The organism is Agrobacterium sp. A3-95 (assembly GCF_053521785.1).
In genome coordinates this window covers 115343-172727 of the sequence record NZ_JBNWDR010000012.1, presented here as the reverse complement: position 1 = coordinate 172727, position 57385 = coordinate 115343, and the positions used below count along the sequence as shown (strand labels likewise).

Below are 57385 nucleotides of genomic sequence, written 5' to 3'. Positions count from 1 at the left end.
CAAGCATCCAGGATTTGCAGTCGATCGCGGCAATGTCCGCCCGGCCCTCGGCCACTGCGATGACGGAAGCGCGGTGCGCACCGGTTTCGAGACAATTTTCAAACAGATCGAGGCCCGCGCCTTCTGCTTCCAGATCGCGTTTCAAGCTGAGATAGCCGGATAATGACTTGTGCTCGTTGAATGCCAGTATTTTCCCGCTAAGAAATCCTTTCGGCAAAGCGGCCTCACCGGTTTTCGAAGGTTCTGCACCCTCTCCACCGTCGGCTATGCGGGCAATGATGGCGCTGGAATAGAACTCGCCTGCACCACCCTTGATGCCATTATAATCGCTCTGTCCAATCACCTGCACATGATCCTGCAGGCCAAACTCCATTGGCCCCCAGCAGGTGCCGGAGATCAGCAGAGCCGGATGCCGCCAGAGCACCGCAAGATCCAATGCATCGGGATCGAGCGTGGCAGGGTCTGCGGCAATGATGGCGCCGTCCTTTCCACGAATACCTCCCGGAACCGCCGGCATATCGCCGTTGCGTCTGGTGAGGCCTTTGGGAGCGTCGATACCCTCTGCTAAAAAACGGGTGCGCATATCGGCCCACAGCCTGTCCGTCTCATTGCGCAGTTCGGGCCAGTCATACATTGGCAGTGCCGCGATCCATGTCACGATGGAATTTCCAGTCTCACGTCTTGTTCCTGCATCGCATGGTCAGAAAAAATCAGAGCGGCAGGCACGACGGGTGACGCGATTAAAACTTGCTCGTCCCGTCTCAAGACAGGATGCGCTACCGGTTCCTTGGCCTTGAAGGCGAAAGCGCGGAACACCTCGAAATAATTGCTGAACACATATCCGTCATTCATCTTCTGCCACTCCGCCCGCCTCTCGCTGTAGAGGGAGGGCAATTTATACCAGGCGGCTGTCGGCATTTTGTGATGCACGAAATGCAGGTTGTTATAGAGAAACAGTGGAGCCAGGATGGAGTTTTCAACAATGATCGTTCTCCCATCCGGCTGTTCGGACCATTGATGTTCGCAGTAGGAGCGAATGGCAATGATGGATATGCCCAGATAGGCCGCCACACTGACATAGAGCCAGATTGGAACGCCGAAAATCAGGGATATGACCAGCAGTGTCGGAACAAGTCCGGCCAGATGCAGGGTCCAGGCATAGATCACCCGCCGATCACCCTGCGCGATCTTGCGCCATTCGGATATCGTGAAACCAACAACCATCAGCGGAGGACCGATGACCAGACGCCCGATGAACGTATTGTTCCATCCCAGCAGGACCTTGAGGAACGACGGCATCTTTTGCCAGTCGCCCATGGCCCGGTAATAGCTTTCCGGATCGTCGAATGGGTCGGTCAGACGCTCGTCTGCATGGTGTTGCAGATGCGTGCGCTTGTAACTGCGATAGGGGTAGAAAATCCCGAGCGGCAGAAAGACCAAAGCTTCGTTCAGTCGTGCATTGCGCGTGGGGTGCCCATGCAGAACCTCGTGCTGGAGCGAGGAGTGCAGGGCAACTGCAATGCCCATGAGCACCAGAGAAACGATTGGAAACAACGGATACAGAAAATATCCCGCGAAAATCCAGAGACCGTAACAGACCGCCAACAGCGAGACTGTTGGCCATTCAATTCGGTCACGCGTTCTTCTGCGGCGCACGCCAGTCAGCCGCGCCGTCTTCTTTGCCAATATGTCTGTCATTTCATACTCTTGATGCCCCTGTCACCGCAGGGTCGCACCAGTCTCAGCCAGCCACAACGGGTTTATGGTGACCAACTGTTGATTTTGATAACAGTTTAAGCATTATGGTGATAATTATAAACAAACGGGTGAATTATGGACAAGCGCGCGCTCGCAGAATTGTTTCGTGCCCGCCTGATCCAGCTGGTGAACAGGTCAGAAGACAGCCAGGCGTCTTTTGCCGCCGCCATTGGCATTGATCGATCAGCACTTTCGCAATTGCTTTCCGGTGATTCGGCGCGGCTTCCGCGTGTGGAGACGCTGCTGAATATCGCCGAGCGACATTCCGTCTCGCTCGACTGGCTACTCGGTCTTTCCCATGATCAGGGGTTGATGGGGGAATTGCGGCCAAGTTTCGAGATCGAGGAGGGCGGCGCTGATTATACGGATACGCTGTTGATGAAGTGGCATGCGGAAGCGGCAGGCACCAAAATCCGTTATGTTCCGGCACGCATTCCCGATCTGCTTCGCACACCCGAGATCATCGCTTTCGAGGCCATGGGCGCGCATCAGAGTGTGATGGCGCAGGCCAGCGAAACGGCGTTTCGACTCGATTATAATCGTCAGCCTGGTACCGACATGGAAGTTTGCATGCCGCTCGAAACGCTGGAAGCTTTTGCGCAGGGGCGCGGTATGTGGAGCGGTTTGGACCGCGAGACACGTGCCGAACAACTCAAACATATGTCGGGACTTATTAGCGAGCTATACCCATCATTCCGGCTGTTTCTGTTCAATGAAAAAGAACGCTTTTCCGTGCCCTATACGATCTTCGGTTCGCAACGGGCAGCACTTTTCGTCGGCGCCATGTATCTTGTGCTCAACAACGCTGAAGCCATCCGTAAAATGCAACGTCACTTCGACGAGCTGATACGTTTTACCCGCATTCATGCCCATGAAACCGCGGATTTCGTTATGAATTTGGAAGTCGCTTAGTCCTGTGACGGGTACCAGCTTTCGCACATCATCGAACCTGCTTGCTACGTGGCGATATGGTCGGGATTGAACAGGAGAGGAAGGCCGCCATGGCCGCGAAATAACGACCTCCTCCACAAACCGGATCTTTTGTAACGGCGCCAGAAAAAGCCCGGCAGTGCCGGGCTGTAATCTATGATGTTACTTCGGCCGAAAACGCGGATTTGATCAGTGTTTTGGTATATTCAGCCGCCGGCCGCTCGAATATCGCGTCCGTTTCTCCCTCTTCGACAATCTTCCCGTTTCTCATCACGATGACATAATCCGAAATGGCTTTGATGACAGAGAGGTCGTGGCTGATGAAGATGTAGGAAAGGTTGTGCGTTTTCTGCAAATTACGCAAGAGATCGATGACTTGGCCTTGAATGGATCGGTCCAGCGCCGATGTAGGTTCATCGAGAATGACGACATCTGGCTTGAGGATGATCGCGCGGGCAATTGCGATACGCTGACGTTGCCCGCCTGAAAACTCGTGCGGGTAGCGGTTGCGGGCGGCGGGATCGAGGCCGACTTCTTTCAGCGCTTCTATTGCTCGCTCGTCGCGCTGCGCGCGGCTGAGCTGTGGGTCGTGCACAAAGAGACCCTCAGTGATGATCTCTCCAACAGTCTGCCTTGGCGAAAGAGATCCATACGGATCCTGGAACACAAGCTGCAGCTGCCGCCGCAATGGCCTCATTGCCGTTCGGCCAAGTCCGGTGATTTCCGTCTTGCCGAAGAAAATGCGGCCCTCTGCAGTGACAAGGCGCAGAAGCGCGCGACCGAGCGTGGACTTGCCTGATCCGGATTCACCGACGATGCCGATGGTCTGCCCTTGATGAAGGCTGACATTAACGCTGTCCACGGCCCTGAAAGCCCGTGACTTCGACAGGAAGCCGCCCGGAATCACATAATCGATCGTGACGTTCTGGCCAGAGAGAACGACCGGCGCTTCTTTGCCGACCGGCGGCTTGTGGCCGCTGGGTTCGGCATCGAGAAGCATCCTCGTATAGTCCGCCTGCGGGCGCTCGAAGATCTCTTCCGTCGGACCGGTTTCAACGATCTCGCCTCGGCGCATAACCGCAACACGATCGGCAAAATGCCTGACGACACCGAGATCGTGCGTTATCAGCACCACTGCCATGCCGAAGCGCTGCTGCAACGACTTCAGAAGATCGAGGATCTGCGCCTGGATTGTCACGTCGAGCGCGGTGGTTGGCTCATCCGCGATCAGAATATCCGGCTCGTTTGCCAGCGCCATGGCGATCATGACGCGTTGGCGCTGGCCGCCGGAAAGCTCATGCGGGTAGCTGTCGATGCGCCGCTCCGGGTCCGGAATACCGACAAGTTTCAGAAGCTCGAGAACGCGTGCCCTCGCTTCCTTCTTGCTGCCGCCCCGGTGATGGACGATTGGCTCGGCGATCTGCGCGCCGATCCTGTAAAGCGGATCGAGCGAGGTCATCGGCTCCTGGAAAATCATGGTGATTTTCGCGCCACGGATTTTGTTCAGCTCGTTGACCGGCAAGCCTACCAACTCGCGTCCACGATATTGCGCCGAGCCTTGAATGACGCCGTTGGAAGCCAAGAGGCCCATGATGCCCATCATGGTCTGGCTTTTGCCGGAGCCGGATTCCCCGACGACAGCGAGCGTTTCACCCTGCTTTACGTGGAGATCGACACCTTTGACGGCGTTGACGGTGCCGTCTGGCGTGGCAAAATCGACCTTGAGATTGCGGACGGTGAGAATGTTTTCAGATGTCGTATTCATGTCAACGATCCTTGGGATCGAGTGCATCACGCAATCCGTCGCCTACGAAGTTCAGCGAAAAAAGCGTCAGCACGAAGAAGATTGCCGGGAATATCAGCAGCCACGGGGCCGACTGAATATTGTTGGCGCCTTCGGAAATGAGCGCACCCCAGCTCGTGAGTGGTGCCTGAACACCAAGCCCCAGGAAGGAGAGAAAGCTTTCAAGAAGTATGACCTTCGGGACGACGACCGTCACGAACACGACCACGGGACCGATGGTGTTGGGGATGATGTGACGGCGGATGATCTGCCAGTCGCTCAAACCCAAGGCCTGAGCTGCCGCCACAAATTCCCGCCGTTTCAAGGCAAGCGTCTGGCCACGCACGATACGCGCCATATCCAGCCACTCCACTGCGCCAATGACAAGGAAGATCAGGATGAAGCTACGCCCGAAGAAAACCACGAGAACCACGACGAGGAAGACGAAGGGCAGCGAATAGAGGATCTCGACGAAACGCATCATTACATTGTCGACGCGCCCGCCGATGTAACCCGCCGTAGCGCCGTAAAGCACGCCGATGCCGAGCGAAACGAGGCTGGCGAGAACGCCGACTGCAATGGAGATCTGGCCGCCCAGCATTACGCGAGCCAGCATGTCGCGACCGTTTGAATCTGTACCGAAGAAGAAGTATTCGCGATTGACATCGCCTTCCAACTTCAGCGTTCGACCATCATCTCCCGTAGCAACGACTTTCGTGTTTTCGAATTCGTTGGCGCGGTCGAAATAACGTGTCGTGCGCGGGTCAATCGGGCTGCTGGAGGTAACCGTTGCCGTAAAGGTCTGCCCTTCGACGGCAAACTCCTTCAGTTCGACGCGCGCACGGCCTGCCACACCTTCCATGACGCTCTGGAGGTTGTTCACGTCCGGGCGCGGCTCGAGGCTTGGCGCGACGGAGACGTAGGACGAAAACACCTGATCATAGGTGTGTGAAAGGAAATGCGGGCCGATAAACGAGAAAAGTGTGATCAGCACAAGCATGATGGAGCCAGCCATGGCGGCCTTGTTTCGTCTGAAACGCAGGGCTGCCAGCTGGAACAGGCTTCGGCTTTTCACCGATGGCTGAGGGGCGATATTGCCGGAGATATCAGTCATGTCTGACCCTCGGATCGAGCAGGCCGTAGAGAATATCGACCACGAGATTGAACAGGATGACGAAAATGGCGATGAGAACGACCGTTCCCATGACCAGCGTGTAGTCACGATTGATGGCGCCAAGAACGAAGTAGCGGCCGACACCGGGAATGGTGAAGATCGTCTCGATGACCGCCGAGCCCGTCAGCAGCGCTGCGGCGCAAGGCGCAAGATATGAAACGACCGGCAGCATCGCCGCGCGCATGGCGTGAATCACCACGACGCTGCGAGCCGGGAGGCCATAGGCCCTGGCGGTGCGGATATGGTCCATGCGCAGAGCCTCGATCATTGCACCGCGCGTCAGACGCGCGATGACCGCAAGCTGCGGCAAGGCGAGCGCGATCATCGGAAGAATGAGATAGCGTAGCGACCCGTCACCCCAGCTACCTGCGGGCAGAAGCCCCAGCAAGACGGCGAAGATAAGCGTGAGGACAGGTGCGACGACGAAGTTCGGCACGGTGATGCCGATGGTCGAGATGGACATGATGGAGAAATCGAAGGTGCTATTCTGCCTGAGTGCGGCAAAGGTGCCGGCAAGAATGCCGCCGACCAACGCCAGCAAAAGAGCATAGCAACCGAGCTCCAGCGAATAGGGCAGGCCTTTGCCGATCAACTGGGCGACGGTGTTGTCCTTGTAGATGTAGCTCGGACCGAAATCGCCGGTGGCGGCGTTGCCGAGATAGATGAGATACTGGCGCCACAATGGTTCATCCAGATGATAGGTTCTCATCAGGTTTTCCATGGTTTGCGGGGGCAGGGGCCGCTCGAGGTTGAACGGACCGCCCGGTGCGAAACGCATCAGGAAAAACGAAATCGTGACGACGATGAACAATGTCGGCACGGCGCTCGCCAAACGGCGCAGGATAAATGAAATCATGATTTTCAGGCTCCGACATGGCACGGTGGTTTCGGCCACCGTGCCAGCACTGCTTATTCGGAAACGCTCAGGAAGCGGCTGAGGTGTTCGTTAGCAGCATTGTCTTCCCAACCCTTCACGCGGTTGGAAACCAGCCACAGGTCCGCCTGTGTGAGAAGCGGAGCAACCGGCTGTTCCTTCATGAGGATGGTTTCTGCCTCGTGCAACAGTTTGGAGCGAGCAGCAGGATCCTTTTCGTCATAGGACTTCTGCATCAGCGCATCATATTCGGCATTATTGAACTTCGAGTAGTTGAAGGTCTTGTTGGAGGATACCGAAAGGGCGAGGAAGTTTTCCGCATCCGCATAGTCGGCAACCCAGCCTGCACGCGCAACGTTGTACTTGCCGCCTTCCTGCAGGTAGCCGTAATGCGAGGCGACGTCGAGGTTCACCAGTGACACTTTGGCGCCAAAGGTATTTTTCCACATATCCGCAATAGCGGTGGCAACGCGCTCATGGTTCGGGTTGGTGTTGTAGCGAATTTCGACGGAAAGCGGCTTGCCGCCCTCGCCGTAACCGGCTTCCTTCATGAGTTTAACGGCTTCGTCTTCACGATCGAGTTGCGACAGCGTCGCAAACTCTGCTTTCGCAGGCTCACCGTAGGAGTCCATGCCCGGAGGAACCATGGAGTAGGCGGGAACCTGCGAACCGCTGTAGATTTCCTTGGCGAGAAAATCGCGGTCGACTGCCATGGACAGGGCTTGACGGACGCGGACATCATTATACGGCGCTTCACGCGTGTCGAAGGTATAGTAATAGGTCGCAAGCGTCGGCGAAACGTGAACCTGTTCGCCATAGGCCTTGCGCAGACGGTCGATCTGGTCCGCGGAAAAGTTGTAGGCGAGGTCCATTTCCTTGGCTTCGAAACGACGAACGGATGCGGCCTGATCGTCGATCGGGTAGAAGATGACCTTGTCGATCTTGGTGTTCGATGCGTCCCAGAAGTTGGTGTTCTTGACCACCGTCAAGCTGTCATTGGGAACATGCGCTTCAAGCTTGTAAGCACCGTTCGAGACCATGATGCCCGGCTTTACGAAGTTGGTTCCGTTCTTGTCAAAGCTTGCCTTCGAGATCGGCAGAGCTGTCTGGTGGGCAAGGAGTTCAAGGAAGAACGGTGTTGAGCGCTCGAGTGTGATCTCAAGGGTCTTGTCATCCACGGCCTTTACGCCAAGCTGGTCAACCGAAGTTTCGCCCTTGTTTATTTTCTCGGCGTTCTTGATCGGATAAAGAATATTCGCATATTTTGCTGCGGTCTTCGGGTCTTCGACGCGCTGATAGGAGAAAACAAAATCTCCAGCCGTTACCGGAGTGCCATCCGACCACTTCGCATCTGCACGCAGTTTGAACGTGTAGACGGTACCATCCTCAGACAGCGTCCAGCTTTCCGCCGTACCGGGAACGATCTTGCCGGCAGCATCGTAAATGGTGAGACCTTCATAAAGGTCTTTGAGGATAAAGGCTTCGATATTGATCGAGGTCTGTGCCTGATCGAGCGTCTGAGGCTCCCCGGAATTGCCGCGGTGAAGAACTGTTTCTGCAAGTGCGGAACTTGCGCCAATCAGAAGCGATCCTACCAGCAGCGTGGCGCGAGTTGTTGTTTTTATCGACATAATTTCCCTCCCGTGAAGAGTGTGAGTCTACAAACAAGGCCAAATTGCTCCGAAGGGCAACCACAATAAATTGTGAGTTTATGCATACACCGTGACTGCTGATCGAACAGAATAAGGGCAAAGCCATGGCCCGCACGCTGGACATTGCCTCGCGTTACGCGACCTCCGGGACGGTTAAATCGATGCGGGAAGCCGTCGGCCCCATCGATATCCTCGTGAAAACACCGATGCCGCCAGCATCAAGCAATGCTGAAACGGCGAGGATAATCTTCTCTTTCGAGTCCGGCTCGCGAAAGCGCGCAGCCCGTCGAAAATCAAAGCCCGGGTAAGTTTACGGCATCATACATGTCATCGTTTGCATATGCCGGGTAACACTTCATTTAGTAATTTTGTGAAATCTAAAATACGCAGGTTCCAAAGTTTCATCGGCGGGGCTGGTAGAACGAGTGGATCCAACGCGCCCAGCCTTTGGCGGCCCGGAGCGGATATCCGCTTGTCGCCCTATGAGGAGGGGCACAGCTACCCGCGATGTTCCGTTGTTTGTTTCTCTGGCTTCCTGCGCGGACAGCTGGAGGAGCGCTTGCCCTGAGGCTATTCATGTCTTTCCTGAAGAATACCAAAATAAAAACAAAGGTCTTATTCGTCATATCAGTGATGAGTTTGATGTCGCTTTCCGGAATCAGCTACGTCAGCTTGCAGTATAAAAATACCGACAATGTTTACAGCGATTTCATCGCCAATGAGGCGCTTGCTGCGGTGCTGAACGCCCGAACGAGCGGCAATCTCAATGCACTCGGCATGCAGATGCTTCGCGCCAGCCTCAATGACTCGACCAGCAGTGATTTCGAGGCCGCTGTCAAAACATTCAAGGCCGACCGGAAGCAACTGGAAGAACGGCAGAATAAAATAATGCAGCTGGTGCCGGCCCGGACGGATGCCGCTCGTGATATCCTCAAGGGCGTTGCCGAGGTTGAGGAAATCGGCAATCAGGTCATCGCTCTCATGCAGGCGGGAAAAAATGCTGAAGCTCAGCAGATGGCGCTTAACGTCCTTCGAAAAATAACTGAAGTCTCACCGAAAATCAGCGCGGGGAACGAGCAACTGATCCAGGTGATGAACGATGGGAGAGAGCGCCTCACGGCCAGCACCAACACGACAATCTGGACGGCTCTGGTCAGCATAGCACTTGTTTCCCTGGCATTGATCGCGCTCGGCCTGCTTATTTCGTCGCGTGGCATTACCACCCCGATTGCGCGGCTTCGCGAGCGGATGGGGTCGTTGGCGGCAGGCGATACAGCCAGCGAAATCGAAGGTATGGACCGCAAGGATGAAGTCGGCCAGATGGCCGCTGCTGTTCAGGCATTTCGCGAGAACGCCATCGAGCGCCTCCGGCTTGAGAATGAAACGGAAAACCATCGGTCGTCTTCAGAGCAGGACCGGATAGAGCGCGAGAAACAGAAGGCGAAAGAAGCTGCTGACGTGCAATTCGCCGTCGACAACCTTGCTGCTGCCCTTTCGAAGATCGCTCAGGGCGACGTTACTTACCGGATCGCTCAGCCGTTCGTGTCCAGCCTTGACGGTATTCGCGGCGACTTCAACAGGGCAGCGGAACAGCTGCAATCGACTCTGAACCAGGTGGCGCAGAACGCGCGCGGCATCGACTCCGGCGCGAACGAGATCAGGGCCGCAGCCGACGATCTGGCCAAGCGTACGGAACAGCAGGCAGCGGCCGTCGAGGAGACAGCTGCTGCACTGGAAGAGATCACCACGACGGTGAAAGACTCGACCAAACGGGCGCAAGAAGCGGGCCACTTTGTCAGTCGTGCAAAAGTTGGTGCGGAACAGTCGGGAGAAGTGGTGCAGAAAGCTGTCACGGCTATGGAGCAAATTGCTGCATCCGCTGATGAGATTTCCAACATTATCGGCGTGATCGACGAGATTGCTTTCCAGACCAACCTTCTGGCGCTGAATGCAGGCGTGGAAGCTGCGCGTGCCGGTGAGGCGGGCAAGGGATTTGCGGTTGTTGCCCAAGAGGTTCGCGAACTGGCACAGCGTTCCGCCGGTGCCGCCAAGGAGATCAAGAATCTCATTACGACATCGAACAGTCAGGTTCAGCAGGGTGTGCAACTGGTTGGCGAAACGGGCAAGGCACTCGAACTCATCGTCACGGAAGTACAGGAAATCAACCGTCACGTGATGGCGATCGCGGAATCGGCACAGGAGCAATCCTCTGGTCTCCAGCAGATCAATACGGCTGTGAACCAGATGGACCAGGACACCCAGAAGAACGCTGCCATGGTGGAAGAAAGCACGGCGGCAAGCCACGGGCTTGCACGCGAGGCTTCGTCGCTCAACCAACTGCTCGCTCGGTTCAAACTGTCAGAAGGCGGTTATAGCGAAATCTCCGCACCGGTTCGCGCAGCCTCATCCGCCGACAGGCCTGCAGTTTCTCCTGCGCGTGCACTCGGCGGAAAGATTAAAGCTGCGTTCTCGGGCAATGCTGCCCTGAGCACATCGCCGGACAACTGGGAAGAGTTTTGATAAATGCGGGTCTTTCACGCCTGACGTCTGATGAGAGACTGAAAGCACTGTTTTAAAAAACTTGCACCGGCGATTGGACTCTGATCGCCGGTATCTTGCCGATCGCACATCGAATCCGTGGCGATTTTTGATCGTATCTCCCCCAAAAAGCGTCCGCTCTGGGGAGAAGTGCCAGTTGATCATTCCGGTACTATTGGCGATTGCCCGCATCACCGACAACTTGCAACCGTATTGGTAGTTATAGCGGTTGTTCTGCGCAGGCGGATCGATATATCTAGGGCCTGGTTCGTCACTTTAATCTGCGGGTACATGGAAACTTCGCTTTATCTGCCCGTCAAAAGTTTCCTCGAGGAAGCGGGCTACACTGTCAAAGGCGAGGTTGGCAGTTGCGACCTCGTGGGCTTGAGCGATAACGATCCGCCTGTTGTCGTCATCTGCGAGCTGAAACTGAGCTTCAATCTGGAGCTTATTTTGCAGGCGGTTGATCGCGCGGCTATGGCAGACGAGGTCTGGATTGCGGCACGGGTCTCAGCCAAGGGCAAGGGCCGCGAGGCTGACAAACGTTACCGCGACCTCTGCCGCAGGCTCGGGATCGGCATGCTCGGCATTTCCGATGTTGGCGACGTCAGCGTCATCGTCAGTTCCATATCACCGATGCCGCGAACCAATCCGAAACGACGTTCGCGATTGATACGCGAACACAAGAGGCGACGCGGAGATCCGGCGGTGGGTGGAAGCACTCGCGCACCAATCATGACCGCGTACCGCCAACAGGCACTCGACTGCGCTTTGGCGTTGGCATCAGGGCCGCTGCGCGTGCGTCAGGTCAGATCCGGCATACCGGATGCCGGGAAGATCTTGCTTGCAAACGTCTATGGTTGGTTTGAACGTCTGGATAGAGGCGTCTATGGCTTGACCCCTGCCGGACAGGAGGCGCTGCAGCGATGGCCGCAACAAGAAACGCCGGCAACGATCGTCGTACCCAGCTGATTTCTATTCAGCAATAGAGCTTATTTGCCGCAGATTATGTAAAAACATGACTGCACACCTTGGAGTTGATTTCATTTCCTCTTGATTTACCTTGTGTATTTCCGATGATGTAATACGGACTTGATAAATAACCGACTCTGTACTCGATGAGTCGTGCAAATGAACATACTTGGCGCCAAACAGAAATTGCTGTATTTTATGTCTGTCCGGTCCGACAATCCGGACCTGCTGAAAGCGCAATATCGCGCTTTCACCCGGCAGATGCCGATGATGTATTTCATACTGATTTCAAGTACATGGGCGCTGGCCACTACACATCTGCAACTGGCGCCGTTTTGGCTCACCATTGGAATTCCCGCTTTTTTCACACTCGGCTGCACCGTCAGGGTTGCATTCTGGTGGAGAACCCGCGGTATCGATCCCCCTCCGAAGGTGGCCCATGCAGCGCTTCAGCGCACAAATCGCCTGGCAGCCGGTATCGCCATTATATTCACGCTCTGGTCTTTTTTGCTGGTGCCCTATGGGGACGCCTATACGCAGTCCCATGTCGCCTTCTACATGGCGATTACCGTCATCTCCTGCATCTTCTGTCTGATGTATGTGCGTTCGGCCGCCTTCATGGTCACGGCCATCGTCAACGGCGCCTTCATCATCTTCTTTTTGGCCTCAAGGCAACCGACATTCATCGCCATTGCCATCAATGTCCTGCTGGTCTGCGCTGGCATGATGTCCATCCTGTTGACCAACTACCGCAATTTCGAGCGCATGATTGTTTCGCAGCAGCGTACGGAAGCGCTCAATAACGAGAACCTGCTGCTTGCCAATATCGACAGCCTGACGGAACTGCCCAACCGCCGTGCCTTTTTCGCCCATTTGGCAGCCGAGATCGAAAAAGCAAGGGTGGCGGGAACGCGACTGGCGCTTGGCGTTATCGATCTCGATGGGTTCAAGCCAGTCAACGACCTTTACGGCCATTCCGTGGGCGACAGGCTGCTCGTCAACGTCAGCAAACGTCTCACCGAAACTCTGACGACCAGCAAGGCATTCCGCCTTGGGGGAGATGAGTTTGCGATCGTTGCCCCAATCATACCTGATGATGCGCAACTCGTCGTAAATGCGAACGTGATCTCGGAACGGTTGAGGGCGCCCTATCATCTGCCCGAGGGAACGGTGCATGTCGCTGCTTCCATGGGGATAGCCGTATTTCCGTGCCTCGCTTTGACGCTTGAGCAACTTTTCGACCGCGCGGACTATGCGTTGTACCACGCCAAGAAAACGCGGCGCGGCGATGCCGTCCTATTCGATGCGGAGCACGAAAAGCAGATCAATATCGAAGCCCGTATCGAACATCTGCTCAAGCAGAAAGAGATAGAAAACGAGCTTTCAGTCGTGTTCCAACCGATCGTCGACATACGCGATGGAAGAGCTGCGGGTTTTGAAGCACTGGCGCGCTGGCACAGCCCGGTCCTTGGCCATGTCCCGCCTGCCCAGTTCTTCGCCATTGCCGAGCGGGCCGGTATCGTCAGCTCGCTGACACGGCCTCTTCTTCGAACCGCTCTCGTTTCCGCATCGGCATGGGAGCCATCCCTTAGACTGTCCTTCAACCTCTCGGCCCATGACCTCAATTCCTGCGAAGGCGTGCTGTCATTGATCGGCATCATCGAAAACAGCGGCTTCGACGCAACACGTATTGACCTAGAAATTACCGAAACGGCCTTTGCGCATGATTTCGAACAGGTCAGGCAGTCGGTCGAAATGCTGCGGCGGCTCGGTTGCGGCATTTCGCTTGATGATTTCGGCACCGGTTATTCCAGCCTGACACGGCTGCACGCTCTGCCCCTCACCAAGATCAAGATTGACCGCAGCTTCGTCACGGATCTGCACGAAAAGCCAGCCAGCTACAAAATCGTGAAATCGCTGCTCACGCTCAGCCGCGACATGGGGCTGGAATGCGTGGTGGAAGGGGTCGAAACACGGGAGGAACTCGCGGCCCTTGAAGGCCTCGGTGCTACGCTGGTGCAGGGTTATATCTATGCGGCGCCACTACGAGAACAGGATGTCCGTGAGTTTCTTTCCGGACAGGAAAAAAAGCGCATGATCCTGTCAGCCTGAAGTGGCCTGGGTTTTTCGGGCCCGATTTTCCGGCTGCGATGCCTGCCTGCTGATGTTGATCTGGGGAAGGACAGGAAAACAGGGCTCGGCTACTTCTATCGTGGCCTAGAAATGCGTGCTTTGAATAGACGTGTTTGCTTTGTCTGCCCGGCAGGTTTTAGCGTCCGCCTTGTTTTCCGCGCAATCCAGGCGCAGTATAGGCTTCGTTGTGCTGGCAGCACGGCTCCCCGGTGTCAGAGAGGCACCACCTCTTCTTCGTTGTCCTTTAATGAATGTTTGCGCTGACGGTGCCGCATTTCTTTGCGGTAATCACCGAGATGTCACCTGTTGCGTCACGAGCATGCAGGTTGACGGGCGATTACGCTGCCACCAGTTGCACAACGCAGACCATCTGCATTTCTCCAGTGCCATTTCATGGCATCTGGTCGTTTCGCTCCTGGATTTTCTTGGTACCGCCCGGACACGACACCGCATTTAGTCCTTAGGGATGTCTGGCTCAAGCACCACTCCGATCGATAGGGACTTTCGACCGAGAGACAGGAACGCAGCAGTTGCAATGTAGAATAAAACCAGCTCCACGCGGATCAAAGCCGCGCTGAAGCCTCGGATGAAAGGCAAGACCATGAATAGTTATAACGACCAAAGACGCCAGGCGCTCAGGATCGAAGTTTGGGAGAACGAAGGCGGGACTTCCGTAGCCGATACGCTTGACTCCCAATATGGAAGAAGGATCGAGAGGGACCAAACCTGGACCATATATCATGTATTCACCGGTGTGCCGGTACGGGTGGGTGGCCGCAGGCTGACTGAACTCAGCATATCGGAAGCAACCGATGGCATGCTTTCACTCAATCGTCGCAACGTTTTGCGAAGGGAAGAACGCAGCAGGTGTGAAGCATGACACTGGCGTTCCCCAACTCGGCCCGCAGTTTTGACGACGTGCGTAAAGCTGTGCGGTTTTTCGGCCATGACGGCATGTTCGAAATCCGGTTTTTTGTCGAAGCCGCTGCACTCGCCAAGGGCGGCGTGCATGCAACAGGCATGTCGGAAGCCCAATGCCTTTCGTCTTTTGACGCAATGCGCACGCCGATCTACGAGGCTGCCAAGAAGGTGTATGCCAAGTACCGGCGCAATTTGAACGTCCTGACGACTTCCGACTTCGGTTAGAGCACATCCTGTTTACAAAAAATTGTCTGACGTGCTCTCGCTATTTGTTTTTACGCATTTTCCGGGCGTAAAACTGCTACGCACTTTAGGAAATGCGCGACCATTGCGGGATCATGGAATGGCGCGCGGGCCGACGTCTACGGTTGCGACACCGCGAGCCAATGCATCATCGATTTCAGTTGGTGACACCTGAAGGAACTGTCGGCGGTTCATGGCGACAGCGATCGCGGGAATCTCTAGATGGGTTCCCACGCGGCGATACGCCGTGAAGCTGAGGCCCTCTATCAATTCCTCGTCTATGACCAGGCGATAAGTGCCCGCTCCCAAGGGTTCCGAAAGGGCCTCCAGACGGAACGGATGCGTGAATGTGATTTCGGTCTCTGTGGTTCTTTCGATCATGTCCAACACCGCTTTCCGTTGCGTTAAAACCTGCACAGTTACAGCCGGTTATCGCAACTATGCGCCGATCAGGATGTAAACGATCAGCGCCACACTTGCCGCAGACAAGACGTAGCCAACAAGCGTTGCGAGATTCTGTTTTGTCGGTTGGTGGAATATGGAAGACATGGCGTCCTCCTTTGTCGGGGCCAGGGTATTCAACCCTTAAACAGCAGCGCCCGTACAATGGCTGCTGGAACAAACACAGTGGACCCGTTTCACTCGTTTAGCAATGAAACAATCTTGATAATCAGAGGTGCTGATTGAAGACACCTCTATGTGAAGGCGAGGAGCGCCGTCACTCGTCCCCCCGATGGCCTTTGTCCGTCGGAAGGCCGCAAAAATCTCCGATATGCCAAAATTCGAATGCCTCACCAAATGATCTTGACAGGGAGCAAGTTTTGGATTTCCTTGTAAACCGGTTTAGTAAATCGCTTTACAAGCCTATCAAGAGGCCAAAGGCCCACGGGAACAGGAACGGGAAGAATGATGGCGCCAAATCGTGCGACCAGTCTGAAGGATGTTGCCCGCACGGCGGGTGTTTCCGTCGCCACGGTGTCGCGGCTGCTCAACGGCTCGCTGGAATTGCCTGCGGACACGAAGGCCCGCATCGAAGACGCCATTCGCCAGCTCAACTATGTTCCAAACCCGCATGCCCGGCGTCTGAGCCGTGGGCGCTCCGATACGATCGGTCTCGTCGTTCCCGATATCGGCAACCCGTTCTTCGGCATGCTGGTTGCAGCAGTGGAAGAGGAGGCAGACAGGCGCGGTCTTGCTGTATCGCTTTTCGCAACGTTGAACCGGCCGGGACGCGAACTGTCCTATCTGCGGCTTCTTGCCCGCAACCATGTCGACGGGCTGGTCTTCGTTACCAACCACCCCGATACGGACGAGCTTGCCGAGCTTATCAGCGCCACCGGCAAAGTCGTTGTGGTCGATGAAGACGTCAGTGGGGCATCCGTGCCGAAGCTGTTCTGTGATAATGAACAGGGCGGCCGCCTGGCTGGCGAACACCTTGCCGGATATGGCCACGAACGCGTGCTTTATGTCGGCGGCCCGGCAGAAATGCTCAGCACGCAGCGGCGTTTCCTTGGGTTGGAGGCAGCGTTGCGGACACATTGCGGCTCCGAGCCGTCGATCATGCGTTATTGCGGCGACTATACCGCGGAGTTTGGTCGCGAAGCGGCCTTGCGTTTTCTCTCCGAAGGCCGTCCCGCCACGGCAATTTTCGCCAGCTCCGACGAAATCGCCATCGGGATGATTGAAGTCTTGCGGGCGCAGGGTGTGCGCATTCCGCAGGACGTATCGATGATCGGCTTCGACGATGTCGGCCCGCTGCATCTGTTCGATCCGCCGCTTACCGCCATTCGCCAGCCGGTCAGGGCCATTGGCCAGCGCGCCCTGTCGTTGCTCGCCGAAACCAATTGGGAACAGGAAACTCCGGACCATCCGGAAGAGCTGCTTCCCGTAGAAATCGTCGTGCGGAGCTCCGTTGCGCCGCCGTCGAAACAATAATTGCGACGGACAAAACCAACAGAGGAAGAACGCAAATGACAATAATCAAACGCAGATATTTCTCCGCAGCCCTTGCCGCCACCGTTCTGGCCGGGGCGACGCTTTCCGCCGGCATTGCCGGTGCCGCGGAAAAGACGATAGCCCTGGTGCAGATCAACCAGCAGGCCATCTTTTTCAACGACATGAACAAGGGTGCGGAAAAGGCGGCAAAGGAAGCGGGCGTCAAGCTCGTCATCTTCAATGCCAATAACGATCCGGCTGCGCAAAACAGCGCCATCGAGACCTATATCCAGCAGAAGGTCGATGGGATCGCGGTCGTTGCCATCGATGTCAACGGCATCATGCCTGCGGTAAAGCAGGCCGCCGAAGCGAACATCCCAGTGGTCGCTATCGACGCAATATTGCCCGAAGGGCCTCAGAAGGCACAGATTGGCGTCGACAATGCCAAGGCTGGTGCCGACATGGGCAAGTTCTTCGTCGACTATGTGAAGTCAGACATGGGCGGCAAGGCCAAGATCGGCGTCGTCGGGGCCCTCAACTCATTCATACAGAATATCCGCCAGAAGGGCTTTGAGGACACGCTCAAGGATCAGTCCGGCATCACGGCGGCTGGCGTCGTTGACGGACAGAACGTGCAGGATACGGCTCTTTCCGCAGCGGAAAACCTCATAACCGGCAATCCGGATATGACCGCAATCTACGCAACAGGTGAACCGGCCCTTCTCGGCGCCGTCGCTGCCGTCGAAAGCCAGAGCAAGCAGAAGGACATCAAGGTCTTCGGCTGGGATCTGACCAAGCAGGCGATCGCTGGCATCGACGCTGGTTATGTCGCGGGTGTCATCCAGCAGGACCCGGCGGCTATGGGTGCTGCGGCCGTCAAGGCGCTGAAGACTGTTTCTGATGGTGGCAGTGTCGAAAAGACGATTGCCGTGCCCGTGACCATCGTTACCAAGGCCAATGTCGAGCCCTACCGGGCGGTCTTCAAATGATCGCCGGCGGACAGCACCCAACCGCTGTCACCGGCGCTGGGGGAGATATTCTCCCCCAGCATCTCTCCGGTGCGGCGCAAGAACCGCGCGTCTCGCTTCGCGGTATCGTAAAGACTTTCGGTTCACATCAGGCGCTGCGCGGCGTCGATCTCGACATCTATCCCGGTGAATGCCTGGGCCTTGTCGGTGACAACGCGGCTGGAAAATCGACGCTGACGAAGGTTATTTCCGGAACCTACATTCCGGATGAAGGATCCATTACGCTCGAGGGGGAAGAGGTCCGTTTCTCCGGTCCCGCCGATGCGCGCAATCGCAATATCGAGATGGTCTTTCAGGATTTGAGCCTCTGTGACCATATAGACGTGATCGGCAACCTGTTTCTTGGGCGCGAGATCACCAAGGGTCCGTTCCTCGACCGGCAGACGATGTTGGCCGAGGCCCGCAAGATGCTGGATGCGCTGGAAATCCGTATTCCAAGGTTGACGGCCAAGGTGGAAAAACTCTCCGGCGGACAGCGGCAGGCAATCGCAATCGCCCGTGCGGCGTCCTTCAATCCCAAGGTCCTGATCATGGACGAACCCACTTCGGCGCTTGCCGTGGCAGAGGTGGAGGCCGTTCTGGCGTTGATCAACCGGGTCAAGGCCAAGGGCGTCTCCGTCATCCTTATCACTCATCGTCTTCAGGATCTGTTCCGCGTGTGTGATCGCATCGCCGTCATGTACGAGGGAACGAAGGTCGCCGAACGGCAGATCAACGAGACCAGCCTCGAAGACCTCGTCAAACTGATCGTGGGAGGTCGCCATTGACCGTCTACACTGAACGCGCCAAGGGCTCACCCGTCGCCGATTTCATCGCCGAAAACGCGCAGGTCTTGTCCATAACGGCCTTTTTCATCGCCTGCATGCTGTTCTTTGCCGTAAGCACGGATACGTTCCTGACGGCAGGCAACCTGCTGAACGTCGTGCGTCAGGCCGCTCCCATCCTCATCGTTTCCGTCGCCATGACGCTTGTCATCATCACCGGCGGCATCGACCTGTCGGTCGGCTCCATGGTTGCGCTGATCAACGCCGTCGGTGCCATCCTCATGGCGGCGGGCTATCCCTGGCCTCTGGTGCTGGTCGCCATGCTCATGCTCGGCGCCGTGCTTGGTCTCTTGCAGGGCTGGTTCATTGCCTATCAGGGCATTCCGGCCTTCATCGTTACGCTCGCAGGCTTGTCCATCCTTCGAGGGGTCGCACTCTATATCACCCAAGGGTATTCGGTGCCGATTCCGGATGCGCCCGGCTTCTTTTTTCTCGGTCGCGGAGACCTGTTCGGTTTCCCGGTGCCGGCGCTGATCGGTATCCTCATCACTGTCGTGGCCTATGTGGTCATTTCGTCCACCCGCTACGGACGCCGGGTCGTGGCGGTAGGCTCCAATCTGGAGGCTGCCCGTCGTGTGGGTATGCCGGCAAAATGGATCCTTGCATCGGTCTATCTGGTGGCAGGCGTGGCATCCGCAATCGCTGGGCTGCTGATCGCGTCACGCCTCGGCTCGGGTTCCTCCAATGCTGCTGTCGGCTTTGAGCTGCAAGTCGTGGCAGCGGTTGTGCTTGGCGGTACATCGTTGATGGGCGGACGCGGAACCATTCTCGGCTCCGTGCTTGGCACCATGACCATTGCCGTGATCGGCAACGGGCTGATCCTGATGCATATTTCGCCCTTTTTCACACAGATCGTCACGGGCGCGATCATTCTTGCCGCTATCTGGCTCAACACACGCATCTTCACCACCAACTTCCGCTTGGGTTCCAGAAAAAAGGGTTGAGGCCATGGTGGATGAACTCTCGAAAGGCCATATTCGCTCCGGCAATTTCATGACGGTTGCCGGCCCCGTCCCGGTGGAAAAGCTCGGCGTGACGTTGATGCACGAGCATATTCTCAACGATTGCCGCTGCTGGTGGCACGCCCCGAAAACGCCGGAGCGGCAATATCTGGCGGAGGGCTTGGTCTGCCAGGAAATCCTCGGCGAACTTCGCCAGGATCCCTTCGTCAACAAGCACAACATCACGCTGGATGATGAGCCGCTTGCGATTAAAGAACTGCATGAATTCGCCGCTCAGGGCGGCCATACAGTGGTGGAGCCGACCTGCCAGGGTATCGGCAGAAATCCGCTTGCCCTCAGGCGGATATCCGAGGCGACCGGGCTCAACATCGTGATGGGGGCGGGTTATTATCTGGCCTCCTCCCATCCTGAGAAAGTGGCAGCGCTCAGCATCGACGACATCGCCAATGAAATCGTTCACGAGGCGCTTCAGGGCGTCGACGGAACCGGCGTGAAAATCGGTCTGATCGGAGAGATCGGTGTGTCCTCGGACTTCACCCCCGAGGAGCAAAAATCGCTGCGGGGTGCGGCGAGGGCGCAGGCCCGTACAGGTTTGCCCCTCATGGTGCATCTTCCGGGCTGGTTAAGGCTGGGTCATAGGGTTCTCGATGTAGTCGAGCAGGAAGGCGCGGATGTCAGTCACACCGTTCTGTGTCACATGAACCCGTCGCATGATGACCTTGGCTATCAGGGAGAACTTGCCGGCCGCGGTGCCTTCATCGAATACGACATGATCGGCATGGATTTCTTCTATGCCGATCAGCAGGTCCAATGCCCGAGTGACGACGAAGCGGCCAAAGCCATCGTCCAGCTGGTGGAGCGCGGATATCTGGACCGCATCCTGCTTTCCCACGATGTTTTCCTGAAGATGATGCTGACGCGGTATGGCGGCAATGGTTACGCCTATATCCTCAAGCATTTCCTGCCGCGATTGAAGCGGCATGGTCTGGATGACCTCACCTTGCAAATCCTCATGCGGGATAACCCGCGCTCGGTCTTCCAGGCGAAGACGTGACGAACCCATAGAAATGGAACGAAAAATGACAAAGAAAATACTTCTCGTGGGCGAAAGCTGGGTCAGCTCCGCCACTCACTACAAGGGCTTCGACCAGTTCGGCAGCGTCACCTTTCACTTGGGCGCGGAACCTCTGGTAAAGGCGCTCGAAGGTAGTGAATACGAGCTGACCTACCTGACGGCTCATGATGCTGTCGAGAAACTTCCCTTCGATATGGCGGGGCTGGATGCGTATGACGCGATCATCCTCTCTGACATCGGTGCCAACTCGCTGCTTTTGCCGCCTGCGGTTTGGCTGCACTCGAAAACCGTTCCAAACCGTCTGAAGCTTCTCAAGGCATGGGTCGAAAAGGGTGGCGGCCTGCTGATGGTTGGCGGATATTTCTCGTTCCAGGGTATCGATGGCAAGGCCCGGTGGCGTCGCACCCCCGTGGAAGATACGCTTCCCGTGACCTGCCTGCCATGGGATGACCGCGTTGAAATTCCAGAAGGATCGACGGCCGACATTCTGATGCCGGATCATCCCACCGTTGCAGGTCTTTCCGGCGAATGGCCGCTTCTCCTCGGTGTCAATGAGGTAGAGGTGCGCGAGCGCGCAGATGTGGACGTGGTCGCCCGCCTGCCTGCGGAGCAGGGCGGTCATCCGCTTCTGGTCACCGGCGTTTTTGGCCAGGGTCGGACAGCGGCGTGGACATCCGACATTGGTCCGCACTGGCTCTCTCCCGCCTTCTGCGAATGGCAGGGCTACGGCCGTTTGTGGAAAAACATTCTGGGCTGGCTGACAGAAGCTCGCTGAGCGCTGCGGCAGGTATCGGTGGAGAGGATCGTCAGTTGGACAAAATATCCGCGAGCTCAAGGATATCGGGAAAGGCTGAAAGCGTGCCCCGACGACTGACGGTCAGCGCAGATGCCTTTGCGCCATGCCTCAACGCCCGTTCATCCACACTGACGTTTCTCAACGCGGCGGAGGCCAGCGTGACGGCCATGAAGCAATCGCCAGCACCCGTCGTGTCGACAACGCCAGTTTTTTCGGCGGGCACGGTCAGGCATTGGTTTGTCGTGCCGAGCATCGAACCCTCGCCGCCAAGGGTGAGGATGACCTGGCGGACACCGGCTGAAATGAGCAATTTTATTGCTGTCGAGCCGGTATCCCCGGTCAGGGCTGCCGCTTCGCCGCGGTTGAGGAAAGCGATGTCCGTGAGCGGCCAGAGACTTTCAAACCATGGTTGGAGAGGTGACGGATTGAATGCGGTGATCATTCCCGTTGCCTTTGCCTGCGACAGTGCGAGACGGGTGGTTGTTTCGCCCAAATTGCCTTGCACGACGAGAAGGTCGCCGGGGCTGGCTGTACCAAGGGTTCCGGCCACGTCTTCCGGGGTCAGAGATTCTGCGCAGGCCGTGGTCGTGACGATGCTGTTTTCACCATCGGGCGTATTGAAGATGATGGAGAGATCGCTGGTCTGCCCATCCATGCCAATGAGGTCGGCGGTCAGAGGTTCGGTTGCAAGGCGGGCGCGGATGGTCGCAGACCTGTCATCTGTACCTACAGCAGCAGTCAATGTGGTATCGAGCCCGCATCGGGCCATGACAATGGCTTGATTGCAGCCTTTTCCGCCAAGATCGCGGAAGGCCTGCCGGCCGAAAATCGAAGCCCCGGCTTCCGGCAGGGCGGAAACGGAATAGGTTTCGTCGAGCGCGATATTGCCGATGACGAAGGCACGCATGAAAAACTTTCGAGAGGACAAGGCATGCAGATCATATCCGACAATAGGGCGAACGCCATCCAGGAAATCTTTGGTCGTGACAAGGCCTTGATCGGCATGGTGCATTGCCCGCCGTTTCCCGGAGCACCGAGGTATCGTGGCGCGGCCATGGATGCCATCTACGACGTCTGCATGCGCGATGCCGAGGCTTTGATCGAAGGCGGTATGCATGGTCTTCTCGTTGAAAACCATGGCGATATTCCCTTTTCCAAGCCGGAGGATATCGGTCATGAGACAGCTGCCTTCATGAGCGTGGTGACTGACCGGGTCGCGCGGGCGACTGGCGTTCCGCTCGGTATCAACGTGCTTGCCAATGCGCCGATCCCGGCTTTCGCCATTGCCATGGCGGGCGGAGCGAAATTCATCCGCGTCAACCAGTGGGCCAATGCCTATGTCGCCAACGAGGGTTTCATGGAAGGGCGTGCGGCGGAAGCGATGCGTTATCGATCCCTGCTCAGGGCCGAGCACATAAAGGTTTTCGCCGACAGCCACGTCAAGCATGGCGCGCATGCGATCACGGGTGATCGTAGCATCGATGAGCTGACCCGCGACCTTGCCTTCTTTGATGCGGATGCGGTGATCGCTACTGGCCAGCGAACCGGCAACAGCGCAACGATGGCGGAAATCGAAGAGATCGGGCAGGCCACACATCTTCCGCTTCTGGTCGGTTCTGGTGTTGGGGAAGCCAATATCGTTGAAATCCTGAAGCGCACCAGCGGTGTCATCGTCGCTTCGTCGCTAAAACAGGGCGGTGTCTGGTGGAACCCTGTCGAGCCTGCCCGTGTGCGATCGTTTGTTGAGGCGGCGCAGCCAGGGCTTTCGGGTTGAGGGCAAACGGGAAATGATGATGACGCAAACTCTTTCGATCAACGGGCCGCGACTTATCGATCGACTCGACCGGTTTGCGCAAATAGGCGCGACGGCAAAGGGTGGCGTAAACCGCCAGGCCTTGACCGACCTCGACCGGCAGGCGCGGCAATTGCTGACGGAGTTGGCGCTGCAGCGCGGCTTCAAGGTCTTTCAGGACCCGATTGCCAATCTGTTCATTCGCCGCGAGGGGCGTAACCCGGATCTGTCGCCGCTGCTTATCGGAAGTCATCTCGACAGTCAGCCTGCAGGCGGTCGTTTTGACGGTGCGCTCGGCACGCTCGCAGCTTTTGAGGTTCTGGAAACACTCGAAGATTGCGGGGTGGAAACCGAGCGGCCGGTGGAGGTCGTGTCGTTCACGAATGAAGAGGGCTGCCGCTTCGCGCCGGGCTGCATGGGCTCCATGGCCTTTGCGGCCGGTTCAATTCCAAGCGCCTGGGAGACCATGCGCGCGACTGACGGTGCGCTTTTCGCAGATGAACTCTCCGCCACGCTGGAAAGTCTCCCGGTTGCCGCGATGCGGCCTCTGGGCACGCCGGTTTTCGCTTATCTCGAGGTCCATATCGAGCAAGGCCCTTCATTGGAAAAAGAGGGCTTACCGATCGGCATCGTCACCGGCATACAGGGAACGCGCTGGCTGGAGGTGATTATCGAAGGGCAGACCGCCCACGCTGGAACAACGGCGCTGCAATATCGGCACGACCCCATGCAAGCCACGGTCAACGCGCTTGCTGAACTCTATCGCGACATCATGCCAGCCGATCCGGCCGCGCGCTTCACGATTGGCCGAATGGTCCTTGAACCCGGCGCGGTGAACGCGATCCCGGCAACGGTGCGCTTCACGATCGATTTTAGACACCCTTCGCTGACAACAATCGGCGTCATGGAGCAGACAATCCGCATGGCTATCCAGCAGGCAGCGGCGGACACAGGCTGCTCGGCGACTATTTCGCAGATTTTCGACATGCCGCCGGCAAGTTTTCCGGATGAATTGCTTGCCGTATTGGATCAGGCCGCACAAGAGCGGGACTTTGCAACAAAGAGAATGCTCTCCGGCGCATTCCACGATGCGCTTTTTATGAACCGCGTCGCGCCATCGGCCATGATTTTCGTACCCTGCCGGGATGGTCTCAGTCACAATGAGGCTGAATATGTGGAGCAGGAGCATAGTATTGCGGGTGGCAACATGCTCTTGGCTTCGCTTCTCCAGCTGCTGGCGCCGACGGCAGCGTTGTAAATCGAATGTTTGCGGGGCGCTTTCGCCCCTTCGTAGGGTTGCTCCGTTTGCAGATCACTGCGCGCTGGCCGATCGCGAGTGTAATTCGGTTGAGAAAAAGCCGAAATGAATCAGCGCTGTAGCAAGTGGTGGTATGAAACTGCCTTTTGCTTGAAACTTTCCTCCTGTCGCTCTCGTCACTTGTGCTGTTCCCCGAGACGGGAACGATAGGCCTTCAGAGGCGCGCTTCCGCGCCGAGGCGATTAGGGAAGAGGAATATTCAATGTTCAAGTCCGCAATCCGTACGCTCGCCCTTGCGACGGCAATCTCGACTCTTGCTTCGGGTGCCTTTGCTGAAAATCCAAAGGTCGGCGGTGCAGCAATGTACGAAAACAAGAACATCATCGAGAATGCCGTCAACTCGAAGGATCACACCACGCTGGTCGCCGCCGTCAAGGCTGCCGGTCTCGTAGAAACCCTTCAGGGCAAGGGACCGTTCACGGTCTTTGCTCCGACCAATGAGGCCTTTGCCAAATTGCCGAAAGGTACAGTCGAAACTCTGCTGAAGCCTGAAAACAAGGCGCAGCTGACCAAGATCCTGACCTGTCATGTCGTGGCGGCCGATGCCATGTCTAGCGCCATCGAGAAGATGATCAAGGATGACAACGGCACCCATGATGTGAAGACGGTCGGCGGCTGCATCCTCAAGGCGAAGGAAAGCATGGGCAAAATTACCCTGACCGACGAAGCGGGTGGTGTTGCGCATGTGACGATCGCCGACGTCAAGCAGTCGAACGGCGTCATTCATGTCATCGACAAGGTTCTGCTTCCGAAGATGTGATTGCTCTTATCTTCTGCATGCCTGATCCGGCCACCTCCTCGGTGGCCGGATTTTTTTGTGCTCGACGTTGCTTCTATCGGTGAGGCAATGGTTTGCCGGCATCGCGTACGGCAGGCCGCGGGGAGGAATGCCGGGCGCATCCCTGAGGGCACGACGGCAGACGGCATGCCTGCCCGCATGTTCTCCTGTTCCGTTATCGAAAACAGAAACAGAGTGCGCTATCTTGCCTTCCGGCCCTGGTTGACGTACTCGAAATCGATAGGACCCTGGGCCGATTAACAATAGTGTTTCGTGGCGCTGCGTTTCGGCGCCATACACCTCATGACGTTGGGATTGCGATGAACCTTTACTTGGATTACCTGGCTGAGATCGAAAGCAGAAAAACTCAAGGGCTCGCTCCCAAGCCGATCGACGATGGCGGATTAACCGGCGAAATCATTGCCTTGATAAGGGATACCGGTAGCGAATATCGCGCGGATGCCCTCAAATTCTTCATTTACAACACCTTGCCAGGCACCACGAGCGCTGCCGGCGTCAAGGCCGCCTTTCTGAAGCAGATCATTCTGGGCGAAACTGTCGTTCCCGAGATCACGCCCACTTTCGCCCTCGAACTGCTGTCGCATATGAAGGGTGGCCCCTCCATTGAAGCGCTGCTCGACATCGCCCTTGGTGATGATGCCGGGCTTGCCCAGCAGGCAGGCGAAGTGCTGAAGACGCAGGTCTTCCTCTATGACGCTGACATGTTCCGGCTACGTGATGCCTTCAAGGCGGGCAATACCGTCGCGAAGGGCGTTCTTGAGAGCTATGCCAAGGCTGAGTTCTTCACCAAGCTTCCCGATGTAGAGGATGAGATCAAGGTCGTGACCTTCATCGCCGCCGAAGGCGATATTTCGACCGATCTTCTGTCCCCTGGCAACCAGGCGCATTCGCGCTCCGACCGGCAGCTGCACGGCCAGTGTATGATCACGCCGGAAGCGCAGGCGGAAATCGTCGCGCTGCAGAAGCAGCATCCCGACAAGCGGGTGATGATGATCGCCGAAAAGGGCACGATGGGCGTCGGCTCGTCGCGCATGTCGGGCGTCAACAACGTCGCGCTGTGGACCGGCAAGCAGGCCAGCCCCTATGTGCCCTTCGTCAACTTCGCCCCGATCGTTGCTGGCACCAACGGCATTTCGCCGATCTTCGCCACCACTGTCGACGTCACGGGCGGTATCGGCATCAACCTGAAGAACTGGGTGAAGAAGCTCGGCGAAGACGGCAAGCCCATCCTCAACAATGACGGCAATCCGGTTCTGGAGCAGAAATATTCGGTTGAGACCGGCACCGTTTTGAAGATCGACGCCAAGAACTACAAGCTTCGTGACGAGAACGGCACGGAACTGGTCGATCTCTCCTCCTCATTCACACCCCAGAAGATGGAATTCATGAAGGCGGGCAGCTCCTATGCCATCGTCTTCGGCAAGAAGCTCCAGACGTTTGCGGCTGAAACGCTTGGCGTCGAGGCCACCCCGGTCTTTGCGCCCAACAAGGAAATTTCCATCGAAGGCCAGGGCCTCACGGCCGTCGAGAAAATCTTCAACCGCAATGCCGTTGGCGTCACGCCCGGCAAGGTGCTGCATGCCGGCTCCGACGTGCGCGTGAAGGTCAACATCGTCGGCTCGCAGGACACGACCGGTCTGATGACGGCGCAGGAACTTGAGGCGATGGCGGCAACCGTCATTTCGCCGCTGGTGGATGGTGCGTACCAGTCGGGTTGCCACACGGCCTCCGTCTGGGACAAGAAGGCGCAGGCGAACATCCCGAAGCTCATGTCTTTCATGAACAACTTCGGCGTCATCACTGCCCGCGACCCCAAGGGCGTCTATCATTCGATGACGGACGTGATCCACAAGGTGCTGAACGACATCACTGTGGACGACTGGGCGATCATCATCGGCGGTGACAGCCACACCCGCATGTCCAAGGGCGTGGCCTTCGGTGCCGACTCGGGCACTGTGGCGCTGGCACTGGCGACGGGCGAGGCGACCATGCCGATCCCGCAATCCGTCAAGGTCACCTTCAAGGGCAAGATGCAGCCGCATATGGACTTCCGCGATGTTGTCCATGCGACGCAGGCGCAGATGCTGAAGCAGCATGGCGACAACGTTTTCCAGGGCCGCATCATTGAAGTCCATATCGGCACGCTGCTCGCTGACCAGGCCTTCACCTTTACCGACTGGACGGCCGAGATGAAGGCCAAGGCGTCGATCTGTATCTCTGAAGACGAGACGCTGATCGAGTCGCTGGAAATCGCCAAGTCGCGTATCCAGATCATGATCGACAAGGGCATGGATAATGCCGCCCAGACACTGAAGGGCCTGATCGCCAAGGCAGATCAGCGTATTGCCGAAATCCGCTCGGGCGAAAAGCCCGCTCTGGCCCCTGACGACAATGCGAAATATTTCGCTGAAGTCGTCGTGGATCTGGACGTGATCGACGAACCGATGATCGCCGACCCCGACGTCAACAACACCGATGTCTCCCGGCGCTACACCCATGACACGATCCGTCCGGTGTCCTATTACGGCGGCATCAAGAAGGTCGATCTGGGCTTCGTCGGTTCGTGCATGGTGCATAAGGGCGACATAAAGATCGTCGCCCAGATGCTGAAGAACATCGAGAAGGCCGAAGGCAAGGTCGAGTTCAAGGCGCCGCTCGTGGTCGCGGCACCGACCTATAACATCATCGACGAGCTGAAGGCGGAAGGGGATTGGGAAATCCTGCAGAAGTATTCTGGCTTCGAGTTCGATGATCTCAAGCCGAAGACTGCCAACCGGACAGAATACGAGAACATCCTCTATCTGGAGCGCCCGGGCTGCAACCTTTGCATGGGCAACCAGGAGAAGGCGGAGAAGGGTGATACTGTTCTGGCAACCTCGACCCGTCTCTTCCAGGGCCGCGTTGTTGAGGACACTGCCGAGAAGAAGGGTGAATCGCTGCTGGCCTCGACCCCTGTCGTGGTACTGTCGGCAATCCTTGGCCGCACACCGAGCGCTGAGGAATACAAGGCCGCCGTGGTAGGTATCGATCTGACCAAGTTCGCACCGCCGAAAGCCGCGCCAATCGATTCCCTGTCTGTCCAATACTAAAGTATTTCCGGGCGTAGGACTTTTACGTCCGGAAAAACGTTTGAAACCAAAGATATAGAGCGCGTCCACCGAATTCAGTTGAAACCGGACGCGCTCTAGGGTTGAAATTACCCGTCAAATTCTTTGCAAAACGCCACAATCACGCGAAAAAACGCCGGCACATAACTTCTGATTAATACGCCTGCGGCAGAATAGGAATGATAATTACTTTCGATTAAATATCTATCCGGCAAGAAGCGGCGAGTATGTCTGAAATACGCTCATTTATTGCGGACGATCTCGTGTCCGTGGCTGACATGTTTCACCGTTTTTTGCGGAAGAAGGATGGGGCCGCGACAGATGATCTGACCTCATATTTGCGCGCCGTCTTTCTCGAAAATTCAAACATAAATCCGGATATTCACTCCAAGGTCTATGTGCGCGACGATGGCCGCGTGTCTGGATTTCTGGGTGTTTTGCCCGTGGCAATGGAACTTGATGGCCAGAACATACAGGCCGCTGTCTGCTCTTCCTTTGTCGCTGAAGACCGTGAGACCGATCCCTTTGCCGGAGCGCGTTTGCTGCGCGAAGTTTTGGGTGGACCTCAGGAACTGACATTTGGGGAGACGATCAACGACGTTTCCGCCGATATGTGGAAGACGATGCGCGGCCAGCTGCTCGCCTCCTACAGTCTCGATTGGCTGCGGATTTTGCGCCCGGCTTCATTCGGGCTGGAAATAGCCGCTGATCGTTTCTCCAGCACTTTCCGCGCGCTGACGCCGTTCAGCAAGATCATCGATCGCACCATTTCGGCGCGTGGCCATGGGCGAGCATTATCCTATTACGCATCACATCCGGACAAGGTGGACAGCTTTACCGACGACGACGCGAGCGATACCGAATTCGCGCGTCTGGCACGGGAACTCGTCGGCCACTTTCCGCTCCATCCCGTTTGGACCGAGGAAAGCCTGTTGCACATGCTCCAACACGCCAAACGCAAACGTCTGCACGGCGAACCAGTCCAGCGGATTGTGAGGGCCCGCGGCGGCAGGGCGGTGGGGCTTTTTCTTTACCACGGCAATCCAACGGGCATCGGCCGGACGCTGCAGATCATGGCCGTGCCCGGGCAGGAGCAGATCGTGATCGACCGGCTGATCCGCAATGCCTATGATCGTGGTCTCGCGGCCATCAGAGGTCGCACCCAGCCGGCACTGCTGCGGGCGATGCTCGGTAAGAAATGCACGTTTCTGCATGCGTCATCCACCATCGTGCATTCGCGCAATGCGGACCTCCTCAAGGCAGCGACGGATGGAACGGCATTTTTTAACGGCTTTTGCGGTGAAAGCTGGACGCGCCTCATCGGTGACAGCTTTGGTCAGGCGGTCGAGTAATGTGCGGAATTGCTGGATTTTATCGACACGACATGCCGGCCGAGCGCGCAAACGAGCGCCTTGCGCTGATGGCGTCGCGTCTTAAGCATCGTGGTCCAGATGCGCATGGAGCCCTGCTGCGCGGCGATGTCGGCCTTGCCCACGCACGGTTGGCGATTGTGGGCATTGCCGATGGCGCGCAGCCGATGCGCACCGTCGAAGACGATCTTGCCATTTCCTTCAACGGTGAAATCTTCAATCACGTCGAACTGCGCGAAACGCTGTCCGCGCGCGGCCACCATTTCCGCACCCACTCCGACACCGAAGTCATCCTGCATGACTATCGAGACAAGGGGCTGGATTGCCTCAACGAATTCAACGGCGATTTTGCCTTCGCCCTGCACGACGCCCGCAACGACACGCTGGTGCTTGCGCGTGACCGGATGGGTGTCCGGCCGCTTTATTATACGTGGCATGAAGGTACGTTTTATTTCGCATCCGAGATCGGGGCGCTTCTGGCGTTGCCGGGAATGACGGCCGAGATTGATCCGGTGGCGCTGGATCAGATATTCACCTTCTGGTTCCCGTTGCCGCCGCGCACCGCCTTTCGCGGCATTCACGAATTGCCGCCCGGTCATCTGATGATCCTGCGCGATGGCGCGTCCACGGTACGGCGCTGGTGGCAACTTTCCTATCCTGACGGCAAGGACGCAGCACCGCCGGCAAGCCTTGGCGCGCAGGTGGAAGAGCTGACGGCGCTTCTGGCCGACGCAACGCGGATCAGGCTTCGCGCCGATGTGCCTGTCGGCTCCTATCTGTCCGGCGGGCTCGATTCCTCCCTCGTTTCTGCCCTGGCTGCGCAAAGCGTTAGCCGAGGCCTGCGCACATTTTCGCTGGCCTTCGAAAGTGCGGAGCACGACGAAAGTATCTGGCAGAAAACAATGAGCCAGCATCTTGGCGTCGCATCCGAAACCACGGAGTGCTCAACTGCGGACATAGCGCAATACATGCCTGAGGTCATGGAGCACGTGCAGACGCCCATTCTTCGCACAGCACCGGTGCCGCTTTACCTGCTTTCCCGGCATGTGCGCGAACGGGGAATGAAGGTGGTGCTGACCGGTGAAGGTGCTGATGAGCTGTTCGCTGGCTACGATATTTTCCGCGAAGCGCGGGTACGGCGCTTTTGCAGCCGCCAACCGCAATCTGCTCGCCGGCCGAAACTGTTCCAGCGGCTTTATCCCTACCTTCCGGGGCTGAAACAGCAGACGCCGGATTATCTGGCACGCTTCTTCTCCTTCGGCGCAGAAGCCACCGACGAACCGCTGTTTTCCCATCGGCCGCGCTTGCGCTCTACGGCGGCGGCGAAAATCTTCTTTTCAGCGGAATTGAAAGCGCAGCTTGGCGACTACGACGCTGCGGCCGATCTTGCCGCGCAGTTGCCGGAGGATTTCCGCCGCTGGCATCCGCTTCATCAGGCGCAGTACCTCGAGACAGCATTTCTCTTGCCCGGCTATATTCTGTCCAGTCAGGGAGACCGGGTCATGATGGCAAATGGAGTGGAAGGCCGGTTTCCGTTCCTCGATCCCCGTGTGGTGGACTTTGCCGCAGCGCTCCATCCCGAGGCGAAACTGCGCGGTCTGAAGGAAAAATATATCCTTAAACAGGCTGCAGCCGAGCTGGTGCCCGATGCGATCTTAAACCGACCCAAGCAGCCCTATCGCGCGCCCGACGCAGAAGCCTTCGCGGATGCCGGCTATCTCGACACCGTACTTTCTACCGGTCGAGTGAGGACCACCGGCCTGTTCAATGCCCAGGCGGTGGAAAAGCTGACAACCAAGGTGCGGCAAAAACAGGCGACCGGCTTTCGCGACAACGCCGCCTTCGTCGGCATACTCTCGACCCAGCTTCTGCACGCTGCCACGACCCAGAATTCCACAATGTCATCGCAAAAAATCGAAGGAAGCTCCAAATGACCAATGAAAGCACCGGCATGAAAGCCGAAATTCGCGGTTTCATCATCGAAAACTTTCTGTTCGGTGACGAAAGCCGGCCTTTTGGCGACGATCTTTCGTTGATCGACAATGACATGGTCGATTCCACGGGAATCCTCGAATTGGTGAGCTTCATCGAGGAACGCTACGGCGTCCGCGTTGCCGACGGCGATATCGTACCGGCCAACCTCGATACGATCGACAACATCGCCGCCTTCATCGGTCGCAAGCAGACCGCCTGAAATTTCGGGAAGCGCCAATTGCGTATCGACCACTACCTGCATCGAAGTGCGGAGCGCCATGCCGGCAAGACGGCGCTGGTGGCCGGTGAGACGCGCCTGAGTTACGGCGAACTCAAGACGATGAGCGAGGCTTTCGCCACTGCTCTGATAGCGCGAGGCGCAAACCCGGGAGACCGTGTCGTCCTTGTGCTGGACAATGGCTGGCGCATGGCGGTTGCGGTTTTCGGTTGCTGGATGGCGGGCGCTGTTGCCTGCCCCATCAACCCATCGTCCAAGGCCGCACGCCTTTCGCAAATTCTGGACAGTTGTACGCCCTTTGCGGTGGTTGCCGAGGCCCGGCTGGAAAAGGTCGTTTCGGATGCGGCCGGTTCTTCTCCGTTGTTGCGCATCGTTTCCGGCGCGCCGAACCCAACGGCCGATGGTGTCGATTTTGACGCGATGCTCGAGGAACCGATAGGCGCGCTGCCGCAAAACCTGCTCGATACCGATCTGGCAGTAATCATCTATACATCTGGCTCCACCGGCGAGCCAAAGGGCGTGATGCTGGCGCATGATAACATGGATGCGGCCGTCCCTTCGATTACCTCGTATCTCGGCAATAGGCCGGAAGATATTCTGCTCGGCGTATTGCCGCTTTCGTTCGGATATGGCCTGAACCAGCTGCTTTCCAGCGTTTTCGTCGGCGGTACGCTGGTGATCGAGAAATCCTTCGCCTATCCGCATCTGATTTTCGAGCGTATCCGGGACGAGCGGATCACGGGCTTCGCGCTGGTGCCGACCATGCTGTCCATCATGATGCAGACGCGCGATCTGTCGCCGGCGCTGTTTGAAAGCCTGCGCTACGTCACCGCCGCCGCTGCACCCCTTTCGCCCACCCATAGCGACTGGCTGCGGACTTTTCTGCCGCATGTGCACCTGTTTTGCATGTATGGCCAGACGGAGTGTACCCGTATCAGCTTTCTGCCGCCGGAAGACCTCGACAGGAAACGCGGTTCTGTCGGCATCGCCATTCCGGGCACTGCCATCGCGGTGGTGAACGAGGACGGAGACAGCCTGTTGCCCGCAGAGGTCGGCGAACTCGTGGTCAGCGGGCCGCACGTCATGCGCGGTTATTGGCGCAACGAGGCTGCCACAGCGCGCGCGCTGCGCGTTGATGCCGCAACGGGCCGGACGCGTCTTCACACCGGCGACCTGTTTACCTGCGATGCCGAGGGTTATCTCACCTTCGTTGCCCGCAAGGACGATATCATCAAGTCGCGTGGCGAAAAGGTTGCGCCGCAGGCTGTCGAAGCCGTTTTGCAAGCCATGCCGGGCGTCTCGGACGCATTGGTCGTCGGCGTTGCGCATGAGGTTTTCGGTCAGGCGGTGAAGGCGATCGTGATCGCATCCGACGAGGCGATCACCGCAAAAGACGTCATGCGCTACTGCGCTCTGCACCTCGAAACCCACATGGTGCCAACACTGGTTGAATTTCGCGATTTCCTGCCGACGACGGATACCGGCAAGGTCAGTCGCCGCCTCGCTGCTCAAGATACGGAGAACAATCGATGACGAACAATGCACAGAGCCTGCCTTTCTCGCCGCTTGAACTTGATGCGGCGGCGGAGGTAGAGCGTATCGCCGAAAAAATCCGCCAGTCGCTTCGTTTCAACCTGCGCAAGCGCGGGCTGGTGCTCGGCATTTCCGGCGGTATCGATTCCAGCGTCTGCGCCGCACTTGCCGTTCACGCGCTCGGGGCAGCAAATGTTATTGGCCTGTTCATGCCGGAAAACGATTCCGACCCGGACAGCCTGCGCTTGGGGCAGGCTTTGGCGACGAAGCTGGGTATGGACTGCGTGCTGGAAGATATCGGCCCTTCGCTTGCCGCCATGGGTTGTTATGAAAGGCGCGATGGCTTCATCCGCGAGGTTGTGCCTGAATACGGGCCGGGCTGGGCCTCCAAGATCGTCTTCGACAACGCCATGAGCACCGGCGCCTATAATATTTCCTCGCTGGTCGTCCGTTCGCCATCGGGCGAAACGCGCAAGGTTCGTCTCTCCGCAAAAGCCTATCTCGGCATCGTTGCGGCGACGAATATGAAGCAGCGCACGCGCAAGCAGTTCGAATATTATCACGCCGACCGCCTGAACTTCGCGGTGCTCGGAACCCCGAACCGGCTGGAGTACGACCAGGGCTTCTTTGTCAAGAACGGCGACGGCGCTGCCGACATCAAGCCGATCGCCCATCTTTACAAATCACAGGTCTATCAACTCGCGGCCCATCTCGGCGTCCCGCAGGAAATCCGCTCCCGCCCGCCGACAACGGATACCTATTCCATGCCGCAGACGCAGGAAGAGTTCTATTTCGCGCTTCCTTACGACAAGATGGATATCTGCCTCTACGGTCTGGAACACGGCATGCCTGCAACCGAGATCGCCACGGCGACCGGGTTGACGGAGGACAATGTCCGGTTCGTCTGGACCGATATCGCCGCCAAGCGAAAGGTTGCGCACTATCTGCACCACGCCCCTATCCATTTCCATGAGGGCGCTCAGGCGAAATCCTGAGATTGTTCCAAGCGGCGCCGGCCTGGGCGATCAGGCCGGCGTATGAAACAAACCTCGATATGAATATGTAGCCGCCCGCCAGCAGAAGAGCTGTGAAAGCGGTATGCGGGCGGCAATTACATTTGTTAGTCAAGGCGTTAGTATTGGCAGTGCTTCGCCACCATTCAGTCCGCTGCGAATTCGCACGCCAACAGGGTCTTGTCGCCAAGTGCCGCACCTTCGCGCGCCACAATGGAGACTTTTCCCGGTCCAGCCAGACCTTCAGGCGGCTGCTGGTCCTGCGGAAGCTGCCGGGCATAACCCTTGGTCGATGTACCCATCAGGTCTGAGGTTTCCGGTTTCAAATCATATTTCGCGGCCAGAGCATCGGCACGCTGGCCCTTGATCAAAACACCGACTGCACCATTGGCGAAGAAGACTTCGTCACTCTCAAACCCATCGCGGCCGATCTGGTTCGGAAGCTTATAGATAGCCGCACCCAAAGACGATGTGTCGGCCTTTGCAAGTTTTTCGGCGGCATCATAAATTTCGGTCGCCGATGTCATCGAATAGGGCGGATTGCACAGGGCCGCATCATAGAATGCGGGATCGATTTCGGCAGCCAAAGCGCTACCGGCATGAAGCGCAGTAATGGCTACGGACATTACGACGGTGCCGCGAAGGAAAGGTGTGAATGCAAACATTGGCGTCCCTTAGAATTTGCCTGTCGTCCGTTTGAAGAGATTGCGTCAGGCTTTGCCATTCCTTGGAGCACCATAATTCACGCCCTGTCGATATACGCGAAGCGTTTTCCCCAGCTCGCCAGAACAAAACTCGTCATCCGACCGCAAGGAAAGCGGGGCGGAAGACGGCATTTCCATAGCGGGAATGAAAATGCTCTGTTGTTGCTAGCCCGGCCGATTCAATACAGCTTGGCCGGCTTCGTGTTTGACAATCCGCAGCATGGGCTGCCCGCCCATCTCGGCGGATTCAAACCGGGCAAGAAGGTCGAATGAGGTTATGGCTTCGCCCGCCTTGAAGCACTTTCCGTGGACGGCGAGATGTCCGAGCCCAAATACGGTAAGAAGAGCCTCCGTTTGGTTATCCGACGACGTGTCGAAGAGCAAATTCGTTTGGCCGAAATGCTCGAGACCCGTAGTCCAGGCTCTGGTCGCGCCGTTCTCCCGGATCACGAAGGCGCCATAGGCAAGCATTGTTGCTGTCTGTTGCGGCTGATCCAGGTGACTGTTGGCGTAGCTCAGACAGTCGTCGAGATCGGTGCGGCCGACGATTACGTCGAGATAATGCAACATAACGGCGCGCATCGGTGCAAGCTGGTGGATGCCGAGCAGGGTCATGGCGATCTCGTTATGTGCCACTGTGGGGTCGTCGTCATCCGCCACGATCATCAGTTTGAATTTCGCCTGATGGGTCGCACGGCAAAGGTCATCATGCGCAGCTTTTGCATTGATGCAGAACGTGTTCGTCCAGTCGACTTCGACCCGCGCTACCGCAGGATAGTGAGCAGGAATTGCCAGCGTTCCCACCGCCTCGGGAATGCCAACGAAGACGCGGGTTCCGCCGCGAAAGCCGTCAAAGACGCCTTCGCTCTCCAGTTGCTCACATTCATACCCTTCAAGGCCCCAGGCTTCGATCAGCGCCTCAGCCGACAGGGTGGGCAAATCGTCAAAATAGAGTGTTGCCGAAAAATATTGAACATTGTCGCTTGTCACTACGATAACCTCATATTTCCGCTGCACTAGTCCGGCCGTTTTCACGAGCGGCGATAGCCCGTCTAGTCGATTTTTGCGACAATATGATTTGCGCCGTCGTCAGAGCGATTATTCACTGATGGCTCAGAACGGTAACCGTTCGAGATGATCCCGAAGCGCCCATGTCAATAAGACACAGTTCGCCCGTACAGGTCGACGATTGGCAAAAAACGGTCTGGTGGCTTTGCAGTCCCGCTTTATGCGGCAGCGCCAAGAAGTTCCGCCTGACGACGGATCGCAGTCTCGATCACATGCCACAGTGTTTCCGCAGCGGAGCGCATGCCGAGGATGGCAAGGCGGTCCGGCGCGCGCCGGATGACGAAAACGCTCATATGTTCCATGCCTGTGCGCGTAACGGTCCCTTGCCCGAATACCGAGGGATCGAGGTTCACCAGCTTCTGCATGAGCGCGACAATCGGCGCCTCGCCTGCGTCGCTCTCGATTTCGAAGGCGACGAAGCCATCGGTCTGTTCCGTCACGGAACAGGAAGGGCAAAGGCTCGTGAGTTCTGCGGCGAAATCCGTTTCGGCCCGGTCTGCGGCCTCAATCAGCCATTGGCCCGGCCCCGTCCAAAAAGCTGAAACCGGGCCTTGCTGGACCCATTTTCCGGGACCCGGCAAGGTGAGGTCAAAAGGCACCGGTTCTTTGACGTTGCGGCGCAGGCTGAGCGATGCGAGGGCAAGCCCCGAATTTTCCTCAAGTCGCAGCGTGCCATGGCGGGCGCGCCGCGAAGTTTGCGCGCCGAGTGCGGTTGTCGGCTTCAAATCAGGCACGGAGTCTCTCTCCCTCAGGGTCGATGAAATGGGGCGAGACCACACGCAATTCGACCGACTGTCCCTGCAAGGGGTTGGCCGCGACGACGATCTCTCCGATACGGTTTGCACCATCGGCAAGGAAACCAAGACCGATGCTGAAGCCGAGGTTGGGCGAATAGCAGGCGGATGTGATCCAGCCTTGATCGGTCTCGGTATTCTGGCTGGCGCCGCGGGTAAACAGATGTGAACCTGACACCACAGGGTCCGTTGCCGCAAGCGGCTGCAGGCCGACGAGCACCCGGCTTTCGCCGACAAGCCCTTCGCGGCGAGTCATGACGGTACCAACCGCGTCTTTCTTGGCCGAAACCATCCTGCCCATGCCCAGCATCTGCGCCGTCGTCTGGCCGTTCAACTCGTTTCCGGCAGCATGGCCTTTTTCGATACGCATGACACCAAGCGCTTCCGTCCCGTAGGCGGTGGCTCCAAGATCCGCACCGATCTCCATCAGCCGGGACATCAGGGCATTACCGTAGCGGGCGGGGACTGCAATCTCGTAAGCAAGTTCCCCTGAAAACGAGATCCGGAACAGCCGTGCTCGCAATCCCCCGCAAACCGTCAGTTCGGCGCAGGCCATGAAGGGAAAGGCTGCGTTGGAAAGGTCGAAACCATCGACAATGCGTTCGATAAGGCGGCGGGCGTTCGGACCAGCGACTGCGAGCTGTGCCCAGGCATCCGTTGCCGAGATCAATTGCACATCCAATTCCGGCCACAGGCATTGGCGGGCGAATTCCATGTGACGATAGACCGGGCCGGCCTGGGCCGTGGTCGTGGTGACGATATAATGATCCTCACCCAGACGGGCACAGGTGCCGTCATCATAGGCGTGGCCGTCTTCCCGCAGCATCAGGCCGTAACGGACCATGCTGACCTTGAGGCTCTTCATTGCATTGCAGTAGAGACGGTCGAGAAATTCAGCCGCATCGGCGCCCTGAACATCCACCTTGCCAAGCGTCGTCACATCGCAGATGCCGACGCCCTTTCGGGTGGCCAGAACCTCGCGGTCGACGGATTGCCGCCAATGGGTCTCCCCGGCTTGAGGAAAATATTGGGCACGCATCCATTGACCGACTTCGACGAAAACGGCGCCATGCGCTTTAGCCCAGGCATGGCTGGGTGTGAGGCGGCGCGGACGGAAATGTGCGCCGGTGTCGCCGCCGCCGAGTACCGCCATCGAAACCGGCGTATAGGGAGGGCGAAAAATCGTCGTACCCGTATCCGGTATCGATTTGCCCGTCAGTTCGGACATGATTGCCAAAGCAGTGGCATTCGATGTCTTGCCCTGGTCAGTTGCCATACCAAGCGTTGTCCAGCGCTTGAGATGCTCGATGGGCCGCATGTTTTCCTGATAGGCGAGCTTGATGTCCTTGACCGTGACGTCGTTCTGAAAATCGACCCAGGCGCGCCCTTTCCCCGGCACATGCCACAGGGGCTTGATGCCGATTTGCGTATCCTCGGCCTCCGGCAGGGCTGGCCTGGATGCGGCAATCCCCATTTGCTCCAGAGCCGTTATGGCAGCGGATGCACCGGAGATCAGCGCCGCCCCCGTGCTGCCTTTGCCGGCCGCCGCCCCTGCAACGAGCATATGCGAGGGTACGTCGCCGGGCAGGAATGCCTGTAGCCCGTCATCCCATACCGGGCGACCGCGCTGGTGCGATGTAAGATGAACATTGGGGTTCCAGCCCCCGGAGATACCAAGCGCACCGCAATCGATGGTTTCGTCATAGCCATCCTTGCGGACATCGATGGAAACCAACCCCAGCCTGCCTTTGCTGCCGGTAACTGTCGCCCCCGCAATCAGGCGGTATTCCGCAAGCGCCCGCGCATCCGGGCGCGGATCGATGACTGCGGCGATCTCGACACCTTTCGCAGCCAGGTCGACAGCGGTCCGATGGCCGTCATCGTTATTGGTGAAGATTGCGACCCTGCCTGCCGGACTGACTGCCCAGCGATTGGCATAGGCACGCAGCGAACCGGCAAGCATGATCCCCGGCCGGTCGTTATTTTTAAAGGGGATATGCCTCTCTGTCGCCCCGGCGGCAAGCACCGTGCGCTTTGCAGTGATGCGCCAGAGGGACTGGCGTACGCCCTTTGGTGCGGCAAGATGGTCGGAAACCCGCTCGACCGCACCGAATATGCCATGGTCGAATGAGCCGAAAACCGTGGTGCGGCGCATGACGCGCAGGTTTGGCAGGGTTGAAAACTCCGCCTCGAGCGTTCCGATCCAGTCGGTTGCAGGGGCGCCGTCGAGCAGGTGGCTCTCTGCAAGCAGGCGACCTCCGAGGCGATTGTCTTCGTCCGCCAGAATAACCTTGGCACCGGCACGCGCCGCGGTCAGGGCAGCAGCCAGACCGGCCGCTCCGGCGCCGATGACCAGCAGATCGCAGTGAAGGAACCCCTTGTCGTAACTGTCGGGGTCCGGTTTCATCGACAGGCTTCCAAGTCCCGCAGCCTTGCGAATGGCGGGCTCATAGAGCTTTTCCCAGAACGCCTTCGGCCACATGAACGTTTTGTAGTAAAAGCCTGCGGTCAGGAAGTCGGCAAACAGATCATTGATCGCAAGGGCATCGAAAGACAGGGACGGCCAGCGGTTCTGGCTTTTCGCCTCCAGCCCGTCGAACAGTTCGACCGTCGTGGCGCGGGTATTCGGCTCCAGCCGCGATCCCGTGCGCAATTCGACCAGCGCATTCGGCTCTTCTGAGCCGGCAGAGATCACGCCTCTGGGGCGATGATATTTGAAGCTGCGCCCCATCAGGCGGACATCGTTTGCCAGAAGTGCCGAGGCGAGCGTGTCGCCGGGATGCCCCTGATAATTCTTTCCATCGAAGGTGAAATGCAGCACCTTGCTGCGGTCGATCAAGCCGTCCTTCAGTCTCATGCTTCATCTGCCTTCTGACGGAGCGCTACCTCGTTTGCGAGTTCCGCTCCGAGGATTTCATGGGTGACGGTGTTTCGCGTGACCACGAGCCAGCTGCGATCACCCTGTTCGTGAAACCACAGTTCCCGATGCAGGCCGGCGGGATTGTCACGCAGATAGACATAATCGTTGAAGTCTTTCGCAGCGCTCTCGGCCATTCCGTCCGGGCGACGCAACAGGGCGGCATCGCCGAGATAGGTGAATTCCTGAGCGTCGCGCGGCCCGAGCAGTGGGTGAGGGATCAGCATTGTTCAAGCCTCAGTGAAGGTTCGGTTGGGCGCCGGCGCCCTTTTCGTCGATGACATAGCCCTTTTCGAACCGGTCGAGGCGGTAGGCCTTGGCCGTATCATGCGGGGTATCGGTGGCCAGCAGGTGCGCGAATGCATAGCCGCTGGCCGGCGTCGCCTTGAAGCCGCCGTAACACCAGCCGGCATTGAGATAGAGGCCCTTCACAGGCGTGTGGTCGATGATCGGTGAACCGTCCATCGACATGTCCATGATGCCGCCCCATATGCGCAGCAGGCGCGCCCGGCCGATCATCGGCATCAGCGCCATGCCGCCCTCGGCGACATCTTCGATGACGGGCAGATTGCCGCGCTGGGCATAGGAATTATAGCCGTCGATATCGCCACCGAAGACCAGGCCACCCTTGTCGGACTGGCTGACGTAGAAATGGCCTGCTCCGAAGGTTATGACGCCCGGTATGGTCGGCTTCAGCCCTTCCGAAACGAAGGCTTGCAGCACATGGCTTTCAATCGGCAGACGCATGCCCGCCATGGCCATGACGCGGCCGGTCGATCCCGCCACGGCGATGCCGACCTTTCCGGCACCGATGTAGCCACGGCTGGTTTCCACGCCCTTGATCGTTCCATCCTCGATGCGAAATCCCTGGACTTCGCAGTTCTGGATAAGATCGACCCCTGCCAGATCGGCGCCGCGCGCGTAACCCCAGGCAACGCCATCGTGGCGGGCAGTTCCAGCGCGGCGCTGGTAAAGGCCGCCCTTGATCGGAAAGCGTGCGTTGTCGAAATTGAGAAACGGGATCATGGCGCGGAGATCGTCTTGTGCCAGCAGTTGCGCATCCGCACCGGCCAGCAGCATGGCGTTGCCGCGACGGCGGTAGGCGTCGCGCTGCGCGTCGGTGTGGAACAGGTTCACAATTCCGCGCTGGCTTACCATCGCATTGAAATTGAACTCCTGTTCAAGCCCTTCCCAGAGTTTCATCGAAAATTCGTAGAATGGCTCGTTTCCGGGCAGCAGATAGTTTGAGCGGATGATCGTGGTGTTGCGCCCGATGTTTCCCGATCCCAGCCAGCCTTTTTCCAGAACGGCGATCCGCGACTTGGAAAAGGTTTTGGCTAGATAATAGGCCGTTGCAAGTCCATGACCGCCACCGCCAACAATGATGAAATCGTAATGAGGTTGCGGATCAGGATTCCGCCACAGTGGGCGCCAGCCCTTGTGGCCGGTCAGGGCCTGTTTGAAAACCTGGAGAGCCGAATAGCGCAAATCTGTGTTCCTCGAAAACAGGGCGGTTGTCCAAGTTTATAGCGCGATACCGCACGATTTTTTTATCCGTGACGGACGCATTATTGTCCAGTTTGGCCAAGTCGGCTAAGCTTATCCTGGGGATTGTCTTGGAGCAGGTCATGCACGCCGAAGGGTCGATGTCGATCGGGTTCATACTCATTGATGGTTATGCGCTGATGTCGTTGGCTGCGGCGGTTGAGCCGCTGCGCGCGGCCAATCACCTTGCCGGCAAAACGCTCTACCATTGCCGGTTTTACTCGGCGAATGGCGGGTTTGGCGCATCCACGTCAGGCGGAGGTTTCGATACCGCGCCCGTTTCGCGGGCTTTGTCTGAGAAGCTGGATCTGGTCTTCATCGTCGCGGGCGGAAATCCCATGCTCTATGAAGATCCGGCACTTGTGCGCAACCTGCGCGCGCTCAACCAGCAGGGTGTCAAGCTTGGAGGCATTTCCGGCGGCGCGGCGATCCTTGCCAAATCCGGTCTGATGACGGGCAGACGTTTTACCGTTCACTGGACCCACATCGATCCGCTTAGTGAATATGCCAGCGATCTCCTGATCGAGCGTGCGCTCTACGTCATCGATCGCGATCGCTACACTTGCGCGGGCGGCGTTGCCGCCATTGACATGATGGGGGCTTTTATTGCGAAAGACCATGGTTCTGCCTTCGCGCGCGATGTCAGCGAATGGTTCATACATCCGCGTTTGAGAACGGCCGATGAACCTCAGTTGGGCCGCGCCGGCCAACGTTTCAACGTCCACCACCCGGTACTCGAAGCTGCCATTGAACTCATGACGACCCATGTTGCGGATCCCCTGTCGCCGGAGCAGCTGGGCCAATTGTGCGGCAGCAGTATTCGCCAGCTCCACCGTCTGTTTTCCAGCCATTTCGACCAGTCCATGATGTCTTTTTACCGTGGTCTTCGGCTGGCAAAGGCGGATGAGCTGCTGCAGCAGACCTCGCTTTCGATCGTTGACGTGGCCTTGCTGACGGGGTTCTCGACCGCTGCCCATTTCACCCGTTGCTACACCCAGAAATACGGCGTCCCGCCCAGCAGAAGGCGTCGTGCCGGGAGAGATTTCGAGCAGCCGTCCGATGGTACCTGACGCCCTACCGGAACAGCGTGCGGTTTTTGCGATGACACTTCGGCAAGGCCGTGCGTCATGCCTGACGTGAAAGGGCCGTTTCGCGCTCCGCATCATGGATCAAGCCCATGATACCCTCGCTCATATCGGCATAGACGCCATTGTTTGCGACCACGCCTTTAACCCGATAGCGGTCCATGACAACAATGCGGTCGGCCAGTGCCACCATCTCCGGCATGTCACTGGTAATGACGAGAATGGCGGTGCCGCCGTCTGCAAGCTCGCGCAGCAGATCGTGCAGATAGGCCTTGGTCTTGATGTCGATGCCAACAGAAGGTTCGTCTACAATCAGCAGCTTCACGTCGGCGGCAAGCCACTTGGCGACGCTGATCTTCTGCTGGTTGCCGCCGGAAAGATTGCCCACGGTCTGGCTCAGGCTCGGCGTCTTCACCTCAAGTTTCTGCAGGAAAGGGGTGACCGCCGCACGGATGCGGCTGTCGGAAAGCACGCCGAATGCGTTTGAGAGCTTGCGCCAGATGGGAACGCCCGCATTGGCAAGAACGGAATGCTGGAGAATGAGGCCCTCACCCTTGCGGTCCTCGCTGACATAACCGACGCCGTATTCGTGGATGGCTTCGGCAACGGAGCGGATGCGGGCCGGGCGATCTTCGATCCGGACTTCGCCTTCCGTGACGGCGAATTTGCCCATGATCGATTTTGCCAATTCGGTGCGCCCAGCGCCCACCAGCCCGTAAAGGCCGACGATTTCACCCTTGCGCACGGAAAGACTGACATCGCGATGGCCGATTGCGGTAGAAACACCTTTGAGCTCAAGCACCAGCGGATTGTGCTCGACCGCGCGTTTGCGCCAGCCACCGCCGCCTTCGGCACGTCCAATCATCAGGCGCACCAGGTCCTGGCGTCCGAGACCTTCCATAGACCGGCTTTCGCAGGCGTTTTCGCCATCCCGCAGCACCGTCACCCGGTCGCAAATGTCGAGAACCTCTTCCAGCTTGTGGCTGACGAAGACAAGGCTTGCGCCATCATCGCGCAGGCGGCGCAGAATGCGGAAGAGGTTGTCCGTTTCGCTCGGGGTCAGCGATGTCGTGGGTTCGTCGAGCAAAAGAACCCGGCTTTGCAGGGAAAGCGCCTTGGCAATTTCCACGAGCTGCATTTGCGCAACGGAAAGCTCGGATACCGGCATCGCCGGATCGACTTCCAGATTGAGAGCCTGCAGCCAGCGGCGTGCGTCGCGGTTCAGCGCGGCGTAGTCGATGGGTTTGAGATAGTGCGCCCCAAGCTTTTCCATGTGGATATTCTCGGCAATCGAGAAGCGCGGGATGAGGTTGCGTTCCTGATGGACGACACCGATGCCGCGGGCAATGGCCTCGCGCGGGTTGCCGAAGCGCACTTCCTGCCCATCGACAAGGATCTGGCCGCTGCTCTGATGGTGGACGCCGGTAATGACCTTGATCAACGTCGATTTGCCGGCGCCGTTCTCACCCAGCAACGCGTGGATCGATCCCGGCTCCAGCGAAAGATTGACGCCCTTGAGCGCCCGAACGCCGGGAAACACTTTTTCGATGTTACGCGCCTGAAAAACAGGTTGCTTGTCCATGATGTCAGGCCTTTCCTGTCTTTTTGCCGAGATGCGTTTCGCGCAGGCGGTTGATGCCAACGGCGGCGAGGATCATTGCGCCGAGCACCACTTGCACGAGGAACGGATCGATTGAGAACAGTACGAGTGCCTGCGTGATGATGGCGACGATGACGACGCCGAGCAGGGTCGCCCCGACGCTGACATGCCCGCCAGCCAGTACTGCGCCGCCGATAACGGGTGCGGCAAAGGACAGGATGAGCCAGTCGTCACCAATGGAAGGCTGGCCGATCTGCAGGCGGGATACGAGCAGAATGCCGGCGACCGACGCCAGAAGGCCGGAAATGCCGTGCGCCACGATCATTGTCGTGCGGATCGAAATGCCGGAAAGCTCTGCCGCATGGCTGTTGCCGCCAATGGCAAGGATGAAGCGACCTATCGGCTGGCGGCGCAGCATGAACCACAGCGCGAATGCGATGATGATGGTGGGTGCTGCGAGCCACGGAACCGGGCCAACGAGCAGTGCCGAGCCGAAGGCTTTCACCTGTTCCGGCACGCCGTAGAACGGCTCCGCCCGGGTGATGCCAAGGTTGATACCCTTGTAGATCGACAGGGTCGCCAGTGTGATGACGAAGGCGGAAATGCCGGTGATGGCAATCAGCAAACCGTTGAGCATGCCGCAGACAACACCGATCAGTACCGCAGCAATGGCGGCCACCGGTGCCGGAAGTCCCCAGACCTGCATCAGTCCCGCAAAGGAGATTGCGGCCAGTCCGCCGATTGCGCCCACGGACAGATTCATCTGGCCAATGGCAATGATGATCATCTGGGAAAAGGCGATGAGCGCATTGACCGCGATTGCAAGAAGCAGAATCTGGATGTTGAAGGAAGAGAGGAAGTTGGGGCTGAAGCCGCGGATAAGCGCGATTGCCAGCACCGTGACCAATAGGGGGCCGAACCAGTCGGTTCTGGCAAGGCGTAGAAGGGTGTTGTCGGTCTTCATCGTCCAGTCCTCAAGCCAGGTTGCGTCGGGCGAGATAGCTTCGCCGCGCCTTGTCCATCAAAACCGCGAGCAACAGCAGCAGGCCGAGAAATGTCTGGACCCAGAATTCACCGAGCTGAAGCAGCAGCAGGCCGCTGGTGAGCATGGTGACCAAAAGTGCGCCAAGACAGGTGCCGAGCACCGAAACCTTACCGCCCTGCAAAAGCGTGCCACCGAGAACCGGGCCGAGAAAAGCTGGCAGAAGCCAGTCCTGCCCAAGCTGGCCTGCCATGGAAGGAATGGCGGCGCCCGTGCGCGTCACCAGCATCAGGGCGGCGAGTGCTGCAAGCAGGCCCGACAGCACGTGACAGGCAATGAAGATACGGTCGACCCGAATGCCGGAAAGTTCCGCCGCTTCCGGGCGTGCGCCTGCCGCCAGCATTTCGCGGCCAAGAACGGTGCGTCGGTAGAGAAAGGACAGGGCAAGCGCCGTTGCGAGCGTGACGAGAAGCAGCGGCGAGAAATAGGTCGCGAGCTTCATTTTTCCGAAGGCTGCGAAGATCGGCGGTAGGCCACGGTAGGCCTCGGCGCGCGTCAGGAAGATCATCACGCCGAAAAAGATGCTCATGGTGGCAAGCGTGATGATGAAGCTGTGCAGCCCCGTGCGGATGACGGTCCAGCCATTGACGAAACCGAGCGCCGCGCCGGTGGCGAGACCGCCAATGAGGGCGAGCGGCCACGGCACGCCAAGCACCTCGATCAGATAACCACAGGCCATGGCCGCCGAGACGCCGATCGCTCCAACGGCAAGATTGAGGCCGCCAGTCACGATCACCGCCATCATCGACAGGCCGATCATGATGTTGATCGCGGCACTGCGACCAAGCGTGAACAGATTGAAAGGCGAAAGGAAGCCGCTGGCCGCGACGCCAAAAATGACGGCGAAGACGACGATCAGCAGAATGAGGCCAAATTCATTGGTCAGAAAAAAGCGGCCTTGCGAAAGGCTGGACCCCATTCTTCTGTCGCCCTCCTGCGAGCCCTTTGTGAGCAAAGTATCGTTCACGGTCATGAAACTGTCCCGGTATTGGTTCGCCCGAAGCGCCTGCGCGGGTCGCCTGGTCATTGCGCTGCCGCCTGAAAGAATATTTTCTGGCGGGGCAGATTGCCGGGCGCGGTCGTTTGCCGCCCGGCAATCGCTCGAGGCATGATTAGTTGCAGCTCAGATAGGTCGTATCGAAGTTGGTGAGCAGCTTTTTGGTCTCGGCGCGCATGGCATCGATGTAGTTGTCCACCTTGGCGGCATCGACATAGGCGGTGCCGGAATCGATGAACTTGGTCGTCAGCGCATTGGATTTGAACGGCGCATCTTCCTTCACCTTGCAGCCGGACTGAAGTTTGCTCAGTGCAAACGCGCCGATATAACCCTGGCCATAGGGGTTCTGAAGCATCGTGCCGTCGACGAAACCGTCCTTGATCGCTTTCAGCACGACTTCGTCGTGGTCGATGCCGACCATGTGGATGCGCTTGTCGCCGATCTTGCGCAGTGCGTTGGAGGCAACGACCGCAGGAACCCAGGCTGTGGTCACGATACCGTCCACTTCGGAAGCGTGGGCGGCCAGGTAGGCGCTGATCTTTTCTTCCGCCGGTTCCGGTGCGTCGATATCGGCGATGACCTGAACGACCTCGGCGCCGGCTTCGTCAGCTGCCTTTTTCACGGCATCGATACGAAGCTGGGTGTTGGGGTCAACAAGGAAGCCGGTAAAATGGGCGATGCGTTTTTTGCCCGTTCCCATCGCCTTGATCAGCTCCTTGGTGCCGAGATAAGCGGAATTACCGGTGTCGGTACCAAGGCAGAAGGCGGCGGGCGAGGGGTCCTTGAAGCATCCGGCGCCAGCAATCACATTCGCGCCGTTGCCGGTCAGTTCCTCTGCTGTCGAGACCGCGCCGACGGGATCGCCTGGGAAAATCAGGAAGCCGTTATAACCCTGGCTCAGAAGGCTTTCGAGAAGCTGGTTCTGCTGTGCCAGTTCCCACTTTTGCGGCACCTTATAGTCGGCGCCAGCCAGGCCGAAGTCCTTGGCCGCGTCCTTGCCGGCCTGTTCCCAGGCGGCGAAATAAGGGTGCGGACCGCCCGGAACGAGGGCGATCTTGCTGGCGTCCGCCGCCTGCGCGGCACCGCACGCTCCCGCGCCGATGATTGCGGCAGCGACGAGGCTGCGCATGAAATACGTCATGTTTTTCTCCTCCATGAAACGGCCTGCTCCTTAAAAAAAGCGACTGGAACCTCCCTTAATCGCTCTTTCTCCCAACAGCCGACTTGCGTAAGCACCATGGACACTAGTATACTTGTATCCAAGTAGCAACGAGATTTTCACGACCGCCTTTTGAAGGGGAGCGTTCATGACGAAAAACACCACTGCCGGTTTCACTGGGCGCGGCGCTCATCAAGAGGCCCCCGGCTCCGGAATCGAAAGCGTGGAGCTTGTGGTCAATCGTTATGGCTCGGTTGCCGATCAGGTTCATGCGGCGTTGCGTCAGGCGATCGTCGAGGTCCGCCTAGCGCCCGGGGCGCCGATCAGTGAAAACTCGATCTGCCGTCAGTTTTCGGTGTCGCGCACCCCGGTGCGTGCGGCGATCCAGCGCCTGTCGGAAGAGGGTCTTGTGGACGTCTATCCGCAACTCGGCAGCTTTGTTGCGCCGATCAGGCTTGGCGAAATTCAGGACAGCCATTTTATCCGCCGTTCACTCGAAGTGGCTTTGCTGCGCGAAGTCGCGCCGAAGTGGACGAAAGAAATGAGCCGTACGATGCGCGACGTCATCGCCGAGCAGGAAAGAGTGATTGCCGCCAACGACGCATCCGGTTTCTTTCATGCCGACGAGGCGTTTCATCGCCTGCTCGGCACGTTTTCCGGTCGCGAAGGTGTCTGGCAGGCGATCCTTGCTGCCAAGGTGACCCTGTCGCGGTTCCATCGTTATTGGGCAAAGCCGGAACGATTGCCCGCCGTCATCGAAGAGCATCTGGCAGTCGTGGATGCTCTCGACCGTGGCGATGCCGAAGGTGCGGAAAAGGCGCTGGTGACGCATCTGGATATGGTTTTCGTGATCTACGAACAGTTGCCTGAAGAAGAGCGGAAGCATTTGTCCATTTGATAGTGGACGTGGAGGAGACAGAATGGAACTGAAACACAAGACGGCGCTCGTGACAGGCGCTTGTGGCGGCATCGGCCGTGCCGTGGTTGCGGCGCTGGTCGCGCAAGGGGCGAGGGTAATCGCCTTCGATCGCGACGTCGAAGCTGTTGCGGCGCTCGCGGAGGGGTTTGGCGGTGCTTGTGATCCCGTCGCCGTCGATCTCGGCGATGCGACGGCGCTGCAGGCCGTCATGAAAGATGTCGCCAACCGTTTCGAGGTCATAGACATTCTCGTCAACAATGCCGGTGTGCTGTCGCCGCACAAGCTGGGAGCGACCACGCTTGATGACTGGCACAGGCTGATGGCCGTCAATCTCGATGCCGCCCTGCTGCTGACGCAGGCCGTCGTTCCCGCCATGAAGGAAAACCGCTGGGGGCGGCTGATCAACATCTCGTCCTATGCCTGGAAGTCCGGTGGCCTGACGGCGGGCACGGCCTATTCGGTCTCGAAATCGGCGCTGGTGGGCCTCACTTACTCGTCCGCTCGCGAACTTGCCCCTTTTGGCGTCACCGCTAATGCAGTCGCGCCGGCCTATGTGGTTTCGCCGATGATCATGGAGCAACTGTCAGAGGAAGACCGCCAGCGCCAGCTTGCGGCCATTCCCGTCGGGCGGTTCTGCCAGCCGGAAGAGGTGGCTCATGCCGTAGGTTTCCTCGCCTCGCCGCTGTCCGGCTTCATGACCGGCACTGTCGTTGACATGAATGGCGGCCTGCAATTCGGCTGAGATACGGAGATAAATGACCATGACAGAACGCCTCTCGTCCCTTGCGTTGCCGCATCTGCCAAAAAACGTCCTTTTGCCCGCCTATGACCGCAAAGCGGTGACACCGGGCATCGTGCATCTCGGCGTTGGCGCTTTTCACCGCGCCCATCAGGCGGTCTTCATCGATGATTGCCTGGCGCGTGGCGAAACCGGCTGGGGCATTGTCGCTGCCTCGCTGCGCAGCCCCGATACTCGCGATGCCATCGCGCCGCAGGACAATCTCTATACATTCTGCCTGCGTGACGGTGAAAACGAAACGCTGCGGATTGTCGGTTCAATCCTCGAGACCATCGTCGCTCCTGAGGATCCGGAGCGGCTGCTGCAAGCCATGACTGATCCGCGGGTCAGAATCGTCACTTTGACGGTCACGGAAAAGGGTTACCTCGCCGATTTGTCGGCGGGCACGCTTCTTCGTGACCATCCCGATGTCGTTCATGATCTGGCGCATCCGCAAAAGCCGCGCTCCGCGCTCGGTTTTCTGCTGGAAGCGACAAGACGCCGGCGGGCCGCCGGGGCTGTGCCGCTGACTTTGCTCTCCTGCGACAATCTTCCGTCCAACGGTCGCATCCTGCACCGTCTTCTGGTGGAGATGGCTGGTCTCACCGATAATGATCTCGCTGCCTTCATCGCGGAAAATCTCTCCTGCCCCTGCGTCATGGTGGACCGCATCGTGCCCGCCACCACCGCAACCGACCGCGAGCGCGTGACCGCGCGTCTCGGCTGCGAGGATGCCTGGCCGGTAATTGCGGAACCCTACTTCCGCTGGGTAATCGAGGATCGCTTTCCGCACGGTCGCCCCGGCATCGAGCTGTCAGGTGCCGAAATCGTTGATGAGGTCGAGCCGTATGAGCATATGAAGCTCAGGATGCTGAATGGCGCTCACACCGCCATGGCCGCAATCGGTCAATGCAGCGGGCTTGAGACGATCGCCGATATCTATGCCGATGCGCGTGTACGCGGTTACGTCGACCGTTACTGGCGGGAGGTTGGTTCGACATTGAGCCCGGCCGTCAGTGGTCCGGATTACGTTGCCGGTCTGCGCCAGCGTTTCGCCAACCCCGCCCTTCGTCATCGCGCCGCCCAGATCGCCTCTGACGCTTCACAGAAAGTGCCGCAACGCATTCTCGCGCCGCTTGCGGAGCTGCGTGCCGCAGGCGCGCCGAATACGGCCGCTCTTTTTGCGGTTGCCATGTGGATACGGTCCTGCGCAGCGCTGAACGAGCGGGGAGAGGCAATTGTCATGGCCGATCCGGCATTTTCCGAATGGAGTGCACCCACCGGCAACGGCGAAGAGCAGGACGCGGTCATCGACCGGTTTTTAACATTCCGTCGCGTCTTCGGGCCTGAATGGCAGGCGGATGAGGCATTCGTAACGGCGCTTCGGGCGGCCTATCGCGACATCGTCCAATACGGCGCGCTCGGCGCCATCGAACGGCATTTTTCGGAGGAGTAGAATATGAAGGAAACCTGGCGCTGGTTCGGTGAATCGGACCCCATCACCTTGCAGCATGTGCGGCAGACCGGCGCCAGCGGCGTTGTAACGGCGCTGCACCAGATCCCCGACGGCACGGCGTGGCCGGCCGAAGAGATCGCCAAACGCAAGGCGATGATCGAGGCGGCCGGCCTGGAATGGAGTGTCTGCGAATCCATTCCGATGGAACAGTCCATCAAGCGCGGCGATGCCGATGCGCCGAAGGCGATTGCGCGCTGGAAAGATACACTCTCCCGTCTCGGTCGCGCGGGTGTTCCCGTCGTCTGCTACAATTTCATGCCGGTGGTGGACTGGACACGCACGAACCTGCGCTGGCAGGCACGCAATACCGGATTGGCGCTGCGCTTCGAAATGGCGGATTTCGTCGCCTATGACGTCTTCATCCTGAAGCGTGTTCGTGCCGCTGAAAATTACGATCCCGCGCTCGTGGCGCGAGCCGAACAGCGTTTTGCGCAAATGAGCGAAGATGACCAGTCGCTTCTCGAGCGTAACATCATCGCCGGCCTGCCGGGCGGCGCCCTGGTGCAGACGCGCGAATCCATCGCCGCTCTGATTGCTTCGTTCGATGGCATCGACAGCGCGACCATGCAGGGCAATCTTCTGGCCTTTCTGAGAGAGGTCGTGCCGGTGGCGGAAGAGGTGGGCGTGCATCTCGGCATCCACCCTGATGATCCACCGTTCTCCCTGTTCGGCCTGCCGCGCGTTGTCTCGACACCTGCAGATATTCGCGCCATCCTCTCGGCCGTTGAAAGCCCGAACAATGGCATCACCCTTTGTACCGGCTCATACGGCGCCCGCAGCGACAATGATCTTGTGGCGATGGCACGGGAGTTCGCGTCTCGCATCAATTTCGCTCATCTTCGGAACGTGACCGTTGAAGCGGATGGTTCCTTCTTTGAGGACGATCATCTGGATGGCGGAACGGACATGATTGGAGTCATCGAGGCATTGTTGCGCGAGGAGCGGGCCGCCGCCAAGGCTGGCCGCCGCACCAATATTCCAATGCGGCCTGACCACGGCCATCTGCTGGGTGATGACATCACCAAAAAGACCAATCCCGGATATTCCTACATTGGCCGCATGAAGGGGCTCGGCGAACTCCGCGGTGTCATCCGCACCATTGAGCGCCAGCTTCGCCGCGAGGAGGGTACCGCATGAAAACCCGCAAACTTGGTCGCACGGCGCTGTCGCTGAGCGAACTTTCCTTCGGCGCGGCCGGTATCGGTAATCTCTATCGCAGCGTCAGCCGCGAAGATGCGATGGAGACGCTGCAAGCCGCCTGGGACGCCGGCATCCGCTATTTCGATACCGCACCCTATTACGGGCAGGGCCTTTCCGAACGCCGCCTCGGGGATTTTCTTCAGGGGAAACCACGCGACGAATTCGTGCTGTCCACCAAGGTCGGGCGGATTCTGAAACCGGCTGAAGCGGGCGTGACACCGGATTACGGTTTTGTCGATGCACTGCCTTTCGTGGTGGAATACGACTACAGCTATGATGGCATCATGCGCTCGCATGAGCAAAGCCTCGCCCGGCTTGGTCTCGGTTCAGTGGATATTCTCTATGTCCACGATCTGGAGGAGACCACGCTTGGGGAAGAGGCCTATCGCCATCATTTCAGGATATTCACCGAAAGCGGCATCGAGGCCCTGCACGAGTTGAAGGCGACAGGCCGGATCGGCGCGTTCGGTCTTGGCGTGAATGAGGTTCCGGCTTGTCTGAACCTCATGGAGATAGACGAGATCGACTGCATTCTTCTGGCGGGTCGTTACACGCTGCTCGACCGGTCGGCTGCAGCAAAGCTGCTGGGGCGTTGTGCGGAAACCGGCACCTCGCTCGTCATCGGCGGCGTCTTCAACTCTGGCATTCTTGCGACGGGTGCAAGGCCGGGTGCGACTTTCAACTATAGTGAAGCAGCAGCAGATGTCATGGAGCGGGTGCGCGCCATGGAGCTCCACGCTGCCGGGCACGGGGTTGCACTTGCGGCCGCTGCCCTGCATTTTCCGCTGCAAAATGCCGATGTCGCAAGTGTCCTGATCGGCACCGCAAAACCGGACAGCCTTTTGCGCAACCTGTCTATTTTCGAAACGGCCGTGCCGGATGCCGCCTGGGCGGGTTTCGACGCGCTCGCCCTCGAAAATTGACCGCAACGACAGGGAGGAGGACGCCATGGATCTGATCGATACTCACCAGCATCTGATCTTGCGAGGCAAGCTCGGTTATGCCTGGACACGAGGGGAACCCAGCCTTGCGGGAAGCTTCACCCGGGCTGATTACGCAGCGCTTGTCGAGGGATGTGGCGTAGTCGGCACGATCTTCATGGAAAGCGGGGTGGATGACGGCGACTATCAGGCCGAGGCTCGCCTCATCGCCAGCATGATCGGCGAGGGTGCCTTGCCGATGTTCGGCCAGATCGCCAGTTGCCGACCGGAAACGGATAATGGTTTCGAAGCCTGGCTAGAGGAGTGCCGCCACCTCAACGTGGTCGGTTTCCGGCGCATTCTCCACGTCATGCCCGACGACCTCAGCCGCGAGGAAAATTACCGACGAAACGTGCGCACGATTGGAAAGGCCGGATGGCCGGTCGATCTGTGTTTTCATTCCCGCCAGCTTGCCATTGCCGCCGAACTTGTCAGGGCCTGCCCCGATGTGCGCTTCATGCTCGACCATTGCGGCACGCCGGACATTGCCGGAAACGATTTTCGGGAGTGGAGCGGGCGTATGGCCGACTTGGCGACGCTGCCCAATCTCTTCGTCAAACTCTCCGGCATCACCGCCTATTGTGCACCGGGATGCGCGACGCTGGAAAGCGTGACACCCTATGTGGAAACCGTGCTCAACCTGTTCGGACCTGAGAGAATGGTCTGGGGCGGCGACTGGCCGGTGGTCGATCTCGGCTCGGGTCTACCGGAATGGATCGGTATGACGAGTGAGCTTCTTTCAACGCTCTCGCCCGACGAGCAGGCATCGATCGGCCACCGCAATGCCAGACTGTTTTATTTGGCGACATAGCGTGCAGCTTTTCATGCCGATTGTGCATTGCGTCGGCCGGATATGCCAAGAAGCGCGCCGGCGCGCGCTTCATACGCCTGTGCTTTACTCGGCTGGCTGCGCTGCGGTTGTCGTCGCAGAGCGGTTGGTCTCTCCAGAAAGGCTGCGCTGACCGAGGCTGATAATGGTGACTGTCGACAGGGTGGCGGCAATCGATACCCAGAAGCCGTTGCTCGGGCCGAAATTATCGATCACCCAGCCGGAAATGAAGGCGCCGAGCGCCATGCCGATACCGATGCCGGTCATCACCCAGGTCACGCCTTCCGTCAGCATCGATTCCGGTACGCGGCGCTCGATCAGGCCAAATGCGGTGATGAAGATGGGAGAGATTGCAACGCCGCTGAGGAATACGGCGAAGGCAAGCAGGGAAACTGTCGTGCTTGCAAAGAGGAGCGGCAGCGCGGTGAGCGCAAGGACGCTGACGGCGATCAGCAATTGCCGTTGCAGCGGCATTTTGGGGTTGATCGCGCCCAGAAGCAGGCCGACGACAAACGAACCGATGGCATAGACGCCGATGACGAGGCTGGCAGCTTCCGGTTGACCGAGTTCTTTGGTGATGGCAACGGCACTTACCTCGGCTGTGGCGAAAGTGGACCCTACGAAGATCAGGGCGACCGTGATGATCTGGACCGAACGCAGCCGGATAGCCGAATGTTGCCTGCTGCCACTTTCAACCGCGCGTACCTTGGGTTCGGTCGATCGTTGCAACAGGAAGGCAAAGGTACCGAGCGCCAGCGAGGCGGTGCTGATCATCATACCTGCTTCCGGAAAGAGTGAGACCGCGAGACCGACGGAGAGCGAGGCGCCGGCGATGTAGACAAGTTCGTCGGCGGCGGATTCAAATGCAAAAGCAGTGTTCAGCTCAGGCCGGTCACGGAAGATTTCCGTCCAGCGGGCGCGCATCATCGCGGGAATACTCGGCATGGCCGCGGCGAGGAAGGCCGAAAGAAAGAGCGTCCAGGCAGGCCATCTCTGGTTGGTCGCGATAATCAGGATAGCAAAGGCGATGACCGATATGATGGTGGCCGGGACAAGGACGCTGCTCTGGCCCTTGCGGTCCACCAATCGGGAAATCTGCGGCGCAACGGCGGCATTGGTCAGCGCGAAGGTTGCCGAGACCGCACCGGCAAGCCAATATTCGCCATGGGTCTGGGAAAGCATGGCTACGATGCCGATCGGTGCCATCGCAATCGGAAGACGGGCAAAGAAGCCTGCGGCGGAAAAGCCTTTGGCGCCCGGAGCCCGGAAAATTTCTCTATATGGATTAGACATCGGGATGCACCTTGTTTAGGGAGTACCCACCACAAACATACGTGGCGTATGCAAATGAAATAATTGCATACGCCACGTATGTCAACTAGTATACGCGACGTATGTAGAATTCGGAGAAAAAATGCGCAAACCTCGCAGTGAAATGATTGCCGAGACGCGGGCGAAGCTTCTGGTCGCTGGCCGCAAGGCATTTGGCAGCATCGGCTATGCCGAAGCTTCGATGGACGACTTCACTGCCGAAGCAGGGCTGACCCGCGGCGCGCTCTATCACCATTTTGGCGACAAGAAAGGCCTGCTGCTGGCGGTTGTGGGTGAGATCGACGCCGAGATGACGAAAAGGCTCTGTGACATCTCGTCTAGGGCCGCGACGCGTTGGGAGGGTTTTGTCGAGGAAAATGTCGGTTACATTCTCATGGCTCTGGAGCCGGAAATCCAGCGGATCATGTTCCGTGATGGACCGGCCGTTCTCGGCGACCCTTCACGCTGGCCAAATGCCAATGGTTGTATCTCGGCCGTTGCGCGAAGTCTCGATGCGCTGAAGCAGGAAGGGACGATCGTCGACATTGATCCGGAGGCCTGTGCGCGTTTCATCAATGCGGCGAGCAGCAGTGCAGCCCAGTGGATCGCGAATTCCGACGACCCCGAAACGACCTCGAAACGCGCCGTAGACAGTTTCCGCACCTTTCTGGAAGGGCTGAGGATCACACGCTGATCCGCTTGTCGCCGGTTCTGCGTACACATCAGTGTCAATCTCGTTCCGGCTGAGTGGGTAACCCTGAGCCGGCGATATTCCCCGAAGCGCGCTGAGCGAATCGTGCTGTCTCTCTCCCCCGTAGACTCGTTGGCGCGCCAGGGATGATAAGAAATTGCGGGCTCATCGATACAGTTTTTCCTCCTTGAAGAAAAACCGGCCGATCCGGCTGATTTCTGTTTACTTTTGTCGAAATTGCAACGCATCACGCTGTTTGAATTCGCTGTAAGGCCTTTCGCAAACTACGGAGGATGAGATGAAAGCACTGGTGCTGGAAGAAAAAGGAAAGCTCTCGCTCAGGGAGTTCGACATTCCCGGCAAGCTCGGACCCAAGGATGTGCGCATCCGTACCCATACCGTCGGGATTTGCGGCTCGGACGTCCATTATTACACCCATGGCAAAATCGGCCATTTCGTTGTGCATGCGCCGATGGTGCTGGGCCATGAAGCTTCCGGTACGGTAATCGAGACCGGTGCCGAGGTTGCGCATCTTAAGGCGGGTGATCGAGTCTGCATGGAGCCGGGCATTCCCGATCCGACCTCGCGCGCCTCCAAGCTTGGCATTTACAATGTTGATCCGGCGGTCAGCTTCTGGGCAACGCCACCCGTTCACGGTTGCCTGACACCGGAAGTCATTCATCCCGCCGCCTTTACATACAAGTTGCCCGACAACGTTTCCTTTGCCGAAGGCGCCATGGTGGAACCCTTCGCCATCGGGATGCAGGCAGCGCTCAGGGCGCGTATCCAGCCCGGCGATGTTGCCATCGTGACGGGCGCCGGCCCGATCGGCATGATGGTTGCGCTGGCGGCGCTAGCCGGCGGTTGCGCAAAGGTGATCGTTGCCGATCTTGCCCAGCCGAAGCTGGATATCATCGCAGCCTATGACGGCATCGAGACCGTCAACATCCGCGAACGTGACCTGTCGCAGGCCGTGGCTGATGCGACGGATGGCTGGGGTTGCGATGTCGTTTTCGAATGCTCTGGCGCTGCACCCGCCGTGCTCGGTATGGCGAAACTCGCACGTCCCGGCGGCGCCATCGTCCTCGTCGGTATGCCGGTCGATCCGGTGCCGGTCGATATCGTCGGCTTGCAGGCAAAAGAGCTGCGGGTGGAGACGGTTTTCCGCTACGCCAATGTGTATGACCGTGCGGTCGCTCTCATCGCGTCCGGCAAGGTCGATCTGAAGCCGCTGATCTCCGCGACCATTCCCTTCGAAGACAGCATTGCCGGTTTTGATCGTGCGGTGGAGGCAAGGGAAACGGACGTGAAGCTGCAAATTCTGATGCCGCAATAATCGCTTCCGGCAAGCCGCCTGCCGATGCAGGGGCGTCAAAAACCCTTCGGAAAAGTATAAGCTCGACCTGCCGGTGATCGGCGGGTCGAGCTTTAAAAAATCATCACATCGATCTTTAAGATGCGCATTTTCTGGGCGTATGGCGTGCAACTGCGCGAAAAAATGGGCGCAA

The 57385-nt window shown here is 58.3% G+C and carries 49 protein-coding genes (1 of these 49 only partly in view); 30 read left to right on the top strand and 19 right to left on the bottom strand.

Going from position 1 to position 57385, the window contains the following annotated elements; all coding sequences use genetic code 11:
- Both ACQZ5Y_RS25505 and ACQZ5Y_RS25500 read right to left on the bottom strand, forming a co-directional pair.
- Positions 1–634, bottom strand: the 5' portion of a protein-coding gene (locus tag ACQZ5Y_RS25505; RefSeq protein WP_035252707.1) for a phosphate/phosphite/phosphonate ABC transporter substrate-binding protein. Its footprint begins 113 nt before the window's first position; 634 of the gene's 747 nt are visible here — the first part of the coding sequence; its start codon is at positions 632–634; its stop codon lies beyond the left edge, outside the window.
- 20 nt (positions 635–654) lie between these two features.
- A complete protein-coding gene (locus ACQZ5Y_RS25500; protein WP_111800151.1) occupies positions 655–1698 on the bottom strand; it encodes a fatty acid desaturase in 1044 nt (347 codons plus the stop codon).
- 135 nt (positions 1699–1833) lie between these two features.
- On the opposite strand from ACQZ5Y_RS25500, the gene ACQZ5Y_RS25495 reads away from it, so the two are divergent.
- Positions 1834–2670 (top strand): helix-turn-helix domain-containing protein, encoded by an 837-nt coding sequence (locus tag ACQZ5Y_RS25495; RefSeq protein ID WP_019566842.1) that lies wholly within the window; start codon positions 1834–1836, stop codon positions 2668–2670.
- 172 nt (positions 2671–2842) lie between these two features.
- On the opposite strand, the gene ACQZ5Y_RS25490 is transcribed toward ACQZ5Y_RS25495, so the two are convergent.
- The 4 genes from ACQZ5Y_RS25490 to ACQZ5Y_RS25475 are packed head-to-tail and all read right to left on the bottom strand — an operon-like array spanning position 2843 to position 8150.
- Positions 2843–4453, bottom strand: coding sequence for an ABC transporter ATP-binding protein (locus ACQZ5Y_RS25490; protein ID WP_162647927.1), 1611 nt, complete (start codon positions 4451–4453; stop codon positions 2843–2845).
- A gap of 1 nt (position 4454) precedes the next feature.
- Positions 4455–5585, bottom strand: coding sequence for an ABC transporter permease (locus tag ACQZ5Y_RS25485; RefSeq protein ID WP_111800150.1), 1131 nt, complete (start codon positions 5583–5585; stop codon positions 4455–4457).
- A complete protein-coding gene (gene oppB / locus ACQZ5Y_RS25480; RefSeq protein ID WP_003518321.1) occupies positions 5578–6501 on the bottom strand; it encodes an oligopeptide ABC transporter permease OppB in 924 nt (307 codons plus the stop codon). Before oppB ends, ACQZ5Y_RS25485 begins: the two co-directional genes overlap by 8 nt.
- Positions 6502–6554: 53 nt before the next feature.
- Positions 6555–8150, bottom strand: a complete 1596-nt coding sequence (locus ACQZ5Y_RS25475) for a peptide ABC transporter substrate-binding protein (RefSeq protein ID WP_111800149.1) — start codon at positions 8148–8150, stop codon at positions 6555–6557.
- A 597-nt stretch (positions 8151–8747) separates the two neighbouring features.
- On the opposite strand from ACQZ5Y_RS25475, the gene ACQZ5Y_RS25470 reads away from it, so the two are divergent.
- The 5 genes from ACQZ5Y_RS25470 to ACQZ5Y_RS25450 all read left to right on the top strand — a co-directional run bounded on the left by ACQZ5Y_RS25470 (position 8748) and on the right by ACQZ5Y_RS25450 (position 14960).
- The gene (locus ACQZ5Y_RS25470; RefSeq protein WP_111800148.1) at positions 8748–10691 is read left to right on the top strand and encodes a methyl-accepting chemotaxis protein; all 1944 of its coding nucleotides are present in this window, start codon (positions 8748–8750) and stop codon (positions 10689–10691) included.
- Positions 10692–11000: 309 nt separating this feature from the next.
- Positions 11001–11681 carry a DUF2161 domain-containing phosphodiesterase gene (locus tag ACQZ5Y_RS25465; RefSeq protein ID WP_111800147.1) on the top strand — a complete coding sequence of 227 codons (681 nt, stop codon included), beginning with the start codon at positions 11001–11003 and terminating at the stop codon, positions 11679–11681.
- Between the two features lie 159 nt (positions 11682–11840).
- Positions 11841–13793, top strand: a complete 1953-nt coding sequence (locus tag ACQZ5Y_RS25460) for a putative bifunctional diguanylate cyclase/phosphodiesterase (RefSeq protein ID WP_162692122.1) — start codon at positions 11841–11843, stop codon at positions 13791–13793.
- Between the two features lie 607 nt (positions 13794–14400).
- Entirely contained in the window at positions 14401–14694 is a 294-nt protein-coding gene (locus ACQZ5Y_RS25455; protein WP_111800146.1) for a hypothetical protein, read from the top strand.
- Positions 14691–14960: a DUF1488 family protein gene (locus ACQZ5Y_RS25450; RefSeq protein WP_013762208.1), complete on the top strand. Its 270-nt coding sequence runs from the start codon at positions 14691–14693 to the stop codon at positions 14958–14960. Before ACQZ5Y_RS25455 ends, ACQZ5Y_RS25450 begins: the two co-directional genes overlap by 4 nt.
- Positions 14961–15071: 111 nt before the next feature.
- Here ACQZ5Y_RS25450 and ACQZ5Y_RS25445 read toward each other — a convergent pair whose 3' ends face one another.
- Positions 15072–15359: a hypothetical protein gene (locus ACQZ5Y_RS25445; protein ID WP_003518273.1), complete on the bottom strand. Its 288-nt coding sequence runs from the start codon at positions 15357–15359 to the stop codon at positions 15072–15074.
- A 528-nt stretch (positions 15360–15887) separates the two neighbouring features.
- On the opposite strand from ACQZ5Y_RS25445, the gene ACQZ5Y_RS25440 reads away from it, so the two are divergent.
- From ACQZ5Y_RS25440 to ACQZ5Y_RS25415, 6 genes are read left to right on the top strand one after another with little or no spacing between them, the layout of a single operon-like run.
- Complete coding sequence (locus ACQZ5Y_RS25440; RefSeq protein ID WP_111800145.1) at positions 15888–16913, top strand: LacI family DNA-binding transcriptional regulator; 1026 nt, start codon at positions 15888–15890, stop codon at positions 16911–16913.
- Between the two features lie 35 nt (positions 16914–16948).
- On the top strand, positions 16949–17902 hold the full coding sequence (locus tag ACQZ5Y_RS25435) for an ABC transporter substrate-binding protein (protein ID WP_060642837.1): 954 nt from the start codon (positions 16949–16951) through the stop codon (positions 17900–17902).
- Positions 17899–18708: an ATP-binding cassette domain-containing protein gene (locus tag ACQZ5Y_RS25430; protein WP_013762213.1), complete on the top strand. Its 810-nt coding sequence runs from the start codon at positions 17899–17901 to the stop codon at positions 18706–18708. The genes ACQZ5Y_RS25435 and ACQZ5Y_RS25430 overlap by 4 nt, the downstream gene beginning before the upstream one ends.
- Entirely contained in the window at positions 18705–19709 is a 1005-nt protein-coding gene (locus ACQZ5Y_RS25425) for an ABC transporter permease (protein ID WP_003518264.1), read from the top strand. Before ACQZ5Y_RS25430 ends, ACQZ5Y_RS25425 begins: the two co-directional genes overlap by 4 nt.
- 4 nt (positions 19710–19713) lie before the next feature.
- Positions 19714–20781: a phosphotriesterase family protein gene (locus tag ACQZ5Y_RS25420; protein ID WP_013762214.1), complete on the top strand. Its 1068-nt coding sequence runs from the start codon at positions 19714–19716 to the stop codon at positions 20779–20781.
- Between the two features lie 25 nt (positions 20782–20806).
- Positions 20807–21577, top strand: coding sequence for a glutamine amidotransferase (locus ACQZ5Y_RS25415; RefSeq protein WP_003518260.1), 771 nt, complete (start codon positions 20807–20809; stop codon positions 21575–21577).
- A 31-nt stretch (positions 21578–21608) separates the two neighbouring features.
- Here the strand turns inward: ACQZ5Y_RS25415 and ACQZ5Y_RS25410 are convergent, their stop codons facing one another.
- A complete protein-coding gene (locus tag ACQZ5Y_RS25410; RefSeq protein ID WP_019566855.1) occupies positions 21609–22505 on the bottom strand; it encodes a ribokinase in 897 nt (298 codons plus the stop codon).
- Positions 22506–22529: 24 nt separating this feature from the next.
- On the opposite strand from ACQZ5Y_RS25410, the gene ACQZ5Y_RS25405 reads away from it, so the two are divergent.
- The 9 genes from ACQZ5Y_RS25405 (at position 22530) to nadE (ending at position 34724) form a co-directional block, all read left to right on the top strand.
- The gene (locus tag ACQZ5Y_RS25405) at positions 22530–23372 is read left to right on the top strand and encodes a BtpA/SgcQ family protein (protein ID WP_038494808.1); all 843 of its coding nucleotides are present in this window, start codon (positions 22530–22532) and stop codon (positions 23370–23372) included.
- Between the two features lie 19 nt (positions 23373–23391).
- Complete coding sequence (locus ACQZ5Y_RS25400; RefSeq protein ID WP_111800183.1) at positions 23392–24648, top strand: Zn-dependent hydrolase; 1257 nt, start codon at positions 23392–23394, stop codon at positions 24646–24648.
- A gap of 262 nt (positions 24649–24910) precedes the next feature.
- Positions 24911–25468 carry a fasciclin domain-containing protein gene (locus ACQZ5Y_RS25395; protein ID WP_003518253.1) on the top strand — a complete coding sequence of 186 codons (558 nt, stop codon included), beginning with the start codon at positions 24911–24913 and terminating at the stop codon, positions 25466–25468.
- Positions 25469–25806: 338 nt separating this feature from the next.
- On the top strand, positions 25807–28596 hold the full coding sequence (locus ACQZ5Y_RS25390; RefSeq protein WP_111800142.1) for a bifunctional aconitate hydratase 2/2-methylisocitrate dehydratase: 2790 nt from the start codon (positions 25807–25809) through the stop codon (positions 28594–28596).
- A gap of 245 nt (positions 28597–28841) precedes the next feature.
- Positions 28842–29966, top strand: a complete 1125-nt coding sequence (locus ACQZ5Y_RS25385; RefSeq protein ID WP_111800141.1) for a hypothetical protein — start codon at positions 28842–28844, stop codon at positions 29964–29966.
- A complete protein-coding gene (asnB, locus tag ACQZ5Y_RS25380) occupies positions 29966–31918 on the top strand; it encodes an asparagine synthase (glutamine-hydrolyzing) (RefSeq protein ID WP_112496208.1) in 1953 nt (650 codons plus the stop codon). Before ACQZ5Y_RS25385 ends, asnB begins: the two co-directional genes overlap by 1 nt.
- On the top strand, positions 31915–32178 hold the full coding sequence (locus ACQZ5Y_RS25375; protein WP_003518245.1) for an acyl carrier protein: 264 nt from the start codon (positions 31915–31917) through the stop codon (positions 32176–32178). The genes asnB and ACQZ5Y_RS25375 overlap by 4 nt, the downstream gene beginning before the upstream one ends.
- 18 nt (positions 32179–32196) lie before the next feature.
- Positions 32197–33729, top strand: coding sequence for a class I adenylate-forming enzyme family protein (locus tag ACQZ5Y_RS25370; protein WP_111800139.1), 1533 nt, complete (start codon positions 32197–32199; stop codon positions 33727–33729).
- Positions 33726–34724, top strand: coding sequence for an NAD(+) synthase (nadE, locus tag ACQZ5Y_RS25365; protein WP_111800138.1), 999 nt, complete (start codon positions 33726–33728; stop codon positions 34722–34724). Before ACQZ5Y_RS25370 ends, nadE begins: the two co-directional genes overlap by 4 nt.
- 164 nt (positions 34725–34888) lie before the next feature.
- Here the strand turns inward: nadE and ACQZ5Y_RS25360 are convergent, their stop codons facing one another.
- The 6 genes from ACQZ5Y_RS25360 to ACQZ5Y_RS25335 all read right to left on the bottom strand — a co-directional run bounded on the left by ACQZ5Y_RS25360 (position 34889) and on the right by ACQZ5Y_RS25335 (position 41713).
- A complete protein-coding gene (locus ACQZ5Y_RS25360) occupies positions 34889–35407 on the bottom strand; it encodes a hypothetical protein (protein WP_003518238.1) in 519 nt (172 codons plus the stop codon).
- 204 nt (positions 35408–35611) lie between these two features.
- The gene (locus ACQZ5Y_RS25355; protein ID WP_111800182.1) at positions 35612–36436 is read right to left on the bottom strand and encodes a hypothetical protein; all 825 of its coding nucleotides are present in this window, start codon (positions 36434–36436) and stop codon (positions 35612–35614) included.
- Positions 36437–36672: 236 nt separating this feature from the next.
- Complete coding sequence (locus ACQZ5Y_RS25350) at positions 36673–37248, bottom strand: sarcosine oxidase subunit gamma (protein ID WP_111800137.1); 576 nt, start codon at positions 37246–37248, stop codon at positions 36673–36675.
- Positions 37241–40165, bottom strand: coding sequence for a sarcosine oxidase subunit alpha family protein (locus ACQZ5Y_RS25345; RefSeq protein WP_174050932.1), 2925 nt, complete (start codon positions 40163–40165; stop codon positions 37241–37243). Before ACQZ5Y_RS25345 ends, ACQZ5Y_RS25350 begins: the two co-directional genes overlap by 8 nt.
- Positions 40162–40452, bottom strand: a complete 291-nt coding sequence (locus ACQZ5Y_RS25340) for a sarcosine oxidase subunit delta (RefSeq protein WP_003518230.1) — start codon at positions 40450–40452, stop codon at positions 40162–40164. Before ACQZ5Y_RS25340 ends, ACQZ5Y_RS25345 begins: the two co-directional genes overlap by 4 nt.
- Before the next feature lie 10 nt (positions 40453–40462).
- Complete coding sequence (locus ACQZ5Y_RS25335) at positions 40463–41713, bottom strand: sarcosine oxidase subunit beta family protein (RefSeq protein WP_174050934.1); 1251 nt, start codon at positions 41711–41713, stop codon at positions 40463–40465.
- Between the two features lie 140 nt (positions 41714–41853).
- On the opposite strand from ACQZ5Y_RS25335, the gene ACQZ5Y_RS25330 reads away from it, so the two are divergent.
- Positions 41854–42840 (top strand): GlxA family transcriptional regulator, encoded by a 987-nt coding sequence (locus ACQZ5Y_RS25330; RefSeq protein ID WP_174050937.1) that lies wholly within the window; start codon positions 41854–41856, stop codon positions 42838–42840.
- Between the two features lie 55 nt (positions 42841–42895).
- On the opposite strand, the gene ACQZ5Y_RS25325 is transcribed toward ACQZ5Y_RS25330, so the two are convergent.
- From ACQZ5Y_RS25325 to ACQZ5Y_RS25310, 4 genes are all read right to left on the bottom strand, one after another.
- Complete coding sequence (locus tag ACQZ5Y_RS25325) at positions 42896–44437, bottom strand: sugar ABC transporter ATP-binding protein (protein ID WP_174050939.1); 1542 nt, start codon at positions 44435–44437, stop codon at positions 42896–42898.
- Between the two features lie 4 nt (positions 44438–44441).
- Positions 44442–45419, bottom strand: a complete 978-nt coding sequence (locus ACQZ5Y_RS25320; RefSeq protein WP_112286193.1) for an ABC transporter permease — start codon at positions 45417–45419, stop codon at positions 44442–44444.
- A 10-nt stretch (positions 45420–45429) separates the two neighbouring features.
- Positions 45430–46470 (bottom strand): ABC transporter permease, encoded by a 1041-nt coding sequence (locus ACQZ5Y_RS25315; protein WP_035200082.1) that lies wholly within the window; start codon positions 46468–46470, stop codon positions 45430–45432.
- 139 nt (positions 46471–46609) lie between these two features.
- The gene (locus tag ACQZ5Y_RS25310) at positions 46610–47650 is read right to left on the bottom strand and encodes a sugar ABC transporter substrate-binding protein (RefSeq protein WP_174050941.1); all 1041 of its coding nucleotides are present in this window, start codon (positions 47648–47650) and stop codon (positions 46610–46612) included.
- 151 nt (positions 47651–47801) lie between these two features.
- Between ACQZ5Y_RS25310 and ACQZ5Y_RS25305 the strand changes: the two genes are divergently transcribed.
- From ACQZ5Y_RS25305 to ACQZ5Y_RS25280, 6 genes are read left to right on the top strand one after another with little or no spacing between them, the layout of a single operon-like run.
- Positions 47802–48551, top strand: coding sequence for a GntR family transcriptional regulator (locus ACQZ5Y_RS25305; protein WP_003518215.1), 750 nt, complete (start codon positions 47802–47804; stop codon positions 48549–48551).
- A 22-nt stretch (positions 48552–48573) separates the two neighbouring features.
- Entirely contained in the window at positions 48574–49314 is a 741-nt protein-coding gene (locus tag ACQZ5Y_RS25300) for an SDR family NAD(P)-dependent oxidoreductase (protein WP_174050943.1), read from the top strand.
- A 19-nt stretch (positions 49315–49333) separates the two neighbouring features.
- Positions 49334–50806: a mannitol dehydrogenase family protein gene (locus ACQZ5Y_RS25295; protein ID WP_174051015.1), complete on the top strand. Its 1473-nt coding sequence runs from the start codon at positions 49334–49336 to the stop codon at positions 50804–50806.
- A 3-nt stretch (positions 50807–50809) separates the two neighbouring features.
- Positions 50810–52003, top strand: coding sequence for a mannonate dehydratase (gene uxuA, locus ACQZ5Y_RS25290; RefSeq protein ID WP_174050945.1), 1194 nt, complete (start codon positions 50810–50812; stop codon positions 52001–52003).
- Complete coding sequence (locus tag ACQZ5Y_RS25285; RefSeq protein ID WP_065705758.1) at positions 52000–52989, top strand: aldo/keto reductase; 990 nt, start codon at positions 52000–52002, stop codon at positions 52987–52989. The genes uxuA and ACQZ5Y_RS25285 overlap by 4 nt, the downstream gene beginning before the upstream one ends.
- Before the next feature lie 25 nt (positions 52990–53014).
- Positions 53015–53857, top strand: coding sequence for an amidohydrolase family protein (locus ACQZ5Y_RS25280; protein WP_174050947.1), 843 nt, complete (start codon positions 53015–53017; stop codon positions 53855–53857).
- A gap of 84 nt (positions 53858–53941) precedes the next feature.
- On the opposite strand, the gene ACQZ5Y_RS25275 is transcribed toward ACQZ5Y_RS25280, so the two are convergent.
- A complete protein-coding gene (locus tag ACQZ5Y_RS25275; protein WP_035200093.1) occupies positions 53942–55168 on the bottom strand; it encodes an MFS transporter in 1227 nt (408 codons plus the stop codon).
- A 121-nt stretch (positions 55169–55289) separates the two neighbouring features.
- Between ACQZ5Y_RS25275 and ACQZ5Y_RS25270 the strand changes: the two genes are divergently transcribed.
- Both ACQZ5Y_RS25270 and ACQZ5Y_RS25265 read left to right on the top strand, forming a co-directional pair.
- Positions 55290–55880: a TetR/AcrR family transcriptional regulator gene (locus ACQZ5Y_RS25270; protein WP_003518207.1), complete on the top strand. Its 591-nt coding sequence runs from the start codon at positions 55290–55292 to the stop codon at positions 55878–55880.
- Between the two features lie 295 nt (positions 55881–56175).
- The gene (locus ACQZ5Y_RS25265) at positions 56176–57213 is read left to right on the top strand and encodes an NAD(P)-dependent alcohol dehydrogenase (protein ID WP_003518206.1); all 1038 of its coding nucleotides are present in this window, start codon (positions 56176–56178) and stop codon (positions 57211–57213) included.
- Positions 57214–57385 lie beyond the last annotated feature (172 nt).

Coding starts and splice junctions, on each gene's coding strand:
- ACQZ5Y_RS25500 (WP_111800151.1), bottom strand. CDS start 1,698: ATGACAGACATATTGGCAAAGAAGACGGCGCGGCTGACTGGCGTGCGC.
- ACQZ5Y_RS25495 (WP_019566842.1), top strand. CDS start 1,834: ATGGACAAGCGCGCGCTCGCAGAATTGTTTCGTGCCCGCCTGATCCAG.
- ACQZ5Y_RS25490 (WP_162647927.1), bottom strand. CDS start 4,453: ATGAATACGACATCTGAAAACATTCTCACCGTCCGCAATCTCAAGGTC.
- ACQZ5Y_RS25485 (WP_111800150.1), bottom strand. CDS start 5,585: ATGACTGATATCTCCGGCAATATCGCCCCTCAGCCATCGGTGAAAAGC.
- oppB (WP_003518321.1), bottom strand. CDS start 6,501: ATGATTTCATTTATCCTGCGCCGTTTGGCGAGCGCCGTGCCGACATTG.
- ACQZ5Y_RS25475 (WP_111800149.1), bottom strand. CDS start 8,150: ATGTCGATAAAAACAACAACTCGCGCCACGCTGCTGGTAGGATCGCTT.
- ACQZ5Y_RS25470 (WP_111800148.1), top strand. CDS start 8,748: ATGTCTTTCCTGAAGAATACCAAAATAAAAACAAAGGTCTTATTCGTC.
- ACQZ5Y_RS25465 (WP_111800147.1), top strand. CDS start 11,001: ATGGAAACTTCGCTTTATCTGCCCGTCAAAAGTTTCCTCGAGGAAGCG.
- ACQZ5Y_RS25460 (WP_162692122.1), top strand. CDS start 11,841: ATGAACATACTTGGCGCCAAACAGAAATTGCTGTATTTTATGTCTGTC.
- ACQZ5Y_RS25455 (WP_111800146.1), top strand. CDS start 14,401: ATGAAAGGCAAGACCATGAATAGTTATAACGACCAAAGACGCCAGGCG.
- ACQZ5Y_RS25450 (WP_013762208.1), top strand. CDS start 14,691: ATGACACTGGCGTTCCCCAACTCGGCCCGCAGTTTTGACGACGTGCGT.
- ACQZ5Y_RS25445 (WP_003518273.1), bottom strand. CDS start 15,359: ATGATCGAAAGAACCACAGAGACCGAAATCACATTCACGCATCCGTTC.
- ACQZ5Y_RS25440 (WP_111800145.1), top strand. CDS start 15,888: ATGGCGCCAAATCGTGCGACCAGTCTGAAGGATGTTGCCCGCACGGCG.
- ACQZ5Y_RS25435 (WP_060642837.1), top strand. CDS start 16,949: ATGACAATAATCAAACGCAGATATTTCTCCGCAGCCCTTGCCGCCACC.
- ACQZ5Y_RS25430 (WP_013762213.1), top strand. CDS start 17,899: ATGATCGCCGGCGGACAGCACCCAACCGCTGTCACCGGCGCTGGGGGA.
- ACQZ5Y_RS25420 (WP_013762214.1), top strand. CDS start 19,714: ATGGTGGATGAACTCTCGAAAGGCCATATTCGCTCCGGCAATTTCATG.
- ACQZ5Y_RS25415 (WP_003518260.1), top strand. CDS start 20,807: ATGACAAAGAAAATACTTCTCGTGGGCGAAAGCTGGGTCAGCTCCGCC.
- ACQZ5Y_RS25410 (WP_019566855.1), bottom strand. CDS start 22,505: ATGCGTGCCTTCGTCATCGGCAATATCGCGCTCGACGAAACCTATTCC.
- ACQZ5Y_RS25405 (WP_038494808.1), top strand. CDS start 22,530: ATGCAGATCATATCCGACAATAGGGCGAACGCCATCCAGGAAATCTTT.
- ACQZ5Y_RS25400 (WP_111800183.1), top strand. CDS start 23,392: ATGACGCAAACTCTTTCGATCAACGGGCCGCGACTTATCGATCGACTC.
- ACQZ5Y_RS25395 (WP_003518253.1), top strand. CDS start 24,911: ATGTTCAAGTCCGCAATCCGTACGCTCGCCCTTGCGACGGCAATCTCG.
- ACQZ5Y_RS25390 (WP_111800142.1), top strand. CDS start 25,807: ATGAACCTTTACTTGGATTACCTGGCTGAGATCGAAAGCAGAAAAACT.
- ACQZ5Y_RS25385 (WP_111800141.1), top strand. CDS start 28,842: ATGTCTGAAATACGCTCATTTATTGCGGACGATCTCGTGTCCGTGGCT.
- asnB (WP_112496208.1), top strand. CDS start 29,966: ATGTGCGGAATTGCTGGATTTTATCGACACGACATGCCGGCCGAGCGC.
- ACQZ5Y_RS25375 (WP_003518245.1), top strand. CDS start 31,915: ATGACCAATGAAAGCACCGGCATGAAAGCCGAAATTCGCGGTTTCATC.
- nadE (WP_111800138.1), top strand. CDS start 33,726: ATGACGAACAATGCACAGAGCCTGCCTTTCTCGCCGCTTGAACTTGAT.
- ACQZ5Y_RS25360 (WP_003518238.1), bottom strand. CDS start 35,407: ATGTTTGCATTCACACCTTTCCTTCGCGGCACCGTCGTAATGTCCGTA.
- ACQZ5Y_RS25345 (WP_174050932.1), bottom strand. CDS start 40,165: ATGAGACTGAAGGACGGCTTGATCGACCGCAGCAAGGTGCTGCATTTC.
- ACQZ5Y_RS25340 (WP_003518230.1), bottom strand. CDS start 40,452: ATGCTGATCCCTCACCCACTGCTCGGGCCGCGCGACGCTCAGGAATTC.
- ACQZ5Y_RS25330 (WP_174050937.1), top strand. CDS start 41,854: ATGCACGCCGAAGGGTCGATGTCGATCGGGTTCATACTCATTGATGGT.
- ACQZ5Y_RS25325 (WP_174050939.1), bottom strand. CDS start 44,437: ATGGACAAGCAACCTGTTTTTCAGGCGCGTAACATCGAAAAAGTGTTT.
- ACQZ5Y_RS25320 (WP_112286193.1), bottom strand. CDS start 45,419: ATGAAGACCGACAACACCCTTCTACGCCTTGCCAGAACCGACTGGTTC.
- ACQZ5Y_RS25315 (WP_035200082.1), bottom strand. CDS start 46,470: ATGACCGTGAACGATACTTTGCTCACAAAGGGCTCGCAGGAGGGCGAC.
- ACQZ5Y_RS25310 (WP_174050941.1), bottom strand. CDS start 47,650: ATGGAGGAGAAAAACATGACGTATTTCATGCGCAGCCTCGTCGCTGCC.
- ACQZ5Y_RS25305 (WP_003518215.1), top strand. CDS start 47,802: ATGACGAAAAACACCACTGCCGGTTTCACTGGGCGCGGCGCTCATCAA.
- ACQZ5Y_RS25300 (WP_174050943.1), top strand. CDS start 48,574: ATGGAACTGAAACACAAGACGGCGCTCGTGACAGGCGCTTGTGGCGGC.
- ACQZ5Y_RS25295 (WP_174051015.1), top strand. CDS start 49,334: ATGACAGAACGCCTCTCGTCCCTTGCGTTGCCGCATCTGCCAAAAAAC.
- uxuA (WP_174050945.1), top strand. CDS start 50,810: ATGAAGGAAACCTGGCGCTGGTTCGGTGAATCGGACCCCATCACCTTG.
- ACQZ5Y_RS25285 (WP_065705758.1), top strand. CDS start 52,000: ATGAAAACCCGCAAACTTGGTCGCACGGCGCTGTCGCTGAGCGAACTT.
- ACQZ5Y_RS25280 (WP_174050947.1), top strand. CDS start 53,015: ATGGATCTGATCGATACTCACCAGCATCTGATCTTGCGAGGCAAGCTC.
- ACQZ5Y_RS25275 (WP_035200093.1), bottom strand. CDS start 55,168: ATGTCTAATCCATATAGAGAAATTTTCCGGGCTCCGGGCGCCAAAGGC.
- ACQZ5Y_RS25270 (WP_003518207.1), top strand. CDS start 55,290: ATGCGCAAACCTCGCAGTGAAATGATTGCCGAGACGCGGGCGAAGCTT.
- ACQZ5Y_RS25265 (WP_003518206.1), top strand. CDS start 56,176: ATGAAAGCACTGGTGCTGGAAGAAAAAGGAAAGCTCTCGCTCAGGGAG.